Origin of the sequence: Pseudomonas sp. Z18(2022) (assembly GCF_036346535.1) — a bacterium.
Taxonomy (GTDB): domain Bacteria; phylum Pseudomonadota; class Gammaproteobacteria; order Pseudomonadales; family Pseudomonadaceae; genus Aquipseudomonas; species Aquipseudomonas yamanorum_A.
Genome location: NZ_JAOTOA010000001.1, coordinates 1,094,879 through 1,149,942 on the forward strand (window position 1 = coordinate 1,094,879; position 55,064 = coordinate 1,149,942).

Consider the following 55,064-nt stretch of genomic DNA (forward strand, 5'->3'; position numbering starts at 1 on the left):
AATCCCAATTTGCCCAAACCCCACGCCTGGCCCTGGCCGACACCGTCATCGACATCAAGGCGCGCAAGAACCTGTCGTGGCAGGACCTCACCGACGGCACCGGCCTGAGCCTGGCGTTCGTCACTGCTGCCCTGCTCGGCCAGCATCCGTTGCCGAAAGACGCTGCCGACGTGGTCTGCGACAAGCTTGGCCTCGACCAGGACGCCAGCCGCCTGCTGCAAACCGTGCCCCTGCGTGGCAGCTTCCCCGGTGGTGTGCCGACGGATCCGACCATGTACCGCTTCTATGAAATGCTGCAGGTCTACGGTTCCACCCTCAAGGCCCTGGTGCACGAGCAGTTTGGCGACGGCATCATCAGCGCCATCAACTTCAAGCTGGACATCAAGAAGGTCGAAGACCCGGACGGCGGTTCCCGTGCGGTGATCACCCTGGACGGTAAATACCTGCCGACCAAACCGTTCTGATTTGCCGGCAAACCGTCTACGCTCTTGGCACACCAACAAGAACGAGGGACGGGTAATGAAAGGACTGCTCCGAGCCACCTGGCTATTGCTGTTGTGCCTTGGCCAGGTGCACGCCGCGACCACTCAGGATGAGGACGCCCAAGCCGCCAAGGCCCTGCTGGAAAGGGCCTTGGCGTATTACCAGAGCAATGGCGACAAGGCCTTTGCGGCATTCAGCCGCCAGGGTGATTTCGTCGACCAGGACCGCTACGTATTCGTGGTCGACACCAAGGGCGTGCTGCTGGCAAGTGGCGGGCCCTCTTCGGCGTTGATCGGGCGCAATGTGTCCGAGGTGCTCGGGCCGGATCTGAAGAAGTCGTTCAAGGACGCGCTGGCGGTGCCGGAAGGCAGTGGCATCCAGCAGGCCGAGTACCGGTGGCAGAACTGGAATGACGGCAAGGTCGAGCGCAAGCACGTGTATTACCAGCGCGTCGGGCAACGGATCCTGGCCGTGGGTTATTACTTGCCACGGGCGACCCCGGAGCATGCCAGGGCCCTGCGCAATAAAGCGGTCAAGGCGCTGGAGAAGGACCCGGTCGGGACACTCAAGGCGATCAACGACATGCAGGGTGGTTTTCTGCAGGACGACCTGTATGTGTTTGTGGTTGACCTCGACACCCACCGCTATGTGGCCCATGGCACGACTCCGCGATTGGTGAATACGGATTTCAGCAAGATCAAGGATCCCGACGGGAAGCCGGTGGGTGAGCCGATCCTGGCGGTGATGGCGGAGCAGGATCAGGGGGAATACAAGTACCGCTGGAAAAACCCGGTGACCGGAAAGGTCGAGAACAAGCATGCGTATTTGCGTAAAGCTGGGCATTTCATGGTGGCGGTGGGGTATTACAGTCCTTGAGGCCACAACCTGTTCAAAAGCTGGAATGCAAAATGTGGGAGCTGGCTTGCCTGCGATAGGATCAACTCGGTTTTGCTGATAGACCGAGGTGCCCGCATCGCAGGCAAGCCAGCTCCCACATTGACCGTGTTCACATTAAAAGATCGGGTTATTTCGCCTTGTCTTCCCGCCCGCGCAGCACGCGGTTAGGCATCGCAATCGCGGCCGCCAAGCCCAGCAACGATACCCCGGCACTGACCATCAGCAAATGCCGGAACGTGATCAGCAACTCCCCCCGCAACGCGTCCTGCGCCGGGCCAGGCGCTGCATTCAAACCATCCAGCAGCACATTCCCCGAACTCCCCTCCGCCACCAGCGCCCCGCTGGCCAGGTGCGCAAAGCTGGAGTCCTGCAACAACGCCAACAACAGCGCCGACATGCACGCCACCCCGACCGCACCACCCAGGGAACGAAACAGGTTGGTGGTGCTGGTCGCCACGCCGATGTCCCGCTGCTCCACCGAGTTCTGCGTACCCACCAGGGAAGTCGGAAACTGCATCCCTGCGGCAATCCCGCAGAGCAACATGAACAGACTGGTAACCGCCACAGCCTGGGGCGCACTGAGGGCCATGCCCAGAATCGCGATCGGGCTCAGCAAGGCGCCAATCAGGATCATCGGTTTATAGCGGCCCGTCACCGAGGTCATGCGCCCAGCAAAATACGCACCCATCGGCAAGCCAATCGCCAGCGGCAACAAGTGCAAGGCAGCGCTGTCGGCACCCGAGCCGGTAACGGTCTGGTAACGCAGCGGCATCAATACCGTGAGGGAAATCGCCTGGAAACTGGTAAAGAAAATCGTGCACCAGCACAACACCGCGCTGCGGTTGGCGAACAGGTGCATCGGCAACAACGGCTCCCGCGCCCGGCGTTCGTGCCACACAAACAGCGTCAATGCCACCAGCGCACAGGCCAGCAGCCCCAGCACTTCATCGTCACGCCAACGATGGCCCTGGCCGATCTCGGTGATGCCCAGCAACAACGCGGTCAAGCCGACGATCATCAGCACGGTGCCGAGGTAGTCGATCACCGGCTTGCGCTGCGGCACCGGCAGCCCCACCAGCGTGCGATGGGCCACCCACCAGGCGCCCGCGCCCAATGGCAGGTTGATCAGGAACACCCAGCGCCACGACAGGTACTCGGTCATGTAGCCACCCAACACCGGGCCGGCCACGCTGGCCACTGCGTACATGCTGCTGAAATAACCCTGGTAACGCCCACGCTCACGGGGCGGGATGATGTCGCCGATAATCGCCTGGCTGACCGAAATCATCCCGCCGGCACCGATGCCCTGGAGGATCCGCGCCAGCACCAGTTGCTCCATGCTCTGGGCCATGCCGCAAAACAGCGAAGCAACGGTGAACAGGCCCATGCCGATCAGCATCATCGGCCGGCGCCCGTACAGGTCGCCGAGCTTGCCGTAGATCGGCACCGCCACGGTCATCGCCACCATATAGCCGGAGATTACCCAGGCCAGCAGGTTGACGTCGTGGAACTGGGCAGAAATGGCCGGCATGGACACGGCGACGATGGTCTGGTCCAGCGCCCCGAGAAAGATCGCCATCATCAAGGCGACAAGGACACTGCGAACGGCGGGTGTGGCGGGCTGATTGAGGTTGGTCACGGCAGAACCTGCGAGCAAGGGCCCACGGGAAAAGGAGGCCCGCGGGAATGCTCGTCAGTGTACTAGATAGCTGGCTATTCGATAGCCTCGTAAGGAAGTCCGACGTAATTTTCTGCAATGGTTTTACGCCCGGCTTCGGAGTCGACGAAGTACTCCAGTTCGCTCTGGGCGATGCGCTGGCTGAAGCCATCCGCCTCCGGAAATTGGTGCAACATCGAAGTCATCCACCAGGAAAACCGTTCGGCCTTCCAGATCCGCCGCAGGCAAATCTGTGAGTATTTTTCCAGCAACTCCACCCGGCCTTCGCGGTACACCTTGAGCAGGATGTTGAACAAGGTGCTGACATCGCTGGCCGCCAGGTTCAAGCCCTTGGCGCCGGTGGGCGGCACGATATGGGCGGCATCGCCGAGCAGAAACAGGCGGCCGTACTGCATCGGCTCCACCACGAAACTGCGCAGGGGCGCGATACTTTTTTCAATGGACGGGCCGGTTATCAGTTGCTCGGTGAGTGCCGTGGGCAAGCGGGTTTTCAGTTCGTCCCAGAAGCGCTCATCCGACCAGTCCTGCACCGATTCATCGGCCGGCACTTGCAGGTAATAACGGCTGCGGGTCGGTGAGCGCATGCTGCACAGGGCAAAACCGCGCTCGTGCTTGGCGTACACCAGCTCATCATGGATCGGCGGGGTGTCGGCAAGGATGCCCAACCAGCCAAACGGATAGACCCGCTCAAAGATTTTCAGCGCCTCAACGGGAATCGACTGACGCGCCACACCGTGAAAACCGTCACAACCGGCGATGTAGTCGCAGTCCAGGCGATACTGCTCGCCTTCATGCTCAAAACTCAGCCACGGCTCCGCGCTTTTCAAATCATGAGGCTGTACGTTACAGGCTTCGTAGAAAGTGACAGCACCGCTGGCCTGGCGCGCGGCCATCAGGTCGCGGGTGACTTCGGTCTGGCCGTAGATCATCACCGTCTTGCCGCCGGTCAACGCCTTGAGGTCGATGTGGGTCAGTTGCCCGTTCAACGCCAGCTCAAAACCCTCATGCACCAAACCTTCGGCATCCATTCGCGCACTGACGCCGGCCTGGCGCAACAGGTCGACCATGCCTTGCTCCAGCACCCCGGCCCGGATGCGCCCTTGCACGTAATCCGGGGTCTGGCGCTCAAGAATCAGGGTTTCAATCCCGGCGTTGTGCAGCAGTTGGCCGAGCAATAGTCCCGAGGGACCGGCGCCAATGATGGCGACTTGGGTTTTCAGCGTTTTCATTATTTTTATGGCCCGCAAGCTTCACCGAACGTATTCGGTGAAAGAGTTGTCATTGATGGTGTTGCTGGCATTTTTCACTTGAGTGCCCGGCATAAGAAGGTGAAAACTGAGCCCAAAGCTGCGCTTTTCGCCAATTGGGGCGATTACCGCACAACTCTCCCGAAGTATCGGATGAAGCCATGACCAAAACTGCCAGTGCCGCGATTCCAGTGTTCAAACTCTACGGAGAGAGCCAGCAATGGCCGACCCCGGATTTGTTGCACTGTGAAACCATCTCCCGGCGCAGCCGTGAGTACCAGTGGGAAATCCAGCCCCACCGGCATGCGGACTTGTGCCAGTTGCTGTACGTGCACAAGGGCCAGGCGCAACTGGAGATCGAAGGCCAGCGCAGTACCCTCAGCGAATCGACGCTGCAGGTGCTGCCGCCGTTATGCGTACATGGCTTTCGGTTTTCCGAAGACGTCGAAGGATTTGTGGTCACCCTGGCCGCGCCGCTGATGGCGCATTTGCAGGAACAACTGGGCGCGGCGCTGGATGGCCTGAACGCCCTGGGCAGCTACCCCGCCGGCAAGGACAGTGACTACCTCAACAGTTTGTTCGCCCGGTTGCAGGAGGAGTACGCCAGCGACCAACCGGCACGGGACATGATGATGCACGCGCTGGTCAGCGTGCTGCTGGTGTGGATCAGCCGCCAGGCGACCCAGCGTCGTCATCCGCGCGCGCCGCGAGGCCGCGAATACTTCCGCCGGTTCACCCAGTTGGTGGAGCAGCATTACCGCGAACACCCGAAAATCGAAGACCTGGCCCACAAGCTCGGTATCTCGGTCTCACACCTGAACGGGACATGTCGGGAATTGGGCGGGCAGCCCGCCTTGCAGATCATGCACGACCGCCAATTGCTGGAAGCCAAGCGCCTGCTGACTTACACCAGCATGACCATCAACGAGATGTCGGAAGTGTTGGGGTTTTCCGACCCGACCAACTTCTCGCGGCTGTTTCGCCGGCGCGTCGGGTTTTCCCCGAAAGCGTTTCGGGAGCAGTTGAAAGCCGATCAGGACGTTAGCGCAACGAGCTGAAGGCGGCCATGTGGCCAACGCATTGGCCGTGATTGCAGCTGGCGGCGTAGCTCGGCTGCATGCGGGCCTGTTCAACGCGGTAGGCGGCAGTGCCATAGAGCGCTGTAGCGGCGGCGCACAGGGTGAAAATCATCAGGTACTTTCTTGTTTTGATCGACATGATGCTGACCTCTGATCGGATCAAGAAGGTGCTTGTATAAGCATAGGTCAGCGTGGGCATGTCGCCATTATCGGGCGCCATTCAATCTGTTTATGTCGGCTCAGAGACCGACGTCCCATTCGGGCTCTTCCGGAAACCTCAGCACCAGGAAATCCAGCAGGCTGCGCAGCGCCGCCGGCATGTGCTTGCGCGAGGCGTACACCGCATAGATGTTCATCTGCTGCGGCTCGGCCTCGGGCAGCAGGCGGATCAGCTCGCCACTGCGGATGTAGTCGCCGGCCTGATAACTCGGCAGCCGCGACACCCCCGCCCCCGCCAGCGTCACCCGCAACAAGGTACTCGCCTCGTTGGCGCTGATATTGCCCTGCACCGGCACCGACACCGGCTCGCCGTTTTCCACGAAATGCCACAGGCTTTTGCCGAAGTAGGAATGGGTCAGGCAGTTGTGCCGGGCCAGGTCCTGCACGCGCCGGGGTTGCGGGTGCTCGTGCAGATAGGCGGGCGATGCACAGATCACCGAACGGCACAGCGTGAGCCGGCGGGCGATCAGGTTCGGGTCCAGTTCATAGCTGGTGCGGATCGCCAGGTCGATGCGTTCATCCACCAGGTTCACCGTGCGGTCGAGCATCTGCATGTCGATACTGACCAACGGGTAGCGCTTGACGTATTCGGCGATGGCATCGGCCAACTGGGCCTGGCCAAACGAGGTGCTGACACTCAGGCGCAGCAGGCCGCGGGGCGCTTCGTCGGGCTCGCTGACGGCGGCCTGCATGTCGCTGCACAATTCCAGCATCTGCCGGCAACGGGGCAAGGTTTCGCTGCCGGCGGCGGTCAGGCTGAGCTTGCGGGTGGTGCGGTGCATCAGCCGCGCGCCGACCCAGTCCTCCAGCTCTGCCAGATAGCGCGACACCACCGGCCGCGACAGGTCCAGGTGGTCGGCCGCCGCTGACTGGCTGCCCAGGTCCACCACAGCCACGAACACGCGCATTGCTTGAAGACGATCCATGATTTGCCCGCTTTCAGAAACAAACTATGTCCCAGCATCGCATTTTTTGTAGCGTTTGGTGCAACTAAGCTCTGTCCACACCTTAGCGATGACTGGAGCTGCACATGTTTGGATTCTCCCCGCTCAAGCGCGTGGCCCTGGCCGCCGCTACCCTGGCCTTTACCGCCCACGCCGCGGCTGCCGACTTGACCCTGGACGCCTACAACCCGGGCGAAACCGCGATGATGCCGGTCACTTCGGTACTGGTCAGCGGCGACAAGGACGCGATCCTGGTGGACGCCCAGTTCGGCAACACCCAGGCCGAACAACTGGTGCAGAAAATCCGCGCCAGCGGCAAGCGCCTGACCACCATCTACATCAGCCACGGCGACCCGGACTACTACTTCGGCCTCGACACCCTGACCGCCGCCTTCCCCCAGGCCAAGGTCGTGGCACCGCAGCCGGTGGTGGACCATATCAAGGCCACCGTTGAGCACAAACTGGCGTTCTGGGGCCCGAAACTGGGGGCCGACAAACCTGCCAAAGCCGTCATCCCCCAAGTGCTTGAGGGCCACAGCCTGACCCTCGAAGGCAAGCAGTTGGAAGTGATCGGTCTCGACGGCGCGCAACCGGACCGCACCTTTGTGTGGATCCCGTCGATCAAGGCGGTGGTGGGTGGTGTGGTCGTCTCCGAGAACATTCATGTGTGGATGGCCGATACCCAGACCGCCAAATCCCACACCGATTGGCTGGCAACGCTACAACGTATTCAGGATCTGAAACCGCGCACCGTGATTCCGGGCCACTACCTGGGCACGCCGTCGCTCACATCCGTGGCGTTCACCGCCGACTACATCAAGGCGTTTGACGAAGAAACCGCCAAGGCCAAGGACTCTGCCGCGCTGATCAGCGCAATGAAAAAACGTTACCCGACCCTGGGCGACGCAAGCACCCTGGAACTGGGCGCCAAAGTCGCCAAGGGCGAAATGCAGTGGTGAGTTGATTCAACCCTTAACCGTACTGGAGAACGTCATGAGCAAGATCGCAATCATTGGTGCCACCGGTCGTGCCGGTAGCCAACTGCTGGAAGAAGCCTTGCGCCGCGGGCATACCGTGACCGCCATCGCCCGCAATACCGACAAGATCGGCGTACGCCCCGGCGTCACCGCCAAGCAAGTGGACGCGCTGGATGCCGAGGCGCTGGAACAGGCCATTCGCGGCAACGACGTGGTGATCAGTGCGGCGCACTTCGCCACGCTGCCGGCAGACGCGGTGATCAATCCGGTGAAAAAGGCCGGTGTGAAACGCCTGCTGGTCGTGGGTGGTGCCGGTTCGCTGCTGTTGTCGGGCGGTAGCCGGGTGATCGACAGCCCCGGCTTCCCCGAGGAATACAAAACCGAAGCCAGCGCCGGCAGCGTGTTCCTCGACACCCTGCGCCAGGAAAAAGACCTGGACTGGACCTTCCTTTCGCCCTCGGCGGAATTCACCGAAACCGCCCGCACCGGCAAATTCCGCCTGGGCCAGGATGAGTTGCTGGTGAGCGAGGAAGGCCGCAGCTGGATCAGCTTTGCCGACTTTGCAATTGCGCTGATTGATGAAGTGGAAACACCGAAGCATTCGCGCCAGCGGTTTACGGTCGGATACTAAAACACACTGCAGAACCCGTGTGGGAGCTGGCTTGCCTGCGATAGCGGAGGTTCAGCAATACAGATGCTGGCTGATGCACCGCCATCGCAGGCAAGCCAGCTCCCACATTTTGATCTTCATTGTGGCGGCTGTTGCGCTTGGCTGACCAACCAATTCATCAGCGCTTCCAACCCCGCCGAGGGCTCCGTCCCCGGCGGGTACACCAGGTAATAACCCATCCCCGTCGGCACCCGCAGTTCAAACGGCGTCGCCAGCCGCCCCGCCTTGAGATCTTCGCCAATCAGCGCGCTGTCGCCAATCGCCACGCCGGACCCCTGGGACGCCACCGTCATCGCCAGGTCCAGCGTTTCAAAATGATGCCCCTGAGCCAGATTGCTCAAACGCGTATCCGCCGCCTTCAACCACAACGCCCAATCCCGTTCATCCCGCGTGGGGTGCAACAGCACCTGTTGCTGCAAATCCGCTGGCGTGTGCAAACCACCGAGCAACGCCAGTGCGCACACCGGCGTCAGGCGCTCATCAAACAGGTGCCGTGCCTCGCACGACTGCTCGGCAATCGGTGCATAGATCACCGCTGCATCGAACTGCTCACGGCGAAAATCAACGGTGTAGGCCACGGTAGTCGTGAGTTCCACCGGCACGTCCGGGCGTTCCTGCTGCCACTGCATCAGCCGTGGCAACAGCCAGCGCATCACGCAGGTGGAGGCCTTGAGCTGCAAGGTTTCGCGGCGGGTGCCGATCTGCTCCACCGCCTCACCGATCAAACCAAATACCTGCTGCACCCGCAGCGACCATTCGCGGCCCTCCTCCGTCAGGCTCAAACCCCGGGCCTGGCGCTGGAACAGCGCATAACCCAGGTGACTTTCCAGCCCGGCAATCTGCCGGCTCACCGCGCCCTGGGTGATGTGCAATTGCTCGGCGGCACGGGTGAAGTTGCAGCACTGGGCCGTGACCCAAAAGGTGTGCAAGGCGGGCAACGGCGGTAGGCGTTTCATAAGGGCGCAGCCATGACGTGAGGACATGGCTAGTATGACTTTTTATCGATTGTTGCCGCTACGGGCCAGCCGTTCCAATACCGGCCTTTATCAACAATAAGAGCGACGACAATGGCGACCTGCGGCGAAGTATTGGTCAACCTGCTGGAAGGCTACGGCGTGGACCAAGTGTTCGGTATCCCCGGCGTGCACACCGTGGAACTCTATCGGGGCCTGGCGCGCTCCAGCATCCGCCATGTCACCCCGCGCCACGAACAGGGCGCCGGCTTCATGGCCGACGGCTATGCGCGCACCAGCGGCAAACCCGGTGTGTGTTTCATCATCACCGGCCCCGGCATGACCAATATCACCACCGCCATGGGCCAGGCCTACGCCGACTCGATCCCGATGCTGGTGATTTCCAGCGTGCAGTCCCGCAGCCAGCTGGGCGGCGGGCGCGGCAAGCTCCACGAGTTGCCGAACCAGGGCGCGATGATCGCGGGCGTGGCGGCGTTCTCCCACACCTTGATGTCGGCGGCCGAGTTGCCCGGTGTGCTGGCCCGGGCGTTTGCACTGTTCCAGGCCGGGCGACCGCGCCCGGTACACATCGAGATCCCGCTGGATGTGCTGGTGGAAAACGCCGATGCGTTGCTCGGCAGCGAGCCGGTCAGCGTGTCCCGCGCCGGTGCTGCGCCGTCGGCGGTCAAGCAGATGAGCCGGTTGCTGGCGGCCGCCAAACGCCCGCTGATTCTCGCCGGTGGCGGTGCCATCGACGCCGCGCCCGAGCTGACGCAATTGGCCGAAACCCTCGGTGCCCCGGTCGCCCTGACCATCAACGCCAAGGGCATGCTGGCCTCCCACCATCCGCTGCTGATCGGCTCGACCCAAACCCTGGTCGCCACCCGCTCCCTGGTGGCCGAGGCCGACGTAGTGCTGGCGATCGGCACCGAGTTGGCAGAGACCGACTACGACGTGACCTTCGCCGGCGGCTTCGAAATTCCCGGTGCCCTGCTGCGCATCGACATCGATTCCGACCAGACCGTACGCAATTACCCACCGCAAGTCGCGCTGGTGGCTGACGCGCAAATCGCTGCCCAGGCATTGCTCGCCGAACTGGGCAACACGCCCTTGGCCGCCCGCGACAGCGGCTGGGGCACCCACCGCGTCGCCCGCCTGTGGAGCGAACTGGAACCGACCTGGGACGCCGCCACCCGTGCGCAAACCCTGTTCCTCAACACCATACTGGAAGAGCTGCCCGACGCCGTACTGGTGGGCGACTCCACCCAACCGGTGTACACCGGCAACCTGACCCTGAACCTCGACCAGCCGCGCCGCTGGTTCAACTCCTCCACCGGCTACGGCACCCTCGGCTACGCCTTGCCGGCGGCCATCGGCGCATGGCTGGGGCGTGGCAACGGTGCGCCGGTGGTGTGCCTGATCGGCGACGGCGGCCTGCAATTCACCCTGCCGGAACTGGCCAGCGCCGTGGAAGCACGCACCCCGGTGATCGTGCTGCTGTGGAATAACCAGGGCTATGAAGAGATCAAGAAATACATGGTCAACCGCGCCATCGAGCCGGTGGGCGTCGACATCTACACCCCGGACTTTATCGGCGTGGCCAAGGCCCTTGGCGCGGCCGCACAGCGCATCCAGGGTGTCGAAGAATTGCGCAGCGCATTGCGTGCTGCCACTGATCGCCAGGGGCCGACGCTGATTGAAATCGACCAGGGGCTTTGGATGAAGGAGGTGGCGGTATGAGCACGGTAGTGAACGGGCTGTACATCAATGGCGTGTGGCGTGCGGGCCATGACGTGCTGGACGTGATCAACCCGGCGACCGAGGCCACGTTGGCCCAGGTGAATGTGGGTGATGCCGGAGCAGTGACCGAGGCCGTAGGTGCCGCCAGCGCGGCCTTCCCGGGCTGGTCCAAAAGCACCGGCCATGATCGCGCCGCACTGCTGCGCAAAATCGCCGAGGGCGTCAGCACCCATCGCGAACACCTGATGCACCTGCAATCGAGCAACAACGGCAAGCCGCTGTTCGAGGCCGGGATTGATGTGGATGACGTGATCGCCACCTTCACCTATTACGCCGGTTTGGCCGACGACATGGACGCCACCCAGGATCGTTCGGTGGCACTGCCCACTGAGGATTTCAGCGCCCGTGTACGCCGTGAACCGTGCGGCGTGGTGGGCCTGATCGTGCCGTGGAATTTCCCGATGGTGACCACCGCCTGGAAGCTCGCCCCGGCGCTGGCTGCCGGCTGCTGCGTGGTGCTCAAGCCTTCGGAAGTCACGCCGCTGGCGGAACTGGAACTGGCCAGGATCATCGCCTCGGAGGGGTTGCCTGCCGGCGTGTTCAACGTGGTCTGCGGCACGGGCCTGGCGGTGGGCGCGCCACTGGCGGCGGACCCGCGAGTAGCAAAAATCTCCTTCACCGGCAGCAATGCCGTGGGTGTGCAGGTGATGCAGCGCGCCGCCGAAACGGTCAAGGGCGTGAGCCTGGAGTTGGGCGGCAAATCTTCCTTGTTGGTGCTGGCGGACGCCGACCTCGACCTGGCCGTGGAGCTGGCCTGTGGCGGTGGTTTCTTCAACGCCGGGCAGATGTGTTCCGCCACCAGCCGGGTGTTGGTGGCGGACGAGTTGGCGGACGAGTTCCTGACCCGTTTGCAGGCCAGGGCCGAGAGTATTCACGTGGCGGACCCGTTTGCCGACGACGTCGAAATGGGCGCGCTGGTCAACCGTGCGCAGTACCAGCGGGTGCTGGGGCATATCGAACGTGGCGTGCAAGCCGGTGCGAAATTGCTGTGTGGCGGCGCACGCCCGGCGGACTTGCCTCACGGTTACTTCATTCGCCCGACGGTGTTTACCGAAGTGCCGCTGGACAGCGCGTTGTGGAACGAAGAAATCTTCGGCCCGGTGCTGTGTGTGCGCAGTTTTGCCAATGAAGCCGAGGCGGTGGCGCTGGCCAATGACAGCGAGTTCGGCCTGGTGGCCAGTGTGCTGAGCAGCGACCTGGAAGCGGCTGAACGGGTGGCCAATGCGTTGCAGGTGGGCCTGGTGTGGATCAACGCGCCGCAGGTGATCTTCCCACAGACGGCGTGGGGGGGTTACAAGCAGAGCAGCATTGGCCGGGAACTGGGGCCGTGGGGGTTGCAGGCGTTTCAGGAGATCAAGCATGTGATTCGGGCGGTCTGAAACCATCAGACAATACAGTCCCTGTGGCGAGGGAGCTTTTGTGGCGAGGGAGCTTGCTCCCGCTGGAGTGCGAAGCGCTCCCAAAATTCTTGGGGCCGCTACGCAGCCCAGCGGGAGCAAGCTCCCTCGCCACAGCAAGCTCCCTCTCCACAGCAAGCTCCCTCGCCACAACAACCCCGCCCGCATTTTTTCAATAGCCCCAACGACTTTCTCATTTGCCCCCCTCCCCCACGCCCGGCCTAATACTGCCCTTGTCAGCTTAAGGCCCGCCCATGGAAAACGTCCGCGCAAAACCCGCCACCGCCGTTTGGCTGATGATCAGCGTGGTGCTGGTCGCCCTCAACCTGCGCCCGTCGATGGCCGCCGTCGGTCCGTTGTTGTCGTCAATTCGCGCTGATGTGCCGTTGAGTTTCAGCACCGCCTCCCTGCTGACCATGTTGCCGGTCATGGCCATGGGCCTGGCGATGTTTTTTGGCATGGGTGCGGCCAAGCGCTTCGGCGAGCATCGCAGCATTGTGCTGTCGCTGGTGGTGATCGGCCTGGCCACCGTGTCACGCTTGTTTCTCGACTCGGCGGCTGAGCTGATCCTCAGCGCCATCGCCGCCGGCATCGGGATCGCGATGATCCAGGCGTTGATGCCCGCGTTGATCAAGTCGCGCTTCAGCGACAACGTTTCCCTGTTCATGGGCCTGTACGTCACCGCGATCATGGGCGGCGCGGCCCTCGCCGCTTCGTTCTCGCCGTTTGTCCAGGTGCACACCGGCAGTTGGCGCATCGGCCTGGCAGTCTGGGCGGGGCTGGCCGTATTGGCGCAGGTGTTCTGGTACGCCCAACGCTCGGTGTTGCCGCCTCTGCCCCAAGCCGGTACCGGCCCGCAGGAGTCGTTCTTCGGCAATCGCCGGGCGTGGTTGCTGGCGCTGTTTTTCGGCCTCGGCACGGCGTCCTACACCTGTGTGCTGGCCTGGCTCGCGCCGTACTACGTGGAACTGGGCTGGAGCGAACAGAATGCCGGCCTGTTGCTGGGCTTTTTGACCGCCATGGAAGTGGTCTCCGGCCTGGTCACCCCGGCCATCGCCAACCGTCGCCAGGACAAGCGCGGCGTGGTCGCGGTGCTGCTGGTGCTGATCATCGCCGGCTTCTGCGGCCTGATCCTGAGCCCGCAACACCTGAGCCTGCTGTGGCCATGCCTGCTGGGCCTGGGGATTGGCGGGTTGTTTCCGATGAGCCTGATCCTGTCCCTCGACCACCTGGACAACCCCCGCCGCGCCGGCGGCCTGACGGCCTTTGTGCAGGGCATCGGCTACCTGATCGCCGGTTTGTCGCCGCTGATCGCCGGGATGATCCGCGACCAACTGGGCAGCTTCGAATGGGCCTGGTGGTCACTGACGGCGGTCGTGGTGGTGATGCTGCTGATCGTACTGCGCTTCGACCCACGGCATTACGCGCGGCATATTCGCTGAGGTCGTGTTGTAAACATTATTTGTCCCACCTCAAACAGAGAAAGGTCCGACAGAGCTTTCTATTGGCACGAACGTTCCGTTAACATTTTGTATTGTCTTGTACCGAGCTCGGTACAAACGATTTGCGGACGGAATGGATGCTAAACAGCAACTTGCTTAGAAAGCTCGATATGCAGGACCTGATGGTGTTTGTCGCTGTTTACGATCAAAGCAGCGTCACCGAGGTCTCTGAAACCCTGTTCGTCAGCCAGTCCACCGTGAGCTACAGCCTGAAGAAGCTGCGCACCAGCTTCGAAGATGAGCTGTTTATCAACACCCGGGCGGGCATGCGTCCTACGTACAAAGCCACGAGCATGTACGGCCATGTGCAGAAAATCCTCGAGAGCATCAACCTGTGCCACGCCGGCAGCCAGGCTTTCGACCCCACCCAGAAGGCCGTGGCCTTCAACGTCTGCGCCCCTGAATATTTCGAACAGTTGATCCTGCCGCGGCTGCTGAAAACCTTCGACCACGCCGACCTGCCGGTGATCGTCAATGTGCACAAGCTGGAAACCGACATTCCGGCCGACGCCTTGCGCGACGGTCGCCTGGACCTGGTGATCTGCTTCGGCCCGCATTTTCATCGGGCCCACAAGGACTTCAAGACCCAGATGCTGCTGGAAGATGACCTGGTGTGCGTCTTCGACAAACACTCGGCCCCCCGGGAGCCGGCGTTCAGCCTGCAATCCTTCGTCGAGCGGCGCCACGTGTTCCCCACGCCCTGGAGTTCGGACACCAACATGATCGACGGCTGGCTGGCGCGCCAGTCCCGCAAGCGCCAGGTGATCGCCCGGGCCAACAGCTACAGTGCGGCGCTGAAGATGATCACCGGCACCGACTTTATCGTCACCCTGCCCCGTCGGGTGCAGAAGCTGCTGGCGGACCAAACGCTGTTCGGCCATTGCGATGCGCCGAACGGGTTGCCGGGGTTTACCCTGGATATGCAATGGAATGAACACAGCGAGCAGGACAGCGCCAACACGTGGTTCAGGGAGCAGGTGGTGAAGGTGTGTGCGGATCAGGGGTTGCTATAACCCCCTGTGGTGAGGGAGCAAGCTCCCTCACCACAGAGTATTGCCCGTCAGCCGATGGTGACTTTGCTGTAGGACTCGCGATCCATGTCCACCAGCAACACACTGAGCTGCACCTGCAAGTCCGCAGGCCAGTCGCCCAAATCCTGCAGCGCCGCCAACAGGCTCTCCGACAACTGCTTCTTGACCTGCGGCGATCGCCCGCTGAGCAATGACAGTTTCACCGCGATAAACGCCCGCGGGCTCAAGGAAGTGCCGACCTGGAACGTCTCGACCTTCTGCGCCCGACTTTTGATATCGAACTCGGAACCGAACTGCCCGGACGCCATCAGCACGTTGTTGAGCCGCAACAGGGTTTTCTCAACGGCCAGCTCTGTGAGGTTGGCGGTGTATTCCAGATGCAGGTGCGGCATGAAAGGCTCCGAGTTGTTGTAGGAAAAGAGTCATACATATAGCACGGTGCCGCGCAGAATCAGACCGCTTTCAATGTGAAACTTCGGTCACGCTGCGCAACGCACGATTTTCCCAAATGGCCACCACCACCAACACGGCCGACGTCAGTGCGCCCAGCACCAGCGCCGAAAACATCTGCTGCAAGCCCAGCGGCAACAACACCAGTAACAGCAACAACCCGCCCAGGTGCGAGAGCGGTGGCAATGGCCGGTCGCTCATCACCCACTTGAACAACGCACTGCCCAGCAGGAACAACCACGGGCCGGCGATGATCGCCACCACGCCCGCCTGGCTGGCGTGCCCCGGGTGCACCAGCACCAGTTCATCGGCCACCGCACTGACAATGATCCCGGCCACGATCAACACATGCAGGTAGGTGTAGGCGATCCGCGCCTGGCGTCCCGGGTCGGCGGAGCTGGCGATGCGGTGGTGGGCGCGCTCGGCGCCGCTGTCGAAATAGATCCACCACAGGGCAATGCTGCCCACCACCGCCACCAGGAACGCCGCCAGGCCTTCCCCGCTCCAGGGCAATTCGGCGAAGGTGGCGCCGGTCACCAGCAACGACTCACCGAGAGCAATGATCACAAACAGGCCGCAGCGCTCAGCCATGTGGTTGCCTTCCACATTCCAGTCCGAAAGCGTCGAGCCCCCAAGCCCCGGCACCCAGAAATACACCGACGGCGAAATCAGCTCGATCAACAGCGCCAGGGCCCAGAAGGCCAAACGCTGCTCGCCCTCAAGCAGCGCGCCGGTGATCCAGAACACCCCGGAAAACAGCATCCACGCCAGGATCCGCTGGAAATTGCGGGTCATGTTCAGCGACTCGCCACGCACCGCCCACAACGCAAACAGAGTGCGCCCGGCCTGCATGAATACGTAGGCGCCGGCGAACAACAGGCCACGGTCGGTAAACGCCTTGGGAATCGACGAAGACAACAGCAGGCCCGCCACCATCAAGCCGAACAGGCCGATGCGGATCGGGATTTTTTCCGGGTCGAGCCAGTTGGTGACCCACGAGGTGAAGATCCACACCCACCACACCGCCACCATCATCAGCGCCACCTGCACCGCGCCGCCGATGGACAAGTGCGCAAGCAGCGAATGGGACAACTGGGTCACGGCGAACACGAACACCAGGTCGAAAAACAGCTCGACCATGCCAACCTTGCCGCTGTCATGACTGCCGCGACCACGCAGCAAGGAACGGGATGGGGTCATGCCTGGATCTCCCTGAAGGTTTATCTCAAGATTTTGGTGCAACCACCGCCAACATGTCCCGCTCACTCATGAACGCCTCCAGCCGCGAGCGCATCCAGCGTTCCGCCGGGTCGGTGTCGACGTGGCTGAGCCAGACCATCGACAAGTCCAGGGTCGGGGTTTCGAACGGGAACGGCTCACAGAACAGATTCCCGCCGGCGGCCATGGCCTGGGCAGTGTAGTCCGGCAGGCTGGCGATCATGTCGGTGCCGGCGAGCAACGCCGGCAGCGCGCTGTATTGCGGCACCGACAGCACCACATGGCGCTTGCGACCGATCTCCGCCAGCCACTCATCGGCAAACCCGGACACATTGGCAGTGTGGGACACCAGCACATGGGGCCGTGCGCAATATTCGTCGAGGGTCAGGGGGTTGTCCGAGGCGTCCGCCCGCAGCAGGCACGGGCGGATATGCCGCAATAACTTGCGCTTGGCATTGGCCGGCAGGCCGCGGGTCTGGGTGATACCGACGGTGATATCACCGGAGGCCAGCAGGTCCGGGATTCGCCAGTAATCCACATGCTGCACCACGAACACCACCTGCGGCGCTTCCTGGCGCAAAGCGCGCAGCAGCGGCGGCAGCAGGCCGAACTCGACGTCGTCGGACAGGCCGATGCGAAAGGTCATGGTGCTGATGGACGGGTCGAAATCGTGGGTCAGGCTCAGGGCCGACGACAAGGAATCGAGGGCCGGCGACAGGTGCTTGATGATCTCCTCGGCCCGCGCCGTGGGTTCCATGCGATGGCCGACGCGAATGAACAGCGGGTCATTGAACAGCGTGCGCAGGCGGTTGAGGGCGGAACTGATGGTGGGCTGGCCGAGAAACAGCTTCTCGGCCACCCGAGTCACATTGCGTTCGAGCATCAAGGTTTCAAAGACGACCATCAGGTTGATGTCGGCCTTGCGTAATTCATTGCGATTCATCGGCGCTCGCCCCACTGCCCTGGATAGGAGGCAGTTTAGGAACACCCGGGGCCCTGCGTCTATGCGCACACTGTTCAACGCGGGCCTTTGAGACTATAAAACAGCTTCCGAGGCTTGCGAGAACACCATCGTGCTGGTCATTTCTGCCTTGAGCGTCCTGGTTGCCGGGATTTTGCTCTGGGCCATCAAATTCATCGCTCACCCCACCGCCAGGACTTTGTTGCGGGTTTTCGTCGGTTTATGCCTGGCGGCAGTCGTCGCTTACCTGGTGCTGGCTTCGGGGTTTCCCACCTCATTGCTGGTGTGATCGGCCTCCTGGCCCTGGCGCAAACGCAGTGCGGCCAAGGCGGCCACCACCAGCACCACGGCAATCACTTTCAAGCCGTTCATGGCATTGCCGGTGCTCATCTCGATTGCGCCCATCACCGACGGCCCGACAAACCCGCCGAGCAATCCGCAGGCATTGACGAAGCCCAGCCCGCCCGCCAGCGCCACGCCTTTGAGGCGCGAAGCCGGGTACAGAAAGATGATCGACTGCACCACAAAGAACATCACCGCCGACACACAGAAACCCAACAGGCTGAACACCGGCCCGGACACCGAGGCAATGCCCAGCCCCGCCGCCATGGTCAGCAGGCCGGTAATCAACAGCCGCCGGGCACGGGTGGGTGTGGTCGCAAACCGCGGCAGCAACACCGCCCCCGCCGCCGCGGCAATCCACGGCAATGAGGTCAGCAGGCCGACGCTCATGGTGCTCAGTTCACCGTATTTGCTGATGATGCTCGGCAGGAAAAAGATCACGGTGTAGATGGTGATCTGATGGCAAAAATACACAAAGATCGCCAGCAGGATCTGCGGGGTCAGCCAGTTTTTCAGCGAATGCCCGCCCTCGCCCGCGCCCTCTTCGGTCTCCATCGCGATGCGCTGTTCAATCCCGCGCGCCTCTTCGGCCGAGAGCCACGGCGCCTTGCTCGGACGGTCCGGCAGCTTGCGCCACACCACCCAGGCAAACGCCACGGCTGGCAAGCCTTCGAGCAGGAACATCCACTGCCAGCCGTGCCAGCCGAGCATCCCGTCCATGCGCATCAACGCCGCGCCCACCGGGCCGCCGATGATGTTGGCAAAACACACGCCCAGCAGGAAATACCCGGTGGCCCGCGCCCGCTGCTCGCGGTTGAACCAGTAGGTGAGGTACAGCATCACCCCGGGAAACAGGCCGGCTTCGGCAATGCCCAGCAGCAGGCGCAGGACATAGAACGAGGTCTCGCCCTGAACGAACGCCATGGCCGCCGAAATCAGGCCCCAGGTCACCATGATCCGGGCGATCCAGAAGCGCGCGCCGACCTTGTGCATGATCAGGTTGCTGGGGATTTCCGACAGTGCATAGGTCAGGAAAAACAGCCCCGCGCCCAGGCCATAGGCCGCAGCGGAAATCCCCAGGTCAACGTCCAGGTGATGCTTGGCCAGGGCAATGTTGGTGCGGTCCAGGAAGCTCAGCACGTAGGCGATGATCAGCAAGGGCATCAGCTTGACGAACATCAGTTTGTTCAACGCCTGTGGCTCACGGGCGGTAGTGGCAGTCTTCATCGGGCAAGTCCTCTTGGCGCCCCGCCAGCACCCTGGCTGGGGGACGCATCGGTGTTGTTCTAGGGTTCGAGTTGCGCAACCAGCGCCGGCGGGCGATGGGAAAACAGTTGCAGCAGCGCCCCGCCCAGGGCACAGCCGGCCATCACGAAGAAGCACACCGTGTAGCCGTGCAAGGTGGTCCAGCCGCCGCCCATGGCAATCAGGCTGCCCATCAGCACCGGCGCCAGGCCGCCGCCGATGAACATCGCGGTGGTGATGATGCCGTTGGCAGTGGAGGTCGCCGATGGCTCGGCCGAGTCGCAGGCCACCGCGTAGTAGATCGGCCACACCGCGTTGGCCACCAGGCCGAACAGCAGCTGCACGACGATGATCAGGGTCAGGGTGTTGGCGAAGTAAAACGCGCCGACACTGGCGGCCATCCACACCCCGCAGATGATCAGGGTGACACGCCGGCCAATGATGTCCGACAGCGATGGCCACACCAGTTGCCCGAGAATTCCGGTGAGGGTGAACACCACGCTCATCCCCGCCGACTCCGCCAGGGACAGCCCGGCAATGTTGTACAGGTAGGCCGGCAGCACGATGTTGACGCCCATGTACACCACCTGGGTCAGCATCGTATTGCCTGCCGTCAGGGCGATATTGCGGTTGCGCAAGGTGGCGATAAACGTGCGCCAGGCGTGGCCCTTCACTTGGCTGGCCGGCGCGTTGTCCGGCGGGGTCATGCCCTTGGCGGCGATGTCGACGTACAGCGCGGTGATGCGTTCGGCGGTGGAGTATCGCGCCCAGAAAATCATCAACGGTAACGCCACCACAAACGCGAAGAAAAACACGTAGCGCCAGTTGTCCTCACCAAAGGTGCTGATGACAAAACTGGCGACGATGCCACTGAGCATGGCGCCAATCGGGTAACCCGTGTGGTGCGCGCCCAGGGCAAAACCGCGGCGCTCCACCGGCCACCACTCGGCGGTGTTGCTCACGCCCACCGGCTCGCCCCAGCCTGCACCAAGGTTGACGCCCACCCGCAGCGCAATAAAGGTTGCGAGGTTGCCGCTCAGGGCCTTGAACCCGGAGAGAAACGAAATCGCGGTGTAGCCCAGCACCAGCGGCACCTGGAACCGCGCGCGCTTCCAGCCACCGCCGTAACGGTCGCTCCACATCGATCCGGGAATATCCAGCAGGGCCAGGGCGAGCATGATCACCGTGGCCATGGTGCCCCACTGATCGGCCGACAAATCGAAGTGCTTGGAAATGGTCGGCCCCAGGCGCAGCACGATCTCACGGTCGTAGGCGTTGAGGATCCAGATCATCCAGCACACCAGCAGCGACACCCAGGAGTGCCGGTGAATGCTGCGCAGCGAGGCTTTTTTCAAGATTGCCATGGGTTTCTCCAGGCGCGCGAGGGCGCGCACTGACACAAGGTTGCGGAAGGAAAGTGCCTTGTTGAAAAAAACGCGCTAGCTGGCGAACCGTCGCTCGGCTATTCCTTGCACGCCTAGCCCGGTGATCGCAAAAAGCGCCCCGCGCTGCTGACCGTCGGCCGGGAAACGCGGCAACGGCGGCTTGGCCATGGAAGTCACGAACAGGGTGCCCAGGTTCGGCCCGCCAAAGGTCAGGCTGGTGACCTTTTTCACCGGCATCTGGATGATCCGGTCGACCTGGCCATCGGGTGTGTAGCGCACCAGTTGCCCGGCGTAGACCAGCGCCTGCCACAGGCAGCCTTCGGCATCCACGGTGCAGCCGTCGGCGGCGCCACCGCCACGGGTGTCGACCTTGGCGAAGGTGCGTCGATTGCTCACCGCGCCCGTCGCCAGGTCGTAGTCATAGGCCCAGATCTCGCCCGACCAGGTGTCGCAGAAGTAGAAGGTGTCGCCCGCCGGACTCCAGCACGGGCCGTTGGACACGATGATGCCTTCGTCCAGGGTGTGCAGGCTCAGGTCCGCGTCCAGCCGGTAGAGCTTGGCGCTGGCGCTGTCTTCGAGAGTGTCCATGGAGCCGAAGACAAAGCGGCCCTGGCGGTCGACCTTGCCGTCGTTGAGGCGGTTGTTGGGCAGCGCGGGTTCCGGGTCGATCACCAGGGCCAGTTCGCCGCTGCTGAGGTCGAGGGTGTGCACGCCGTTTTGCAGGGCGACGATGGCATGCTCGCCACTGTGACGCAGGGCCATGGAGCCGATTTTCTGGCCCACGTCCCAGGCGCGCAGCTCGCGACCGTCATCGGTGCAGCGCAGGATCCGGCCGTCGGCGCTGTCGATCCAGTACAACCGTTGTTGCAGGGTGTCCCACACCGGGCCTTCGCCCAGGGTGGTCTTGACGTCGACAAGCACTTCGATACGCATGGTGTTATCCCCTTTTTTGTTGTTGTGCGGGATGGGCATGGCCGCGCCGTGACGCGGCCGGTTTATCACTTAGAAGTTGACCTGGTCGCGCCCCTTGAGCCCGAGGATTTCCCGCGCTTCATCCGGCGTGGCAACCCGGTGGCCGAGGGCTTCGATCACCGTGCGAATTCGCCGTACCTGGTCGGCGTTGGACGCGGCCAGTTTGCCCGGGCCATCCCACAGCGAATCCTCCAGGCCGACCCGGGCGTTGCTGCCCATGGACAGGCCCATGGTGGCCAGCGGAATCTGCCCACGGCCGGCGCCGAGGATCGACCACACGTAGTCGTCGCCAAACAGCCGGTCGGCGGTGCGACGCATGTGCGCCAAATCTTCCGGGTGGCCGCCGATGCCGCCGCGCAAACCGAATACCGACTGGATAAACAGCGGCGGCTTGAGCAGGCCGCGTTCCAGGAAATGGGCGGCGGTGTACAGGTGGCCGATGTCGTAGCACTCGATTTCGAAACGCGTGCGGTTCTCGGCGCAGGAATTGAGGATGTGGGTAATGTCGCGGAAGGTGTTGCGAAAGATCCGGTCGTCGCTTTCTTCCAGGTACGGGCGCTCCCAGTCGTGCTTGAACTCGGTAAAGCGGTTGAGCATTTCGTACAGGCCGAAGTTCATCGAGCCCATGTTCAGCGAGGCCAGTTCCGGCTTGAACTGCATTACCGGTTGCAGGCGTTCTTCGACGCCCATGGTCGGTGCGCCACCGGTGGTGATGTTGATCACCACGTCGCTGGCGGCCTTGATGTGCGGCAGGAATTCGGCGAACAGCGCGGGGTCCTGGCTGGGACGGCCATCGATGGGATCACGGGCATGCAGGTGAACAATCGCGGCGCCGGCTTCGGCGGCACCGATGGCGGCGTCGGCAATTTCCTGCGCGGTGATCGGCAAATGCGGCGACATCGACGGCGTATGGATGGCACCGGTGACGGCGCAGGTGATGATGACAGGACGTTTTTTGGACATGACGATTCTCCGACTTTTATTCTTATGAAAAAAAATCCCGGGTGCTGCGTGTGTGTTCTTCCTTGGCGGACTGCTGGCGCGGCCTACAGGTACTCGACGTTACCGTCGACACTGATCGCTTGGCCGGTGACATTGCGGGCGGCGGGCGAACAGAGAAACAAGGCCATGGCCGCGACGTCTTCGGCGGTGACCATGCGCTTGAGAGAGATCTTGTTGAGGTATTCCTGGCGCATCTCGGCTTCCGGTACGCCGACCTGTTCGGCACGGGCGCGAATCACGCCGTCCATGCGCGGGCCTTCGACGATGCCGGGCAGCAAGGCGTTGACGCGGATGTCGCTTTCGCCCAGCTCCGAGGCCAGGGATTTCATCAGGCCGACGATGGCCCACTTGGTCGCGGCATACGGCGTGCGCCAGGCGTAGCCGAGACGCCCGGCAACCGAGGCGATATGCAGCAGATGGCCGTGGGACGATTCCTTGAGCATCGGCACTGCGTGGTGGGCAAAGCGGTATTGCGCCGTGAGGTTGATATTGATCGTGGCTTGCCACTCGGCGTCGCTGATGGCATCGATGCCACCGGTGGGCCCGGCAATCCCGGCGTTGTTGACCAATACATCCAGCCCGCCGAACTGCTCGCGCTGCACCTGGAACACCGCCTCGATCTGCGCGGCATCACTCACGTCGGCACGGGTGGCGACAGTGCCCGGGTACTTGTCGCGAAACGCCGCCAGGGCCGGTTCGCTGACATCACACACATGCACCTTGGCACCCGCCTCCAGATAGGCCGCGGCCAACACTTCACCGATACCGGCAGCCCCGCCGGAAATCAACACACGTAACCCAGGATAGGGCTGCAGCCGTTGTAGAACACTCATGCACGTTTACCTCCTGAAACAGACGACCGCGAACGGTCGTTCTTGACGAGCAGGCGCGCCAGGGAATCGGCGGCCTGCATGATGTCATCGGTCACCGCAGCGCGGGCGCCGGCGCCATCGCGGGCGGCCAGGGCTTCGACGATGCGCGTATGCGCCTCCATCGAACGCTGCAAGTGAGCTTTATCGGGAGCGACCAGGGCAAAACACGGGCCCATGTGCAGCCAGAAGTTTTCCACGGCGGCCATGGTCAACTCGGCCTGGGCGACGGCATAGATCCGACGGTGAAAGGCGAAGTTGGTCCACAGGTAGCGGGAAACGTCGACTTCGTCGGCGGCCTGTTGCATCTGCTGGCAGAGGTCGGAGATTTCGTCGAGGTCGGCCTTTTCCAGGAGCAGCACGGCCTTTTCCGCGAGCAAACCTTCCAGGGCGACCCGCGCATCGCGAATCTCCCGCAGGCGTTCGACCGTCATCATGCGGACCCGCAGACGAGAGGTTTCGGTGACTTCAAAGGCGTTTTCGGCGCTCAGGCGCTGGAGGGCTTCGCGCACCGGCATGGGGCTGGAGCCGAGGGCTTCGGCGAGGCCGCGGATGGTGAGTTTCTGGCCGGGCTGGAAACGACCACTCATCAAGGCTTCGCGGATCTGGCGATAGACCTGGTCTTGCAAGGTATCGCGGGACACCTGGCGCAAGGTGGGAAGGAGAAGCGGGCCATCTGTCATGAGTCAAAACCTGTGTTGTCGTTCTTATGGCTCCAATATGTGATCACAAATCAAATATGTCAAATAGTTTCCCGTTGACCGTGAGTGCGACGCTGACTTAAATGGCCTCTCTCTCAAGCAAGGACCGCTGAACCATGAAATTTGCCTACACCATCGTCTACGTCCCGGACGTCGCCGCATCGCTGCAATTTTTCGAAAAAGCCTTCGGCTTCAGTCGCCGTTTCCTGCATGAATCGGGGACGTATGGCGAGTTGGATACGGGCGGTACTACCCTCTCCTTCGCGGCGCATGAGTTGGTCGAGATGAATTTCGAGGGCGGGCACGTGGAGGCGCATGCTTCACAGCAACCGCTGGGGATGGAGCTGGGGTTTGTGACTGAGGATGTGCCAAAGGCCCACGCCAGAGCGCTGGCGGAGGGTGCGACAGAACTCTCGACGCCGAGCACCAAGCCTTGGGGGCAGGTTGTTTCTTACGTGCGATGCCCGGATGGCACGCTGGTGGAGTTGTGTACGCCGATTCAGTGAATCGTAATGTGGCGAGGGAGCTTGCTGTGGCGAGGGAGCTTGCTCCCGCTGGAGTGCGTAGCGCTCCCGCTTTTTTTGGGGCCGCTGCGCAGCCCAGCGGGAGCAAGCTCCCTCGCCACAGCAAGCTCCATCCCCACAGCGAGCTCCCTCGCCACAGTGAAATGTAGGGCTCAAGGCCTGAGCGGGCGCTCCTGATCGCGCTCGGACAGCTCCGTGCCATCGTCCGGATGCTTCCAGGTCTGCGGCTTTTCTTCCTCATGAAGCTTTCTGGCCCGCTCCCGCTCCAACTCCTCGCGCTGCTTCTGCTCGTTACTCATACCCACCTCCCATCCGTAAGATTTGGACACACTGGGCAAGCATAGATGAGGGAGCGGTTTTGTGTAGCTCAGCCAATTGATAACCAAGACGCATCAATGCATGTAAACAACTCACTTATCATTTCGAAATGTGTCAGCCACTATCCGCGGTCTTAAGCGAAACAAGCACTTTAAAAAGAACGCTGGAGACACAAAAAAATGCAAACCCCTTCACGGCCTGACTCTGCCCGCTCCAAAGTCGGCGCGGTCTTTCGCGTCACCTCCGGCAACTTTCTCGAACAGTTCGACTTCTTTCTGTTCGGCTTCTATGCCACCTATATCGCTGCCGCCTTCTTCCCTGCTGCCAATGAATTTGCGTCATTAATGATGACCTTCGCCGTGTTCGGCGCAGGCTTTTTGATGCGTCCGCTGGGGGCCATCATCCTCGGCGCGTACATCGATGATGTGGGCCGTCGCAAAGGCTTGATCGTGACCCTGGCGATCATGGCCAGCGGCACGCTGCTGATCGTGCTGGTGCCGGGCTATCACACCATCGGTTTGTGGGCACCGCTGCTGGTGCTGATGGGCCGTCTGTTGCAAGGCTTCTCGGCCGGCGCGGAACTGGGCGGCGTGTCGGTGTACCTGGCCGAAATGGCCACCCCGGGCCGCAAGGGTTTCTACACCAGCTGGCAATCGGGCAGCCAGCAGATCTCCATCGTGGTCGCTGCCGCCCTGGGTTATGGCCTGAACCAGTGGATGGAACCGGCCGTAGTTGCCGATTGGGGCTGGCGCATTCCGTTCGCCATCGGCTGCGTGATCATCCCGTTCATCTTCGTGCTGCGTCGTAACCTGCAGGAAACCGAAGAGTTCGCCAACCGCAAGCACCGCCCAACCATGCGCGAAGTGTTGGCCACCCTGGTGACGAACTGGACCGTGGTGATCGGCGGCATGATGATGGTGGCGATGACCACCACCGCCTTCTACCTGATCACCGTCTACGCGCCGACCTTCGGCAAAACCGTACTCAACCTGACCACCTCCGACGCCCTGCTGGTGACCTTGCTGGTGGCCGTGTCGAACTTCATCTGGCTGCCCATCGGCGGCACCCTGAGTGACCGTTTTGGCCGCAAGCCGGTACTGGTCGCGATGACCGTTCTGACCGTGCTGACCGCCTACCCGGCCCTTTCCTACGTGGTCAATGCACCCAGCTTCGCGCACATGCTGGAAACCCTGCTGTGGTTCTCCTTCCTCTACGGCATGTATAACGGCGCGATGATCCCGGCCCTGACCGAAATCATGCCGGTGGAAGTGCGCGTGGCCGGTTTCTCCCTGGCCTACAGCCTGGCGACCGCGATCTTCGGCGGTTTTACCCCGGCGATTTCCACCTGGTTTATCCATGTGACTGAAGACAAGGCATCCCCGGCCTACTGGCTGATGTTTGCCGCGCTGTGCGCCTTGTGCTCGACCCTGGCGCTGTATCGCAGCGCCAAAGCCCGCACGCAACTCGCCTGAGGATCATGCCGATGAAAGTCCTGATGAAAACCCTGGCGGCGCTGGCGCTCGGTTCACTGGCAATGGCCGCACACGCGGAACAGCTGAAGGTGATGACCTCCGGCGGTTTCACCGCGGCGTATAAATTGCTGGGCCCGCAATACACCACCCAGAGCGGCGACACCCTCGACACCATTCTCGGCCCGTCGATGGGCAAGGCGCCGGAAGCGATTCCCAACCGTCTGGCCCGTGGCGAACACGCCGACGTGGTGATCATGGTCGGCTACGCCCTGGATGAGCTGATCAAGCAAGGCAAGGTCGACAAGGCGTCCCGCGTTGAGCTGGCGGATTCACGCATCGGCCTGGTGGTCAAGGAAGGCGCGGCCAAGCCCTCGATTGCCACCGATGCCGAACTGAAGGCGGTACTGACCAAGGCCAAATCCGTGGCGTATTCCGACAGTGCCAGCGGCGTCTACGTCGAGAAGGAACTGTTCAAGAAGCTCGGCATGCCGTCCAAGGGCACCATGATCGAACGCATCCCGGTGGCCTCTCAGGTGGCCAAGGGTGATTACGAAGTGGGCTTGCAGCAGGTCTCCGAACTGCTGCCGATCCCGGGCGTGACCTACGTCGGAAAGATCCCTGAAGACGTGCAGTCCGTCACCCGTTTTGCCGCAGGCATTCCGGTGAACGCCGAACACCCCGAGCAGGCGAAAAAGCTCCTGCAATTCCTCGCCTCGCCCCAGGCGCAACCGGTGGTGCAATCCACCGGCCTGGACTCGGTTTCACACTGACCGAAACGGCATCTCCCGCGTCAACCGCTCCAGTTCCAGTGCCGCCGGCGTCAACGTACGCCCGCGGCGCTTGATCAACCCAACGTTGCGCACCACCTCCGGCTCCACCAACGGCACACTCATCAGAATCGGGTGCTCGCCGGCCGGCATCGCAATCGACGGCACCATCGCCACCCCGAGTCCCGCCTCCACCAGCCCGATCATCGTGGTCACGTGATGGGTTTCGCAGATACTTTGCTTCTTCACCCGCACCCCGCGCAGGGCCTGGTCCAGCAAAAAGCGATTGCCCGAGGTCTTGTCCACGGTGATGTAGTCGTGCTCGTAGGCCTCGGCCCACGTCACACTGGCCCGGTCCGCCAATGGATGCTCCCGGCGACAGGCCAGCACATAGCGCTCTTGCAGCAACAGCTCGAACTCCACCCCGTCTGCCAGGCTGCCGCTGAAACTCACGCCGAAATCCGCCTCACCACTTTCCACCGCCGCACACACCTCGCCGGCACTCGCGTCCAACACCCGCAGGCGAATCTTCGGATAGAGCTTGTGGAATTCGGAGATCACGTGGGGCATGAAGTAGTACGCGGTGGACGGCACACAGGCGATGGTGACATTGCCCATACGGGTTGAGGCCACGTTGCTGATGCCCATCAGGGCGATGTCCAGGTCGTCGAGCATGCGCTCGACTTGCGGCAGGAACGCACGGCCGACCATGGTCAGGCTGACCCGGCGGGTGGTGCGTTCGAAGAGTTTGACGTCCAGGGCGGACTCGAGCTTTTCAATGCGCCGGCTGAGGGCCGGCTGGGAGATACGGATGGCTTCGGCCGCCGCACGGAAACTGCCCTTGTCTACCACGGCGCGGAAGGCTTGGAGGTCGTTGAGGTCGAAGTTGATGATCATCGAGTGGGCCGTTGTCTGGTCGCGGGTGACATCATTATGGGGGACAGTGGCTTGTCATCGGCGATACCCGATTGAAAAAAGCAGGGTGATGTTGACTCCTGTGCTTGGTACGGTGGCGGACACATGCAAATCCTCTTCACAAATACCTATCGGCAGTCATCAATGGATAAAACAATAAAAAGGACTTCAAGCCCAGCGTCTCTCTATCGCGTGCTTCGACCGGGGTTTTGGCTACTGGGTTTGCTCTGCTTTGCAGCTTTGGGCTTCTTCGCCTGGCAAAGCTTCTACCCGGTCAGCGCTGCCGATGACTGGAGTGTTCAAGTCATCCACCGCGATGTGGAAAAGGCCGCATCGCTGATGCCGATGCCCGACGGTTCACTGATGGTCAGCCAGGAATTAAGCGACGGGCTTGGCAGTATCGTGCGCATCTTGCCCGACGGAAAACGCGAACTGGTTGTAGGAAATCTGTCCAAGCCGGATGGGATGGTCGCCACGCAGGGCGGTTGGGTGTTCAGCCAGGAAGTGGACGGTGCGCCGGTCAGCTTCCTCAAGGATGGCGTCGTCACCGAGCTGTTCAAGGGAGACAGCGTGCAAGGGCTGTGGGACGACGGCGAGTACCTCTACGCCATCGAAGACCGCAAGGTCGGGGCCCGGATCCTGCGCTATCACTGGAGCGACAAGACGTTGAGCGTCGTGCGTGACCAGCTCAGCGAAGGTGAGTCGATCGTTCGCTGCACGGATGGGCGCATGCTCTACACGGAAAAGAAGAAGGGCGTGGTCCGCGAGTTGACTGAAGACGGCAGCGATCCGGTGGTACTGAGCCAACTGAACAAGCCCACCTTCCTGATGTGCGATGAACGCGGGTTATGGATCAATGAGGATTCAACACACCGCGCGCGCTTGTTGTTGATCGACAAGCAAGGGCGCCAGCAGACGATTCTGTCTTTCCTGAAGGCCCCGCAGTCGATTGTGCGTACGACGAAGGGAACGTACCTGGTGGCCGAAGGTGGCCGTAACCGTGTGTTGGAATTGGTGCCGTCCCTGGCACAGGTAGACCCCGTTACAGCTGAAACCGCGCCACCGCCTCATTGAGCGACACGGCCAAACGCGCCAGCTCATGGCTCGATCCGTTGATCTGCCCCGCTCCGGAGGATGATTGCGCAGACAGGTCACGAATGTTGACGATGTTGCGGTCCACTTCCTTGGCCACCTGGGCCTGCTCCTCGGCGGCGCTGGCGATGACCAGGTTGCGCTGGTGAATCTGGTCGATGGAGTCGGTGATCTGGCTCAATGCGCCGCCGGCCCCTTCGGCCAGGATCAAGGTTTCGCTGGCGCGCTGGGTGCTCGATTGCATTGAGGTCAATGCCTCGCTGGAACCCGTGCGCATTGCAGTGACCATCTGGTCGATCTCCAGGGTCGATTGCTGAGTGCGATGGGCCAGCGCACGCACTTCATCCGCCACCACGGCAAAACCCCGCCCGGACTCACCGGCCCGCGCCGCCTCGATCGCGGCGTTCAGGGCCAGCAGGTTGGTCTGCTCGGCGATGGAGCGAATCACGTCGAGCACCTTGCCGATATCCCGCGACTGATCGGCGAGGTTCTGCACCAGGCTCGAGGTTTCACCAATGTTGGTACTCAGTGCCTGAATCGCGCTGACTGTTTCACCGACACGCTGCTGGCCGTCGCGGGCCGTTTCATTGGAGAGCCGCGTGGACTCGGAGGTGGAGACAGCATTGCGTGCCACCTCATCGGCGGCCGAAGTCATCTCGTTGACTGCGGTGGCGGCTTGCTCGATTTCAGCGGTCTGCTTCTGCAGGCTGCGGCTGCTCTGGTCGGTGATGCCGTTGAGGTCGGTGGCCGATGCCGCCATCTGGCCGGCCGACTGGCGAATCAGTTGCAGGGTACTGCGCAGGCTGCCTTGCATGGTCTGCAGTGCCACGAGCAGGCGGGTCACTTCGTCATCGCCGGTGACTTCAACATTTTGGGTCAGGTCGCCTTGAGCGACGTTTTCTGCGGCACGCACCGCGTGGCTCAGCGGACCGACGATGCTGCGCGTCAGCAACCAGGCCAGGGCCACGGTGCTCAACGCCGCCAGCAGCACGAAGCCAAACACCATCGTGCGCGAGCGGCTGTACTGTGATTCGGCCGTCTGGCCTTGCAGGTTTATCTGGGCGTTGTAGTAGTCAGCCAGGGCATTGAGCTGATTGCCAGAACCGTCGACCACGGTTTTCATGTCCACCAGCAGCAACTTGTTCAGCTCGGCGGCCTGCTGCTTGTCGGCAAGGACGAATGACTGGGCAAGACCTTGCTGATACTGACGCAGGGAAACCTGGAACTGATCGTAGAGATTGCGCACCTCGGGCGTGTCGATAACGGCATTCAGGTCGGCGAGTTTTTTCGTCAGGTCCTGGCTGCGGGTGTCCATCTGGCTGCGGTACTGCGAGATGCCGGCCGGATTGGGATCAAGGGCCATGCGCAAGGAAATGGTGCGGATGCGCAGCATGATTTCGCGAATATCCGACACCAGGCGCATTTTCGGCACCAGGCCGCTTTCAACCTGCACGGCACTTTCGCGGATGCTCGCCATGTTCGAGAGCGCAAAGAACCCCAGCAGCGCCACGAGCAAGGCAATCAAGGCAAAACCGAGACCCGCGCGGCGGGCGATGGACAGATTGCGGAGCGACATGGCGATTCTTCTCATTATTGGTATACGACATCGTATGACAGCGTTTCGGCCAGGCGGGGCAGGACTTGAGGGAGATTCGTGGGAAGTTAGCGGATATAAATCAATGACGAAAAAGCCCGCTGGCTTTTAGCTACAGCGGGCTTTGCGGGGCGTCGGAGGCGGTCACAGATTGGCGGGGTTATCAGCCGCAAATTGACGGTCAAGTACCGAGTCCACCAACGCCTGAGCATTCTCGATCAACTGGGCCAGGCCCATGGTCAGGCGGTAGTGAATGCTGTCTTGGCCATCGGCGCAGCGGTAGGCCGTTTCCAAGGCTGAGGACAGGATTTCGGTGGCGTTGGCCAGTGCTTCTTCGGTGCCTACATCCGCACCTACGCTGAAAATCCTGCGAGGTGGGCGTTCGTCGGTTTGCGCGGGTTCAGGCGCAGGTTCGCGCAAGTAATGGTCGAGTGCCCGTTGTGCCGCGTCGGACATTTTGCCGTCGGTGAGTTTGTTGCGCGCACGGGCGCCAAAGGAATCAGGGGGATTGGGGGTGATCTTTTTCATGGTGTAGCTCCACGTTGTCAGAAGGAGCTGCCATTCCCCTGCTGTCAAACAGGATTGGGTGGCAGCTGTACGCGGGTTGACAGACCGGAAACGTGGAAACCCGGCGCACCCGAAGATGCCCCACGTACAACCGCCATAACAGATAGGCACAGACAAGCGTCTGGAGCCATATACGGGGAAGTACAAAGATCGCACGTTATTCGGTCTGTCAAAACCGGCCGCCATGAGGGCGACGGCGCGAAGGTTACCGCCGCCTTCCAGGCAGCGCAACCCTGCATAGTTCGCTCAATAAGCAAGCCACAGACATACCTTGAATGCACCTCCCGGACGACCCGGTTTCTTTATTCCATCAGCGCTGTTGCCCACGCCCGCGCACTTCCAAAAAACGCCTGCGCATTACTGTCCAGCGTCTCCAGGTGATACCCGCCTTCCTGCACGATCACACACGGCAGCCCCAACCCACGAATACACTCACCCAACCGCGCAAACCCTTCCCGCGTCACCGCCACTTTGCTCTGTGGGTCCAGTTCGTAGATATCGAACCCCAGCGACAACACCAGCACATCCGCCGAGAAGTCCTTCACCGCTTTTAACGCCAGCTCCAGCTTTTCAAAGAACACCGCCTCACTGGCGCCATGGGCCATCGGCAAATTGAGGTTGAAGCCCTCCCCCGCCGCCGCACCGCGCTCCTCGGCAAAGCCTGCAACGCCGGGATAGAAGTTGGTCGGGTCGCCATGAATCGACACATAAAGCACATCGTCACGGTCGTAGAAAATCTCCTGGATGCCTTGCCCGTGGTGCATGTCGGTATCGAGCACGGCAACGCGTTCGAAGCCATCGCGCAACGCCTGCGCCGCAACCGCCGCATTGTTGATATAGCAAAACCCACCGGCGGCATCAAAGCGGGCGTGGTGACCCGGTGGACGGCACAACGCATAGGCGGCGGGCGCACCGTCGAGAATGTCCTGGGCGGCGGCCACGGCGCTTTGGGCGGACCAGTACGCCGAGCGCCAGGTGAGTTCGCCAATTGGGCAACTGCCGTCGGCGAGGTAGCGCGCCGCCTGGGCAAGGACGCCGCGCAGGGCGTTGGGCTCGCGCACGAAGATGTTGGACATGACTTCGTCGCCCCAGTCTTCGGGGATTTCTTTCCAGCGCGGGTAGGCTTCCTGGAGGAAGGTCAGGTAGGCCGCGCCGTGCACGGCCAGCAATGGATCAAGGCCGTGGTCGCGGGGTTGCTGGATGTCGAAGCCCAGGGTTTGCGCGGCCAGCAGCAGGTTGCGGGCGCGCTCGGGTACTTCCTGCGGGGTGCGCATCTGGCCGCGTGAATAGTAGCTGCGGGGATGGTGCAGGAGTTGTTCGGGATGGAAAAAGGTACGCATGGGATTTCTCCTGATGGGCACACATCTGCGGTTGAACACCGGACCTGTAGGAGCTGGCTTGCCTGCGATTGCGGTGGCTCAGATACACACTTGTTGCCTGAACCACCGCTATCGCAGGCAAGCCAGCTCCTACATTTTGATCGTGTTCAACCTTGCAGAAATGTTTCGTTAATTAGCCTGGCCGGCGCGTTTCAGCACGGCATTGAGCAATACATCGGTGCCCTGGCGAACATCCTCGGGCAGCACATCTTCGGCTTCGTTATGACTCAAGCCGCCCACGCACGGGATGAACACCATCGCCGTGGGGCAGAACCGCGCCAAGTGGATGGCGTCGTGGCCGGCGCCGCTGACGATGGATTGCTGGGCATAACCCAACGCATCCACCGCCGACTGCACACACGCCACACACTCGGCATCAAACGGCGTCGCCGGGCTGACCCAGTGCGGGCTGACGGTGACGCTCAGGCCACGCTGGGCGGCGATGTCCTGCAAGCGCGCGCGCACGTGTTGCTCCATGGCTTCAATGTCGGCGTCGCGGTGGTGGCGCAGGTCGACGGTGAAATTCAGCAGGCCAGGAATGGTGTTGCGCGACGACTTGGCGATGCTCAATTCACCCACCGTGGTCAGGCCCTGCGGCGCAGAGTCGGCCGCCAGGTTTTCCAGCGCCTGGATCATCTGCGCGGCACCGTACAGGGCGTCCTTGCGCAGTGGCATCGGCGTGGTGCCAGCATGGGCGGCCATGCCTTCCACGCGCACGTCGAGCCAGCGAATCGCCTGGCCACCGGTGACCACGCCGATGCTCTTGGCGTTGTCTTCCAGGATAGGACCTTGCTCGATGTGCGCTTCAAAATATGCATCCACTGCGCCGCCCAATGGGCGCTCGCCGTTGTAGCCCGTGCTGCGCAACGCATCCGCGACGCTGATACCGTCGATATCCTGAGTGGCCAACGCCTTGTCCAATGCCAGGGTCCCGGTGAACACCGCCGAGCCGAGCATGGCCGGGGTAAAACGGGCGCCCTCCTCGTTGGTCCACACGGCAATTTCCAGTGGCTTGCGGGTTTTGATGCCGTAGTCGTCAAGGCTGCGGATTACCTCCAATCCGGCCAGCACACCATAGACGCCATCAAAGCGCCCACCTTCGGGCTGGGTGTCGAGGTGGCTGCCCATCATCACCGGCGCAGCCTCGTGGTCGGTACCCGCCCGGCGGGCGAACAGGTTGCCGATGGCATCCACACTCAAGGTCAGCCCGGCGTCTTCACACCAGCGGCTGAACAGTGCGCGGCCGGCCTGGTCTTCGGCGCTCAACGCCAGCCGGCAACTGCCGCCGCGCGCCGTGGCGCCGATCTCGGCCATGGCCATCAGGCTGGCCCACAGGCGCTCACCCTTAATCTTCAACATACAAACGCTCCAATAAAGCTCATCAAGCCATTTCAAGACGGTGGGCTGTGGCGTGGCGGCGGGACAACGCGAGTACACACACCAGCGACACCGCCGCAATCGCGCTGTAGAACACAGCCATCGGCCACCACTGGCCCTGGTATTCATGGGCCAGCCAGGTGCCGATCAACGGCGTGAGGCCACCGGCCAGCGCACCACACACTTGGTAGGCCAGGGAGATGGCGGTGTAGCGCACTCGGGTTTCGAACAAGCCACTGACGAAGCCGGCGATCACCGCATAAAACGAGGCCATGCACACCACGGCCAGGGCGATGCCGAGGATGATCAACGGTGCCTGGCCGCTGCTGACCAGGACGAACATCGGATACGGCGAAGCCATTGCCAGCAGCGTCATGGCACACAGAAAGCGCGTCGCACCGACCTTCTCCGCCACCCAGGCCGCCAGCGGCTGCACGCAGAACTGGATGATGGCCACGACAAACAGGCATTCCAGAATCAACGAGCGCGGCAGGTTAAGTTGCTGGGTGGTGTAGGCAATCATGAAGGTGTTGGTGAAATACACCCCGGCAATCCCCAGGGTGTTAGCGCCGATGCACAGCAGCAGCGGGCGCCAGGCCGTTTTCAGCACTTCAATCACCGGGGCCTGGTCCTGGGTGATGGCCCGGGCTTTTTCCGCCTTGGCCTTGTCTTCCAGGAACTCAGGGGATTCGTTGACGCCCAGGCGGATCGCCAAGCCGACGATCAACAGCAACGCACTGGCCAGGAACGGCACGCGCCAGCCCCAACTGAGCAGGTCGGCTTCCGGCAGACGGGTCACTGCGCTGAAGGCCAGCAGCGACAGAATCAAACCCGCCGGGCTGCCCAACTGGGCAAAAGAAGCAAAGAAATTGCGACGACCCTTGGGCGCATGTTCGCCGGCCATCAGCACCGCCCCGCCCCACTCGCCGCCTACGGCAATGCCTTGCACCACGCGCAGCAGTACCAGCAACACCGGCGCCGCGACACCGATCTGCGCGTAGGTCGGCAACAGCCCGATGCACACCGTCACCACGCCCATCATCACCAGGGTGATCACCAGGGATTTCTTGCGACCGATACGATCGCCGATATGCCCAAACACGATGCCGCCCAACGGCCGGGCGAAGAAGCCCACGGCAAAGGTGCCGAACGCGGCCATGGTGCTGAACAGTTTGTCGTCGGAAGGGAAAAACAGCTGACCGAACACCAGCGCGGCGGCGGTGGCGTAGATGTAAAAGTCGTACCACTCGATCATGGTGCCGATAAAGGCGGCGGCCGCGGCACGGCGAGGCTGCGGCGAAGCGGAAGGCTTCATGGGGTTGGCTCCTTTGGTTATTTTTTTGGCAGGAGAAAGGTCTGGCGCATGCGCTCTGATGGCGCTGAGTGAGGGTGATTTTTCGTCTCGACGCTATGATTAGTCAATTTTCTATTTATTATTCCAATTATAAATCCTGCTTATTATCGAGCTGTCGCCATGTCTGAAAACCGCCGCGATTTTCACCCGCTGCTCAATGACCGCCTGGACTGGAACCTGCTGCGCACCTTCCGGGTGATCGGCCAGGAATTGAGCATCAGCCGCGCCGCCGCGCGCCTGCACCTGACCCAACCGGCCATCAGCCAGGCACTCAAGCGCCTGGAAGAACAGCTCGACTGCCAGCTGATTGCCCGGCGCGGCCCGCGCTTTGTGCTGACCGAAGCCGGCGAGCAAATCTTCGCGATTGCCGGCGAGATGTACGGCCAGGTCTCGCAGATGAGCAACGCCCTGCAAAAGCCTGACGACGAGGTGATCGGCAAGGTGCGCTTGCTGATGATCAGCCGGATCAATTCCGACACCTTTGATGACTTCCTGGCCGACTTCCATCGCCAGCATCCCAGGGTCGATCTGGACGTTGAGGTGATGCGCAGCTCCGACATCGTCGCCGCCTTGCTGGAAAAAACCGCGACCTTGGGCCTGAGCCTCAATCGCCGGCCGCAACCGCGCCTGGAGCAGCACCTGTTTCTGCGCCAGCGTTATGCGTTTTTTTGCGGGCGGCATCACCCGTTGTTTGGTCGCACCGGTTTGGCGGAGGGGGATTTGCAGTCGGAAAATTTCGTGAGTTTCACCAGCGACCAGATCGGCGGGATGCTCTCGCCGTTGACGATATTTCGCGACCAGCAGGGCTTCAGCGGGCGCATCGTGGCGTCGTCCTCCAGCCTGGAAGAGGTACGCCGGTTGGTGATTGCCGGGTTTGGCCTGGGCTGCCTGCCGATTCATGTGGTGGCCGAGGATGTGAAGAATGGATTGCTGTGGCGCCTGCCGCCGGACGAAGGCATTACCGACGTGGATATCCACCTGCTGTGGAACCGCGAGCAGAAGATGAGCCGGGCGGAAACGGTGTTTATCGAAAGCCTGTCGGCCCGACTGGCCGCGGAATAAATGGCGTAAGTTGCAAGTCACTTGGCGCCCTCTTGCTAGTGTATGAAAAGGGCCCGTCCACCATCATTCGTTCACAGGTTGCTCCCGCTGTCTCAAAACGAAGAGGTGTTCGAATGTCCAGAATATGGTTTATCACCGGCAGTTCCCGCGGCCTCGGTCGCTCGATTACCGTAGCCGCCCTGCGCGCCGGTGATCGCGTAGTCGCCACCGCCCGCAACCCCAAGCAGTTGGATGACCTGGTGGCCGAATACGGTGAGGCGGTTTATCCCGTCGCGCTGGATGTCACCAACAACCAGCAGGTGCTGGAAGCGGTGGATGCCGCGGTGAAACGTTTTGGCCGCCTGGATGTAGTGGTCAATAACGCTGGCTACGGTGATCTGGCTTCGGTGGAAGACGTGACGCTGGAGGATTTTTCGGCGCAGATCGACACCAACTTCTATGGTGTGGTGCACGTCAGCAAGGCGGTGGTGCCGGTGTTGCGGGCCCAGGGCAATGGTCATATCTTCCAGGTGTCGTCGCTGGGTGGCCGCATCGGCATGGCCGGCCTGGCCGCGTATCAGAGTGCGAAATGGGCAGTCGGTGGATTTTCCACAGTGCTGGCACAGGAAGTCACGCCACTGGGCATCCAGGTGACCGTTCTGGAGCCGGGCGGCATGCGCACGGACTGGTCGGGCAGTTCCATGACGATTCCGGCCATCAGTGAGCCCTACCAGCAAACGGTCGGCGCCCTGGTTGAATTGCTCAACTCACCCGGCATCCTGCCGACGGGTCCGGAGCGGGTTGCCGAAATCGTGCTGGAACTGGCACTGAACAAAGACGCCCCGCTACGCTTGCTGATCGGCAGCGATGCAGTGCAATACGCCGCCCGGGCAGCGGCAGACTTGGCCGAGTCGGATAAAAAGTGGCACGACCTCAGTGTGTCAGCCTCGGATTAATCTCACGGTTTGGAAAAAGGTGCTGCATGTCTGACGCGACCCAACCCCGTTTCAACATACCGGATGTGTTCTGGCAGGCGCTGAAGAACGTCGGCCTGGAGCCATCGGAGGTGTTGCGTCAGGCACGCTTGCCCATGACCTTGCACCTGCGCGAGCGGCGAGACCGGCGGCAGGTGACAACGCTGGAATACTTTCGCTTGTGGGAGGCGGTTCGTACGCTTAATCCCGATCCGGCTGTGGGCATCTTGCTGGTGACGCAGTTGGAGATCGCCGCGCTTGCGCCCTCCAGCTTTGCCGCCTTTGTCGCCCGGGATTATCGCGATGGCCTGCACCGCCTCGCCCGCTTCAAGCAACTGTGCACGCCCGAGCGCCTGCTGGTTGCCGAGGATGGCCGCACCTGCACGGTGACCATCGACTGGTTGCACACGCCCGAGTTGCCGCCTGCACGCTTGATAGACGCGGCGTTTGCCACATTTGTCGAGTTGGGCCGGCGGGGCTCCCGCGCACAGGTTATTCCTCTGAAAGTCGAACTGGCTCGCCCGGACGAAGGTAGCCGTGCACTGGCCGAGTTTTTTGGCTGCTCCGTGAAGTTTGGTGCCGGGCGCAATGCGTTGGTGCTGGATGCCGCGGATCTGGATCGATCCTTTCCGGGATACAACCCACAGATGCTGGACATGCTGAACCCCAGCCTGGTAGCGGCGCTGGCCGAGGCATCGGCCCCCGTCAGCATCAGCCATCAGGTGAAGATCACCCTCAAGCGGATCCTGGCCAGTGGTCGGCCCGAGATGGTGGAGGTCGCGCGGGAACTGGGCATGAGCGAACGCACGTTGCAACGGCGCATTACCGAGGCCGGCACCAGTTTCAGGCAACTGATGCTGGAGACGCGCCAGGAAGTGGTGCGCCACTTGCTGACCGAACCGACGATCGAAATAGACGAGATCGCCTGCCTGGTCGGTTATGAAGACACCAATTCGTTTTATCGGGCGTTTCGCTCATGGGAAGGCACGACGCCGGCGCGTTGGCGGGCGTTGTTGGAGAAAACTTGAAGTATGCGAAAAGGTAGCGAAGCCATTACCGCCAGCTAAATGAAGATTTGCCCGACGGCGTTATCAGCCTCGTCCTTCCGCCAAGCTCTTGAGCGGCTATCAAGCCAATCGATATAGTCCCTTTCCTCGGCCCATCAAGCCTGCGGTTTGCTCGGCTATCACTATTCACATAAGCTGAACGCTATGAACACACTTCCTTCGGAGGCTCCGATGGCCACCACCAAAAAGACCGAGAAGCCGCGCAAAAAGGCCGTCAGCGGAGAGCTGAGCTTCCTTGATGTACGGCAAGCCGCGCGTGATGGACAAAAAGCTTTCGACACCTTTGTGATCAGCGGCAAGCTTCCAATCTCCAAGTAGGATTGAATGCCCGCTGTCAAAATCTCTCCTCTATTTCAAAAAATCAGTCACTGGGAAAATTCGGACCTGATGCCCACAGTCGTACCGAGTGGGGCTCATTTCTGCGCCCGGTTCATAGCGATATGGTTGCGCCTTGGATACTCGGGAGAGTCATCTATCCCGATATTGATGATTGAGTGTCGTATTTTTAAGTGGACAAAGCCTTCTCGGCACTGCGCGCCATGATCTGCAAATCCTCAAACGGGTTTCTGCCAAGCAACATGAAGGCATGGGTTGGGCTGGACCAAAACACCACGTTCAGGCCACGGCGCTGCTCGGTGGCCATGGCCACAGCGCCTTTTTTTGCGGCCGTGATGCACAGCGCCAGCGGGCCGTGGCGCGGATCGAGGTAGGTCAACTGGCCGATCAGTACGCCGTCATAATCGAGGATTTGTGCGCGCCTGAACTCAGCGCCGGGCAGGCTTATCGCCGCCGGGCTCAGCGGCAGGCCGAGTTGGCGCCCTACCAAGCCCAGTTGGGCGATATGCGACTCAGGGTCAGTGCTGAGGTTTTCCAGGGTCTGGGGCGTATACAGCGCCATATATTCTGCGACCGAAGCACGCCAGCCCGAACCGGGCTCAGGCCGGGGCCACGTCATGAACAGCCGATCAGCGACCACGCCGGCCACCGCGAAGCTGGCCGCCACCGCGAGAAACCTGCGTCGGCTCAGGGCCGGTGCCGGGGCCGGTGGCAAGGCATCAAGCATCGCCTGCAAACGCGCGGTGGGGGCTTGATCGAGCACCGAATCGAACGCGGCTTTGAACGGCAGGTGACCGCGCTTGAGCTGCTCGACGCGGGCCGTCACGGCGGGGTCAATTCCCAACAGATTATCGATAAGCTGGCGCTGGCTGGGGTCCAGCTCGCCATCGAGATAAGCCACCAGCAGTTCATCCGACGGTGGGGTATTTTGAGTCATCGTCGTTCTCCGCTCGATTTATCCAGCAAGCCACTTGAATGCGCCGTTTCAGCCAGCTTCAAGCGCGCAGCAGCCAGTCGGCTCATCACCGTTCCCACCGGGATGTGCAGGACCTCGGCAATTTCCTTGTATGAAAGCCCTTCGACATAGGCCAGGAAAACCGTCTCCCGCTGGGCTTCGGGCAGCGCATTGACGCGCTTGATCACCTGCGCGGCCAACACGTGGTCCTGGGCCAGGGTTTCGCCGTCGAATGACAATGCCTGCTCGGCATCGACAAACCCCTGCCCTTGCCGCACGCGCTGCGAGCGCAGTTCGTTAAGCCATATCGAATGCATGATCGTCAGCAACCAGCGGTCCAGCCGCGTGCCGGCCACGAACTGGCCTGCACGCTCCAGCGCCCGCACGCAGGTGGCCTGCACCAGGTCATCCGCCACATGCTTTTGTCGCGACAGCACCCAGCCGTATCGCCATAAACGCGGCAACAGTTGGCTTAACTCACGGCGTAACTCGGCGTCTGTGGTGATGGCGGTCTCCCGTTTAAGCCTGAGGCGCAGCGGCTATGGCTTCGGCCAGGTCTTCGTACTCTTCACAGGTGGTGCCGCACAGGGTTTTGATTTTCACCAACTGCTCTTGGGCCAGGTCTACACGGCCCTTGATGACGTAAGCCTCACCCAGGTACTCACGGACTTGTGCATAGCCAGGGTCCAGTGCCACGGATTTGAGGTAGTAGCTGATGCCTTCATCGGTGCGACCCAGCTTGCGGGTGGCGTAGCCGCGGTAGTTCAGGGCCTTGGCGGTGTTCGGATCTTGCAGCGTGTCGAGCAGTGACAGGGCTTCGTCGTAGCGCCCGTCCTTGGCCAGGCGATAGGCGTAATCGGTGCGGTCGGCGTCCGACGTGGCTTTGCTGGTTTGCAGCACGCACTTGCCGGTCTTGGTATCCCAGACCTGGCCTTTGGGGCAGTTGGGCTTGGGCGGCGCCGACTCATCACCGGAAGCATGGGCCTGGCCGGCCAGTAGCGCGGCGGCCATACAGGCACCGAAGAATAGAGCGGTGCGGTAACCAACGGCGTGTTCGTGACGACTCTTCATGGCGTTAATGCTCCGTAACGATAGGGAAAGTACAGCAGCAAACTCAGTGTTGACGATCGCCCCGAGGGCCGGGCAGCATGCGGCGCAGCGTGCTGTCACGCTGGATGTAGTGATGCCACAGCGCAGCGCAGGCATGTAGCCCGGCGAGTACGATGATCGCCCAGGCGACATTGTTGTGCAGGCCGCCCAAGGTGCCACGCAACTCGTGATCGATCACAAACGGCGCAGGCACCGGGAACAGTCCAAAAAAGTTGAAGGGCTCGCCCTGAGCCCAGCGGAACAGGAAGCCCAGGATTACCTGCGTCAGTAGTAACAGGTATAGGCAGCCGTGGGCGATTTTGGCGGCCACGTTCAGCGCCGGGTGCGTGTCGGCCTTTGGATGATTGCCACCGAACAGGCGCCAGAGGATACGTGCCGCGATCAGCACCGCCATGGCGATGCCCAGGGAGATATGAACAGATTGCAGGCCTTTGCGCAGTGGCGTGCCTTTTTCCAGGTTTTCCCAGATGTGTGCGCTGGCGAACATGAAGATCACCAGGGCGGCGGTCAGCCAGTGGAAGGTGCGGGTCAGGCGGTCGTAGCGGTCGGTTGGGGTGTTCATGGGCGTTTCCTGGGTGGTCTGTGTGGTGAACACCGCAACAAGGAAACTTATTCAGAGGGAGGGGAGAATTTTACAGATCAGACCTGTTTACTTTCCAAACCTGCATCCTTGATCAAAATATGCGAACTGAATGCCAGAAAATCACCAAGGTGTTTCGTGATGATCGCAACGGTAATCGGCAATTGAAGCGTCTGGTACTCGTGAACAGCAATGTTACGGAACCCGACCATGTTTTTCAGGTTGGTCAGCAACGCAGGATTGACCCAACCGCCCTGACATAACAACTCAAACACATCACGGGCTCCTTGTGGAACGCCCAAGCGCTCACGACGAATCAGGTGCTGGCCCATGTCCAGCGCGGCTTCACACGCTCGCTGAATATTCAGGATCGCCGCATCCTGGCGCGTGAAATCGGTAGCGAAGCTGGTGGGATCTTTATCGTATTCCTGACGGGCGCGAGCAACGCAACGTTCAATGCTGGCTGCTTTATTGATGAGAACATCATCGACCATACACATTCCCTTCCTTCTGGATATCCGCCAACAACTCGGCTCTTGCCGTGTCCAACGCGGTTTTTTCGCTCAGGACGTAGCTCTCGAAGAGACCTGCCTGGATACTCCCGGACCATAGCCGACGTCCGGTGGTCAATACCTGGTATTGCATCACTGTTGAGGCTGCGCGCAAATCAAGCAAGTCGACTGGAACGCCAACTATATCGGCTAATTCCCCGGAAAGCCGCCATAGCGATAAAGGCTCGACCACTCCCGCAGAAAGAACGGCAACATCCAGGTCGCTCTCACTGCCAGCCTCACCAGTCACTTGGCTACCGAACACATACACAGCCAGTAGACCTGGGACTTCAACCTGTAGGTGCGCCAGTACTTTTTCAAAATTCATGACTGATGTCCGAATCGCCAATTAACGAAGACCGTAGCAGAATTCATTATGTAATTTCTGACTGAAAGCAAAAAACCCCTGACAACATTGAAGTTATCAGGGGTTTTTCGTTTTTCAATAATGGCGGAGAGATAGGGATTCGAACCCTAGGTACCGGTGAAGGTACAACGGATTTCGAATCCGTCCCATTCGGCCACTCTGGCATCTCTCCAACGGCGCGCATCATAACAGCCTGTTTCGTGGAAGCAAAGCGCCTGAGCGATTTTTTTCCGTGCTATCAGATGCTTGCGTCGATTACAGCGGTACGCCGAGACGGTTGGCGACTTCTTCGTAGGCTTCGATAACGTCACCGAGGCCCTGGCGGAAGCGGTCTTTGTCCATCTTCTTGCGGGTGTCTTTGTCCCACAGGCGGCAGCCGTCCGGGCTGAACTCGTCGCCCAGGACGATGGAGCCGTCGTGGAACACACCGAATTCAAGTTTGAAGTCCACCAGCAGCAGGCCGGCGTCATCGAACAGTTTGCTCAGGACGTCGTTGACCTTCAGCGACAGTTCTTTCATGCGAGCCAGTTGCTCAGCGGTGCCCCAACCGAATGCCACTACGTGGGATTCGTTGATGAACGGGTCGCCCTTGGCGTCGTCCTTCAGGAACAGTTCGAAGGTGTAAGGATTGAGCTTGAGGCCCTCTTCCACGCCCAAACGCTTCACCAGGCTGCCGGCGGCATAGTTACGCACGACGCACTCGACCGGGATCATGTCGAGTTTTTTCACCAGGCATTCGTTGTCGCCCAGCAGTTTGTCGAATTGGGTCGGAATGCCGGCCGCTTCGAGTTTCTGCATGATGAAGGCGTTGAACTTGTTGTTCACCATGCCTTTGCGGTCGAGCTGTTCGATGCGCTTGCCGTCGAACGCCGAGGTGTCGTTGCGAAACAGCAGGATCAGGCGGTTGGCGTCGTCGGTCTTGTAAACCGATTTGGCTTTGCCGCGGTAGAGTTCTTCACGTTTTTCCATGATGGGCTCCGCATTACGTTAGGTGGGCTAGGCGATGTGTCGCCAGTCGAGCCCTGAATCTTGATCGGCCAGTTGCAGCCAGTCCGGGTCGCACCCAAGGGTGTCGACAAAACATTGCCGGGCAAGCGTCGGCAGGTTGTTCTTGCTGCTCAGGTGGGCCAGCACCAGGTGTTGCAGGTCTTGCCAGCCCAACTCATACACCAGGTACGCCGCCTGGTGGTTGTTCAAATGTCCAAACTGCCCGCCGACCCGCTGCTTGAGAAAAGCCGGGTAGTGACCACGGGCAAGCAGGTCACGGCAGTGGTTGGACTCGATCATCAATGCATCGAGGTCGCGATAACCGTCCAGCACCTTGGCGCAGTAGGAACCCAGGTCGGTGAGCAGGCCGAAACGTCGCTCACCGTCACTGAATACGTATTGCGTCGGTTCCTGGGCATCGTGGGCCACTTCAATCACATCAATGCTCAAGGCACCGATCTGCAATTGCTCGCCACCGGCCAGCAAACCTGCGGGTTCAATCGGTTTGCGCATCCCGCGCAAGGTACCGCGACTCAGGTACACCGGAAGATTGTAGCGCCGAGACAGCAAACCCACGCCATGCACGTGGTCGGCATGTTCGTGGGTCACCAGAATCGCGCTCAACTGCGTGGGGTGAACCCCCAGGCGCAGCAGGCGCCGCTCGGTTTCCCGCAGGGAGAAACCACAATCCACCAGGACGTACGTGTCGTCATGGGCTACAAGCGTGCCGTTCCCTTGGCTACCGCTGCCGAGAACGGCAAAACGCATCGGATCAGCCCAGGTTGTCCTGAATCACGCCCAACACTTTGCGCGCCACATCGGCCGGCGCCACGGTGTTGATGTTTTTCTCGACGGTGACTTGCACGCTGTCGCCTACCTTGCTCAAACGAACCTGGTAACGCTCGGCACGAGTTTCGATCTCTTCCTTGGTCGGCTTGCTGCCGAACAATTTGCTGAAGAAACCAGGCTCATCGTCTTTCTTCTCGGCTTTTTCGGCCAGGTTGATGTAGTACAGGCCCAGGCTGCGGTTGATGTCTTCAACGCGCCATTCGCCGTGTTCCAGCGCGCGGCCGACACTCGACCAGGCGCGATCCAGGTCTTCACCCAGGTTGAGCACGACGTTGCCGCTGCCGTCTTCGCTGAGGCTGACGCGGCTAGGCGTGTCAAAGCTGCCGGCGGCGAGCAGGGAGACGGAACCGCCCTTCTCGGAGATACGGCTCATGCTGGCGAGCATTTCGTCGACCAGGGCCGCGTCCACGCCGGTGTTGACCGAGCGCGGGGTGAAGTCGACGTTGGCGGTGCTGCCGGCAGGACGCTCGGCGCTGACCACATAGACTTCACTGGTATTACGCTGCACGCCTGGCTCGATACGCACGCGGATGCGGGCTTCGCTGTCATTGGCTACGCCGCCGGCTTGCAGGCGCTTGGCCATGGAGGCCGACAGTTCGCTGGTGTGCTGCCACGCGGTGGTGAATTCACCGGTCTGCGGGCGTTGCTCGTCAATGCGGAAACCGTTGTCCTGGAAGAACTGCACGGCCACCGGCCAGACTTCGGCAGGTGGGCGCTGGGCCATGACCCAGCGGGTGTCGCCGCTCTTCTGCAGGCTGTAGTCGCTGGCATCGGCCACGGCCGACAACGGCTGCGGACGTGGCACTTCGTACTCACCCTTGAAGGTGTCGTCGGCCACGTTGCGCGGGATCGGCAGCAGCGGGTCAAGGCGCTTGGCGACATTGACGTCCGACGGCAATTTCATCGGGGCGGTTTGTTGGGCTTCCAGGTAATCGCTACCGCGGTCGCGGAAGTAGCCTTCCGGGCCCCAGATCCAACCGCAGCCACTGGTGCTGGAGATAATCAAGGCAAGTGCGGAAAGTCCGGCCAATCGCTTCATGCGTAGTGCTTCCTCAATTAAACCAGGACGCCGGACTGGCGCAGGGCCTGTCGCAGCGGTTCGTGACAGGCTTCGCTGAGCCAGGTGAGCGGCAGACGGATACCGTCCGGCATCAGGCCCATCTCATGCAGCGCCCATTTCACGGGGATAGGGTTGGATTCGATAAACAGGGTTTTGTTGAGCGGTGCCAATTGCTCGTGGATCGCCCGGGCCTTGACCGCGTCACCGGCAATGGCAGCGGCGCACAGCTCGCTCATGGCGCGCGGTGCGACGTTGGCAGTCACCGAGATGTTGCCTTTACCGCCCAGCAGGATCAGCTCCACCGCCGTGGCGTCGTCACCGGAATACACCAGGAAGTCGCTGCTGACGCCGGCCAGGATGTCCTTGGCGCGTTGCAGGTCACCGGTGGCTTCCTTGATACCGATGATGTTCGGTACGGTGGACAGTCGGATCACGGTCTCGGCCTTCATGTCGCAGGCGGTGCGACCGGGCACGTTGTAGAGGATCTGCGGGATATCGACCGCTTCGGCGACGGCGCGAAAGTGCAGGTACAGGCCTTCCTGGGTCGGCTTGTTGTAGTACGGCGTCACCAGCAGGCAGGCATCGGCGCCGGCTTTCTTGGCGTTCCTGGTCAATTCGATCGCTTCGCGGGTCGAATTGGCGCCCGTGCCGGCGATGACAGCAATACGCCCTGCAACGCGCTTGACCACGAACTCGATCACTTCGATGTGTTCTTCCACATCAAGTGTGGCCGATTCACCTGTGGTGCCGACCGCCACGATGGCGTTGGTGCCCTCTTGCAGGTGGAAGTCCACCAGTTTGCCCAGGCTGTCCCAGTCGAGATTACCTTGTGCATCCATGGGTGTGACCAGTGCCACCATACTGCCCGCAATCATGCAACCGCTCCTGCCGGAAAAAGAGAGCGGTAATGGTACTGGCGCCAAGATGCTTGTACAAGCGAAGTACCGCCTGAGGATGCGTTCTGGATCAACTTAGTTCGCAGCAACGCCATCATTGGGCCAAAGCAGGGTTTGATGAAGCTGATTACGTAATGAAAACGCCACCTCCTAGCCCTTGGCGATGGTTTTCGCTACCCTTCATCCTTTGATTGATACCGCTTTCATCGTATCGACCGCTCATCGCTTTAGGAAGGCTGCATGTCCACCCCCACAGTCCGCGAACAATTCCTTGTCATCAGTGCCCTTGGCGCCAACCCCATGGAGCTGACTAACGTCCTGTGCCGCGCCAGCCATGAAAACCGCTGCGCCGTCGTGACCTCCCGCCTGACCCGCCATGGCGAGTGCAGCGCGCTGGTCCTGCAGATTTCCGGAACCTGGGATGCCCTGGCCCGCCTCGAAACCGGCTTGCCGGGTTTGGCCAAGAAGCATGACTTCACGGTCAACGTGGTGCGCAGCGCCGCCCTGGAGAACCGTCCCCAGGCCCTGCCCTACGTGGCCTATGTCAGCTCGGCCTACCGCTCGGACATCGTCAATGAGCTGTGCCAGTTCTTTATTGACCACAACGTCGAACTGGAAAACCTGACCTGCGACACCTATCAGGCCCCGCAGACCGGCGGCACCATGCTCAACGCTACCTTTACCGTGACCTTGCCGGCCGGAGTGCAGATCAGTTGGCTGCGCGATCAGTTCCTGGATTTCGCCGATGCCTTGAACCTCGATGCGCTGATCGAGCCTTGGCGCCCACAGAACCCAATGTAAGGAAGTTTTCATGGCAGTAGTCATCGACAAACCGGTAGACGATTTCGAAGCCCAGGCCACCAGTGGGCAGACCTTCAGCCTTGCCGGGCTCAAGGGCAAGCAAGTGGTGATCTACTTCTACCCTAAAGACAGCACGCCGGGCTGCACCACCGAAGGCCAGGGCTTTCGTGACGAGCACGCCGCGTTCAAGGCCGCCAACACCGAAGTATTTGGCGTGTCCCGGGACAGCGTGAAGTCCCACGAGAACTTCAAGGCCAAGCAGGAATTCCCCTTTGAGCTGATCAGCGACAAGGACGAAGCGGTTTGCCAGCTGTTTGATGTGATCAAACTGAAGAAGCTGTATGGCAAGGAATACCTGGGTGTTGACCGCAGCACCTTCCTGATCGACAAGGATGGCGTGCTGCGTCAGGAATGGCGTGGTGTGAAGGTGCCAGGCCATGTGGATGCTGTATTAGCAGCGGCGCAGGCGCTGAACAAGGCTTGATTCACTTGCTGGCTTTGGAATAGCTATCGCAGGCAAGCCAGCTCCCACATGTGCTCGTTGTTCGACATGACAACTCAGCCAATGTGGGAGCCGGGCTTGCCCGCGATGAGGCCTGCACCGGCAGCACAAATATCAGAGTAATGGCGCTACAACCGGTTCCTGCCGGGGCCAGGCGTCCAGCACCGCCTTGAACAGCGTCGCCAGGGGAATCGCGAAGAACACCCCCCAGAAACCCCACAACCCGCCAAACAACAATACCGCACAGATGATCGCGACCGGATGCAGGTTCACCGCCTCGGAGAACAGCAGCGGCACCAGCACGTTGCCGTCCAGCACCTGGATGATGCCGTACACCGCCATCAGGTAGATGAACTGATCACTCCAGCCCCACTGGAACAGCGCGATCAACATCACCGGCACCGTCACCACCACCGCGCCGACGTAAGGCACCACCACTGAAACCCCCACCAGCAGCGCCAGCAGGGCTGCATAGTTCAGGCCCAGCGCGACAAAACCGATGTAAGTGACCCCACCGCAGATAAAGATCTCGATGACCTTGCCACGGATGTAGTTGGCAATCTGCCGGTTCATTTCCTCGGCCACCCGGGTAATCAGCGCCCGTTCACGCGGCAAGTAGCCACGCACCCAACGACCGATCATCTCGCGGTCCTTGAGGAAGAAAAACACCAGGATCGGCACCAGTACCAGGTAGATCATGATGTTGACCAGCAGCGGCAAGCTCGAAAGGGAAAAGGTCAGCGCCCATTGCCCGAACTTTCCGATTTCACCGCGGGCCACTTCAATGGCCTGCAGCACCTGCTCGTCCGACACCAGGTGCGGATAGCGCTCGGGCAGCAGCAAGAGCAGCGACTGCCATTTGGCAAGCATGCCCGGCAGTTCGTTGAACAAGGTGATCAACTGATGCCACAACAAAGGCACCACAATCACGATAAACACCAGCAAAAGCCCCATGAACAAGGCAAATACCAGGCCCACCGCAGCCCCGCCCGGCAAGCGCAGGCGCTCCAGGATGGAGACCAGGCCTTGCATCAGGTACGCCAACACCATGCCTGCCAACACCGGCGCCAACATGCCGCCCAAGGTGAGCACCGCCGTGAAGGCGAGAAACAGCAGGACGGCCAACACCACGGCTTCCTCATCAGAGAAGTAGCGCTGAATCCAGTCACGTAACACTTTGAACATCAATTAACCTCAGGCGATAAGGACAGCATATTCAAGCGATTCAGGCCTTGCGCAACCAGTAACGATAGACGCCCGCTTCGTCTTCTTCATGCAGCAGGGTGTGACCGGCCAGCTTGGCAAACGTACGGAAATCCCGCTGGGAACCCGCGTCGGTGGCGATCACCTTGAGCACCGCGCCGCTGGCCAGCCGGTTGAGTTCCAACTTGGCCTTGAGCAAGGGCAGCGGGCAGTTAAGGCCACTGGCGTCCAGTTCGGCATCGAAGGCTACAGCGTCAGTCATGGTTTTGCTCCGGGTGGGCGTCGGGGGCGCTTAGAATATCTGGTCCGAAGCTCAGTGTCCGGCTACAGTAAGCTCTTTGTCGAAAGGCTTTGTGCATGACTTTTTTGCGCCCTACCCTGCTGACGCTGGCTTGCCTGCTGGCCTCTCCAGGCTTCGCCGACGACCTGCCGTCACTTGGCGACGCCAGTTCTGCCATTGTCTCGCCAAAACAGGAATACGATTTGGGCCGGGCATGGCTGGCCTACCTGCGTGGCCAGGTCTCGCAACTCAACGACCCGCAGCTCAAGGACTACGTCGAAAGCAGCGTTTACAAACTGGTGGAAACCAGCCAGGTCAATGACCGGCGCCTGGAATTCATTCTGATCAACAGCCCGCAACTGAACGCCTTTGCCGCACCGGGTGGCATCGTCGGGGTCAACGGCGGCCTGTTCCTCAATGCCCAGACCGAAGGCGAATATGCCTCGGTACTGGCCCACGAATTGGCTCACTTGTCCCAACGCCACTTCGCCCGAGGTGTGGAAGCCCAGCAGCGCATGCAGATCCCGATGATGGCCGCGCTGCTCGGCGGCATCATCGCCGCCGCTGCTGGCGCAGGCGATGCGGGCATTGCCGCGATTGCCGGCAGCCAGGCCGCCGCGATCCAGGAGCAACGCCGCTTTTCCCGGCAAAACGAGCAAGAGGCTGACCGTATCGGCATTCTCAACCTGGAGAAAGCCGGCTACGACCCGCGCTCCATGCCAACCATGTTCGAACGCCTGATGCGCCAGTACCGTTTTGACGCCAAGCCACCAGAATTCCTGCTGACTCACCCGGTCACCGAATCGCGGATCGCCGACACCCGTAACCGCGCAGAGCAAGCCAAGCCGGGCGGCATTGAAGACAGCCTGCGCTACCAACTGATCCGCGCGCGCGTGCAGCTGTACTACGAAGACACTCCGGGTTTGGCGGCCAAGCGCTTCCAGGCTCAGCTGGATGAAAACCCGAAAAATGATGTGGCGCGTTATGGCTTGGCCATCGCCCAGATCAAAGGCGCCCAGTTCAACCTGGCCCGGGAAAACCTGAAGCCGCTGCTGGCCAAGGCGCCCAACGACATTACCTACAACCTGGCGCAGATCGAGTTGGACATGAGCAACAATCGCCTGCCGGATGCCCAGCAGCGTACGGACCGGATGTTGACGCAATATCCAGGCAACTACCCGCTGAATCAGGTTCGGGTGGATCTGCTGCTCAAGCAAAGCCGCACCGCTGACGCGGAAAAAGCCCTCGAAGGCCTGCTTAAATCACGCACGGACGATCCGGATGTCTGGTACCAGGTCGCGGAAACCCGTGGTTTGTCGGGCAACATCATCGGCCTGCATCAGGCTCGCGCCGAGTACTTTGCGCTGGTAGGGGACTTCAAACAGGCCATTCAACAACTGGACTTCGCCAAGCGTCGCGCCGGAAGCAACTTCCCGCTTTCGTCACGTATCGATGCACGCCAACGTGAACTGATCGACCAGGAACGCATGATCAAAGACATGATGGGCTAAACCTCGCAGCCACAAAAAAGCCCCGCTCTCGTGTATCGAGAGCGGGGCTTTTTATTGGACTAGCGGATTACTCGGCCAGCTTGAAGGTAATGAAGCTGGCGCGGCCCTGACGCAGGACACGCATCGACACCGAGCGGTTCTTCGGCAGCGCCTTGGCGATGTCGGTGAACTCTTTGGTGGAGTTGATGGCCTGGTTGTTCAGGTGAGTAATGACATCACCCGGCTGCAGGCCGATCAGGGAGGCAGGACCGTCCTGGACTTCCTTGATCACTACGCCACTTTTAAGGTCGAAGCTTTTCTTCTGCTCGTCGGTCAACTCGACCACGGCAATGCCCAGGCGGTTGCTGCTGCGTTCGGCACCCGGCTTGCTGTTGCCCAGCGCATCCAACGTCGCGCCTTCTTCCGGGATTGCGCCGACAGTCAGCTCAACGTTCTGACGCTTGCCGTCGCGAATAACTTCCAACTTGGCCTTGCTGCCCGCCTTGAGCGCACCCACCAGATGCGGCAAGTCTGCAGACATGACGATCGGCTGGCCGTTCATGCTCAGGATCACGTCGCCGACTTGCAAACCACCTTTGGCTGCCGGGCCATCGTCCTGGATTTGCGCAACCAGGGCACCGGCCGGCTTGTCGAGACCGAAGGACTCAGCCAGGTCCTTGTTCACTTCCTGGATCACCACGCCCAACCAGCCGCGACTGACTTTGCCACCGGTTTTCAGCTGGTTGGAAACGTCCATGGCCACGTCGATCGGAATCGCGAACGACACGCCCATGAAACCACCGGAGCGGGTGTAGATCTGCGAGTTGATCCCGACCACTTCGCCCGCCAGGTTGAACAACGGACCACCGGAGTTACCCGGGTTGATCGGCACGTCGGTCTGGATGAACGGCACGTAGTTTTCGTTCGGCAGGCTGCGGCCGATGGCGCTGACAATGCCTTGGGTCACGGTGTGGTCAAAACCAAACGGCGAACCGATGGCGACTACCCATTGCCCGGCTTTCAGGTCCTGGGATTTACCCAGCTTGAGCACCGGCAGGTCCTTGCCTTCGATCTTCAGCAGGGCTACGTCGGAACGTGGGTCCGTGCCTACCAGCTTGGCTTTCAACTCGCTGCGATCAGCCAGGCGTACGAGAATTTCGTCGGCATCGGCAATCACATGGTTGTTGGTCAGGATGTAGCCATCAGGCGAGATGATGAAACCCGAACCCAGAGACTGGGCCTCACGTTGGCCACCACCGCCACGCGGCGTGCGCGGCTGGGGCATGCCGCGCTCGAAGAATTCGCGCAGCATCGGCGGCAGGCCTTCCAGGTCCGGCATCTGCTGGTTGGAGACTTTGCGATCCGGCAGCTTCTGGGTAGTACTGATGTTCACCACGGCAGGCGACGCCTGCTCCACCAGTTGGGTGAAATCAGGCAGCTCGGCCGCTTGCGCGGTAACGGCCTGACCCAGCACCAGCACCGTGGCGACTATGGATAGGTAAGACTTCAAACGTGGTATCGACATACAGCTCCCGTTACGACGAGCAGGGTTGAGCGACAGGGTTCAATAAACGCCGAAAAAACTGCGATCGACATTTTTGTTCCGCGAACAAAACAAGGCCAGGGCCGTTAAGCCCTGACCTATAAAAAACATAGGGGATTTTAGCAAGTGAAAATAACGATCCAGACATTTCATGCTCTCGACAGAGGCAGGCATGGACTTTCTCCTGCGCAACATTGAAATATCAGGATGAACATAGGATTAACAACTCACGGCTTGGCGGGGGTCGTGGCGCTGCGTACAGAGAGCGCAATTCGCTCGGCGGTACCAATCGGGATTTCGCCGACGACGGTCACCATCACCTCGCCCTCCAGCGTATTCACACGCCGCGATACAGCGACTGTCGGGCCCAACTGCGTGCGTGTCTCGGTCACCGCCGCGCCGTTGAGGGGCTCCAGAAACACCGAGAAACGCGCCAGGCCATCGTCATACATCAGGCTGCTGACGGTTATCTTGGTGTGGGAATCTTTGTGGGCGCTGCTGTTGACCATCTGGAAGCCTGGCGGCAACCAATCGAGACGCCAATCCTGAGGAACTTCGACCTCCGGGGCCTTGGCGCTGGTAACGGCGACCGGCGTACATTCACCGCTGGGCTGCAGATCCCGATCGTCAGGCACCGACGTTTTGAGCTGGGTGAACTGGAATCGCTCCAGCAACTGACCCTGATCGTTAAGCAACAACGACTTCAGTGGCAGCGCGGTTTCGCGATCCAGGTGCAGCTCAAAGCCATAACGGTATTGATCACGGGGCGTGACAGAAACGATGACCGCATTTCGACCGGCCACGCGCGATTTGCCAATAACGGCCAGATCGTAGAAGGCTTTGAGTTTTTGCGGATCAAGGGCGCGTGAAGGAGAGTCGGGGGAATCCCCAAGCCCGGCAACCAATGTGCCGCTCACGCATTGAGTACGACCATCTACACGCACGACTTCCTGGGCAGAACCATCGAGCTGCAAAAGCCGCTCACGGACTTGACCATTCTGGACGCGATGCCAGATGTCATGGGTAGAAAAACTACCGTTACGCTCGTAGATGAAAGTGCCCTGAAAGCTTTGTTGCTGCTCCGCCCGCCCAAGACGCGTCAGCCAGTCTTGGGCTTCGTCGGCATGGGCGGGGACTGCAAACCAGCCACTGAGCAACAGCGTAAGGAGCGGTATGGCGCGCATAAAGCTCCTTGGCGGTCTAGCGGTTTTCCAGGCTTGCAGCGCGAGCGTATGGCAGAGCGCTTTCAGTGCCTTTCAAGGCCGATTCCTGTGCGTGTTGGCGCAGGTAGCCTGGAAGACGCTGATCCTGCCAGCCGGATTGCCCTTGAAGTACACCGTTGGCCATAGGCCCGGTGGTATCTGCGCTTTCCTTGTAGCCGGCCAGTACAGCTGGACCCTTGACCTGCGGACCGGCCATGACCGGTTGCTGGGTCTGCTGGGCCAGTTCGGCGCCGGCAATTTCGTCTTGGTTGTACAGGCGAACACCTGCCAACACGGCCACAGTCACCGAAGCAGCGACTGCCAGACGACCCAGGCTACGCCAAGGACCGCGAGCAGCTTTTGCCGGAACGGCTTCATCAGCCAGCGCAGCAGAAACGGCCGCAGCAATATCCAGACGAGGGATTAGAAGATCCTTGTGCATCACCGCCCGAGCGACTTGGTAACGAGACCAGGTATCACGGGTTTCGGCATCATCAAATGCATTGAGCACTCGACGAAGTTCCAGTTCATCCGCTTCGTTATCCATCACTGCGGACAGCGATTCCTGCAGGGCATCACGACTCATGGCGGTTCCTCTCTTGGCTGTCGCCGCTGTCTCAGTTTTCCTGCAACAACGGCTGCAGGGCTTTATCGATGGCTTCCCGAGCCCGGAAAATCCGGGAACGTACGGTACCCACCGGACATTGCATGACGGCCGCAATGTCCTCGTAACTCAGACCATCGAATTCACGTAAAGTTAACGCCGTACGCAAATCTTCTGGCAGTTGCTGAATTGTTCGATGGACGGTTCCTTCGATCTCGTCGCGCAGCAATGCACGCTCCGGCGACTCGAGATCCTTGAGGCCGTGATCACCATCATAAAATTCAGCATCTTCCGAACTAACATCACTATCCGGTGGACGGCGACCGCGAGAAACCAGATAGTTCTTCGCCGTGTTAATGGCGATGCGGTAAAGCCACGTGTAAAACGCACTATCACCGCGGAAATTACCGAGTGCACGGTACGCCTTGATAAAGGCTTCCTGTGCAACGTCCTGCGCTTCATGGGTGTCGTGCACAAACCGCACGATCAACCCGAGAATTTTGTGCTGGTATTTCAGCACTAGCAGATCAAATGCCCGCTTGTCGCCGCGTTGAACGCGCTCGACCAGCTGCTGATCCTCTTCCTGGGTTAGCATGAACACTCCTCGTTGTACTTGAAGGAGGCTTGCATAACTAATCGATCAGGCTTGCAAACATAGACTCGGACTTTTCGCAAAAGTTCTCCCCCTCCAAGCAAGTTTCCGGCGCGCACTGATTTGGCACACACGAAAAACGCAGCTCGGGCAATGCCGGCTGCGCGAATAATCTGTCGCCAGTTTCCTGACGCGCCTGACAGAGACGCGGCTCAGTAAATCCAGCGTGTTCCCAGCTTTCGGGCATCCTGCTATTGAGTCGGGGCTTATGCAAAAAGTTCCCATCCCAATCGCTGTCCGTTTCATGAAAGCCGTGCAGTTCGTTGACCGTAGTCTCACAATGCCACGAATGCCCGGCTATTGTGCCGCTCCCCCCCTCTATATACTAGTGGGCCGTGTGACCCTTTGATTCGCCGATCCAGGCGTCCTGTTTGCGCCCCCTTCGGATCGCTTTTTGCGGAATCCTTCAAATGAGCCAACAGTTTCAACACGATGTCCTGGTGATTGGCAGCGGCGCCGCGGGCTTGAGCCTCGCATTGACGCTACCGAGCTACCTGCGCATAGCCGTACTGAGCAAAGGCGACCTGGCCAATGGCTCGACATTCTGGGCCCAGGGCGGTGTCGCCGCCGTGCTGGACGACACCGACACCGTGCAATCCCACGTCGAAGACACCCTGAATGCCGGCGGCGGCC

59 protein-coding genes, 1 tRNA gene and 1 pseudogene (2 of these 61 running past the window's edge) are annotated in these 55,064 nt (G+C 61.1%); 22 read left to right on the plus strand and 39 right to left on the minus strand.

The window, feature by feature from the left end; translation table 11 throughout:
- Positions 1 to 464: the 3' portion of a cyanase gene (gene cynS, locus V3W39_RS04995; RefSeq protein ID WP_088422841.1), read on the plus strand. It extends 7 nt beyond the left edge of the window; 464 of the gene's 471 nt are visible here — the last part of the coding sequence; its start codon lies beyond the left edge, outside the window; the stop codon is at positions 462 to 464.
- Between the two features lie 55 nt (positions 465 to 519).
- Positions 520 to 1,359, plus strand: a complete 840-nt coding sequence (locus V3W39_RS05000) for a cache domain-containing protein (protein ID WP_177133812.1) — start codon at positions 520 to 522, stop codon at positions 1,357 to 1,359.
- Between the two features lie 148 nt (positions 1,360 to 1,507).
- Here the strand turns inward: V3W39_RS05000 and V3W39_RS05005 are convergent, their stop codons facing one another.
- Positions 1,508 to 3,019: an MDR family MFS transporter gene (locus V3W39_RS05005; protein WP_330212286.1), complete on the minus strand. Its 1,512-nt coding sequence runs from the start codon at positions 3,017 to 3,019 to the stop codon at positions 1,508 to 1,510.
- A gap of 74 nt (positions 3,020 to 3,093) precedes the next feature.
- Positions 3,094 to 4,278 carry a 4-hydroxybenzoate 3-monooxygenase gene (gene pobA, locus V3W39_RS05010; RefSeq protein WP_177121714.1) on the minus strand — a complete coding sequence of 395 codons (1,185 nt, stop codon included), beginning with the start codon at positions 4,276 to 4,278 and terminating at the stop codon, positions 3,094 to 3,096.
- 188 nt (positions 4,279 to 4,466) lie between these two features.
- On the opposite strand from pobA, the gene V3W39_RS05015 reads away from it, so the two are divergent.
- On the plus strand, positions 4,467 to 5,363 hold the full coding sequence (locus V3W39_RS05015; RefSeq protein ID WP_177133806.1) for a helix-turn-helix domain-containing protein: 897 nt from the start codon (positions 4,467 to 4,469) through the stop codon (positions 5,361 to 5,363).
- Here V3W39_RS05015 and V3W39_RS05020 read toward each other — a convergent pair.
- Complete coding sequence (locus tag V3W39_RS05020; protein ID WP_177044971.1) at positions 5,347 to 5,523, minus strand: hypothetical protein; 177 nt, start codon at positions 5,521 to 5,523, stop codon at positions 5,347 to 5,349. The genes V3W39_RS05015 and V3W39_RS05020 overlap by 17 nt on opposite strands.
- Before the next feature lie 100 nt (positions 5,524 to 5,623).
- Positions 5,624 to 6,529: a LysR family transcriptional regulator gene (locus V3W39_RS05025; protein ID WP_177044972.1), complete on the minus strand. Its 906-nt coding sequence runs from the start codon at positions 6,527 to 6,529 to the stop codon at positions 5,624 to 5,626.
- Between the two features lie 104 nt (positions 6,530 to 6,633).
- Here V3W39_RS05025 and V3W39_RS05030 point away from each other — a divergent pair, with 104 nt between their 5' ends.
- Entirely contained in the window at positions 6,634 to 7,506 is an 873-nt protein-coding gene (locus V3W39_RS05030; protein WP_177044974.1) for an MBL fold metallo-hydrolase, read from the plus strand.
- 34 nt (positions 7,507 to 7,540) lie between these two features.
- Positions 7,541 to 8,155, plus strand: a complete 615-nt coding sequence (locus V3W39_RS05035; RefSeq protein ID WP_177044976.1) for an NAD(P)-dependent oxidoreductase — start codon at positions 7,541 to 7,543, stop codon at positions 8,153 to 8,155.
- Between the two features lie 116 nt (positions 8,156 to 8,271).
- On the opposite strand, the gene V3W39_RS05040 is transcribed toward V3W39_RS05035, so the two are convergent.
- Positions 8,272 to 9,150, minus strand: a complete 879-nt coding sequence (locus V3W39_RS05040; RefSeq protein ID WP_330212287.1) for a LysR substrate-binding domain-containing protein — start codon at positions 9,148 to 9,150, stop codon at positions 8,272 to 8,274.
- 111 nt (positions 9,151 to 9,261) lie between these two features.
- Here V3W39_RS05040 and V3W39_RS05045 point away from each other — a divergent pair, with 111 nt between their 5' ends.
- The 4 genes from V3W39_RS05045 (at position 9,262) to V3W39_RS05060 (ending at position 14,859) form a co-directional block, all read left to right on the plus strand.
- On the plus strand, positions 9,262 to 10,887 hold the full coding sequence (locus V3W39_RS05045) for a 5-guanidino-2-oxopentanoate decarboxylase (protein WP_330212288.1): 1,626 nt from the start codon (positions 9,262 to 9,264) through the stop codon (positions 10,885 to 10,887).
- Positions 10,884 to 12,326: an aldehyde dehydrogenase family protein gene (locus V3W39_RS05050; protein WP_330212289.1), complete on the plus strand. Its 1,443-nt coding sequence runs from the start codon at positions 10,884 to 10,886 to the stop codon at positions 12,324 to 12,326. Before V3W39_RS05045 ends, V3W39_RS05050 begins: the two co-directional genes overlap by 4 nt.
- A gap of 272 nt (positions 12,327 to 12,598) precedes the next feature.
- Entirely contained in the window at positions 12,599 to 13,786 is a 1,188-nt protein-coding gene (locus tag V3W39_RS05055) for a cyanate transporter (RefSeq protein WP_330212290.1), read from the plus strand.
- A 137-nt stretch (positions 13,787 to 13,923) separates the two neighbouring features.
- On the plus strand, positions 13,924 to 14,859 hold the full coding sequence (locus V3W39_RS05060) for a LysR family transcriptional regulator (protein ID WP_177044986.1): 936 nt from the start codon (positions 13,924 to 13,926) through the stop codon (positions 14,857 to 14,859).
- A gap of 47 nt (positions 14,860 to 14,906) precedes the next feature.
- Here V3W39_RS05060 and V3W39_RS05065 read toward each other — a convergent pair whose 3' ends face one another.
- From V3W39_RS05065 to V3W39_RS05075, 3 genes are all read right to left on the minus strand, one after another.
- Positions 14,907 to 15,269, minus strand: a complete 363-nt coding sequence (locus V3W39_RS05065) for a 5-carboxymethyl-2-hydroxymuconate Delta-isomerase (RefSeq protein ID WP_177044988.1) — start codon at positions 15,267 to 15,269, stop codon at positions 14,907 to 14,909.
- Positions 15,270 to 15,339: 70 nt separating this feature from the next.
- Positions 15,340 to 16,527, minus strand: coding sequence for a low temperature requirement protein A (locus tag V3W39_RS05070; protein WP_177044990.1), 1,188 nt, complete (start codon positions 16,525 to 16,527; stop codon positions 15,340 to 15,342).
- Positions 16,528 to 16,552: 25 nt separating this feature from the next.
- A complete protein-coding gene (locus V3W39_RS05075; RefSeq protein WP_177121677.1) occupies positions 16,553 to 17,488 on the minus strand; it encodes a LysR substrate-binding domain-containing protein in 936 nt (311 codons plus the stop codon).
- 130 nt (positions 17,489 to 17,618) lie between these two features.
- Here V3W39_RS05075 and V3W39_RS05080 point away from each other — a divergent pair, with 130 nt between their 5' ends.
- A complete protein-coding gene (locus V3W39_RS05080; RefSeq protein WP_162835185.1) occupies positions 17,619 to 17,795 on the plus strand; it encodes a hypothetical protein in 177 nt (58 codons plus the stop codon).
- Here V3W39_RS05080 and V3W39_RS05085 read toward each other — a convergent pair.
- The 6 genes from V3W39_RS05085 to V3W39_RS05110 all read right to left on the minus strand — a co-directional run bounded on the left by V3W39_RS05085 (position 17,750) and on the right by V3W39_RS05110 (position 24,004).
- Positions 17,750 to 19,075, minus strand: a complete 1,326-nt coding sequence (locus V3W39_RS05085) for an MFS transporter (protein WP_177079527.1) — start codon at positions 19,073 to 19,075, stop codon at positions 17,750 to 17,752. The genes V3W39_RS05080 and V3W39_RS05085 overlap by 46 nt on opposite strands.
- 59 nt (positions 19,076 to 19,134) lie before the next feature.
- On the minus strand, positions 19,135 to 20,457 hold the full coding sequence (locus tag V3W39_RS05090) for an MFS transporter (protein WP_177044996.1): 1,323 nt from the start codon (positions 20,455 to 20,457) through the stop codon (positions 19,135 to 19,137).
- Positions 20,458 to 20,532: 75 nt separating this feature from the next.
- On the minus strand, positions 20,533 to 21,411 hold the full coding sequence (locus V3W39_RS05095; RefSeq protein WP_330212291.1) for an SMP-30/gluconolactonase/LRE family protein: 879 nt from the start codon (positions 21,409 to 21,411) through the stop codon (positions 20,533 to 20,535).
- 69 nt (positions 21,412 to 21,480) lie between these two features.
- Positions 21,481 to 22,413: a 3-keto-5-aminohexanoate cleavage protein gene (locus V3W39_RS05100; protein ID WP_088422860.1), complete on the minus strand. Its 933-nt coding sequence runs from the start codon at positions 22,411 to 22,413 to the stop codon at positions 21,481 to 21,483.
- Between the two features lie 83 nt (positions 22,414 to 22,496).
- On the minus strand, positions 22,497 to 23,285 hold the full coding sequence (locus V3W39_RS05105; protein WP_010176559.1) for an SDR family oxidoreductase: 789 nt from the start codon (positions 23,283 to 23,285) through the stop codon (positions 22,497 to 22,499).
- Complete coding sequence (locus V3W39_RS05110; protein ID WP_003211913.1) at positions 23,282 to 24,004, minus strand: GntR family transcriptional regulator; 723 nt, start codon at positions 24,002 to 24,004, stop codon at positions 23,282 to 23,284. The genes V3W39_RS05105 and V3W39_RS05110 overlap by 4 nt, the downstream gene beginning before the upstream one ends.
- 134 nt (positions 24,005 to 24,138) lie before the next feature.
- Between V3W39_RS05110 and V3W39_RS05115 the strand changes: the two genes are divergently transcribed.
- On the plus strand, positions 24,139 to 24,528 hold the full coding sequence (locus V3W39_RS05115; RefSeq protein ID WP_177045000.1) for a VOC family protein: 390 nt from the start codon (positions 24,139 to 24,141) through the stop codon (positions 24,526 to 24,528).
- Positions 24,529 to 24,698: 170 nt separating this feature from the next.
- Here V3W39_RS05115 and V3W39_RS05120 read toward each other — a convergent pair whose 3' ends face one another.
- Positions 24,699 to 24,845 (minus strand): hypothetical protein, encoded by a 147-nt coding sequence (locus V3W39_RS05120; RefSeq protein ID WP_330212292.1) that lies wholly within the window; start codon positions 24,843 to 24,845, stop codon positions 24,699 to 24,701.
- A 198-nt stretch (positions 24,846 to 25,043) separates the two neighbouring features.
- Between V3W39_RS05120 and V3W39_RS05125 the strand changes: the two genes are divergently transcribed.
- Complete coding sequence (locus V3W39_RS05125) at positions 25,044 to 26,336, plus strand: MFS transporter (RefSeq protein WP_177113903.1); 1,293 nt, start codon at positions 25,044 to 25,046, stop codon at positions 26,334 to 26,336.
- An 11-nt stretch (positions 26,337 to 26,347) separates the two neighbouring features.
- A complete protein-coding gene (locus V3W39_RS05130; protein WP_330212293.1) occupies positions 26,348 to 27,106 on the plus strand; it encodes a substrate-binding domain-containing protein in 759 nt (252 codons plus the stop codon).
- On the opposite strand, the gene V3W39_RS05135 is transcribed toward V3W39_RS05130, so the two are convergent.
- Entirely contained in the window at positions 27,098 to 28,000 is a 903-nt protein-coding gene (locus tag V3W39_RS05135; protein WP_029616148.1) for a LysR family transcriptional regulator, read from the minus strand. The genes V3W39_RS05130 and V3W39_RS05135 overlap by 9 nt on opposite strands.
- Before the next feature lie 240 nt (positions 28,001 to 28,240).
- Here V3W39_RS05135 and V3W39_RS05140 point away from each other — a divergent pair, with 240 nt between their 5' ends.
- Positions 28,241 to 29,092, plus strand: coding sequence for a hypothetical protein (locus V3W39_RS05140; RefSeq protein WP_330212294.1), 852 nt, complete (start codon positions 28,241 to 28,243; stop codon positions 29,090 to 29,092).
- Here the strand turns inward: V3W39_RS05140 and V3W39_RS33730 are convergent.
- The 6 genes and pseudogenes from V3W39_RS33730 to V3W39_RS05165 all read right to left on the minus strand — a co-directional run bounded on the left by V3W39_RS33730 (position 29,061) and on the right by V3W39_RS05165 (position 35,342).
- On the minus strand, positions 29,061 to 29,924 hold the full coding sequence (locus V3W39_RS33730; protein ID WP_442968393.1) for a methyl-accepting chemotaxis protein: 864 nt from the start codon (positions 29,922 to 29,924) through the stop codon (positions 29,061 to 29,063). The genes V3W39_RS05140 and V3W39_RS33730 overlap by 32 nt on opposite strands.
- Positions 29,919 to 30,701 (minus strand): annotated as a pseudogene (locus V3W39_RS33735) (MCP four helix bundle domain-containing protein); the annotation flags it as partial. The gene V3W39_RS33730 and the pseudogene V3W39_RS33735, both read right to left, overlap by 6 nt.
- 147 nt (positions 30,702 to 30,848) lie before the next feature.
- Complete coding sequence (locus V3W39_RS05150) at positions 30,849 to 31,232, minus strand: DUF6124 family protein (protein ID WP_330212296.1); 384 nt, start codon at positions 31,230 to 31,232, stop codon at positions 30,849 to 30,851.
- 341 nt (positions 31,233 to 31,573) lie between these two features.
- Positions 31,574 to 32,611: a histone deacetylase family protein gene (locus V3W39_RS05155; RefSeq protein WP_330212297.1), complete on the minus strand. Its 1,038-nt coding sequence runs from the start codon at positions 32,609 to 32,611 to the stop codon at positions 31,574 to 31,576.
- Between the two features lie 168 nt (positions 32,612 to 32,779).
- A complete protein-coding gene (locus V3W39_RS05160; protein ID WP_330212298.1) occupies positions 32,780 to 34,009 on the minus strand; it encodes a Zn-dependent hydrolase in 1,230 nt (409 codons plus the stop codon).
- Positions 34,010 to 34,031: 22 nt separating this feature from the next.
- Positions 34,032 to 35,342 carry an MFS transporter gene (locus V3W39_RS05165; RefSeq protein WP_177045016.1) on the minus strand — a complete coding sequence of 437 codons (1,311 nt, stop codon included), beginning with the start codon at positions 35,340 to 35,342 and terminating at the stop codon, positions 34,032 to 34,034.
- 159 nt (positions 35,343 to 35,501) lie between these two features.
- Between V3W39_RS05165 and V3W39_RS05170 the strand changes: the two genes are divergently transcribed.
- From V3W39_RS05170 to V3W39_RS05185, 4 genes are all read left to right on the plus strand, one after another.
- A complete protein-coding gene (locus tag V3W39_RS05170) occupies positions 35,502 to 36,443 on the plus strand; it encodes a LysR family transcriptional regulator (protein ID WP_330212299.1) in 942 nt (313 codons plus the stop codon).
- 113 nt (positions 36,444 to 36,556) lie between these two features.
- A complete protein-coding gene (locus V3W39_RS05175) occupies positions 36,557 to 37,378 on the plus strand; it encodes an SDR family NAD(P)-dependent oxidoreductase (protein ID WP_177121684.1) in 822 nt (273 codons plus the stop codon).
- Positions 37,379 to 37,404: 26 nt separating this feature from the next.
- Positions 37,405 to 38,424 (plus strand): AraC family transcriptional regulator, encoded by a 1,020-nt coding sequence (locus V3W39_RS05180; protein ID WP_330212300.1) that lies wholly within the window; start codon positions 37,405 to 37,407, stop codon positions 38,422 to 38,424.
- Positions 38,425 to 38,634: 210 nt separating this feature from the next.
- A complete protein-coding gene (locus V3W39_RS05185) occupies positions 38,635 to 38,781 on the plus strand; it encodes a hypothetical protein (protein WP_177045026.1) in 147 nt (48 codons plus the stop codon).
- Between the two features lie 187 nt (positions 38,782 to 38,968).
- Here the strand turns inward: V3W39_RS05185 and V3W39_RS05190 are convergent, their stop codons facing one another.
- The 11 genes from V3W39_RS05190 to dapA all read right to left on the minus strand — a co-directional run bounded on the left by V3W39_RS05190 (position 38,969) and on the right by dapA (position 46,133).
- The gene (locus V3W39_RS05190; protein ID WP_330212301.1) at positions 38,969 to 39,736 is read right to left on the minus strand and encodes an anti-sigma factor family protein; all 768 of its coding nucleotides are present in this window, start codon (positions 39,734 to 39,736) and stop codon (positions 38,969 to 38,971) included.
- Entirely contained in the window at positions 39,733 to 40,218 is a 486-nt protein-coding gene (locus tag V3W39_RS05195; protein ID WP_177045032.1) for an RNA polymerase sigma factor, read from the minus strand. The genes V3W39_RS05190 and V3W39_RS05195 overlap by 4 nt, the downstream gene beginning before the upstream one ends.
- Before the next feature lie 55 nt (positions 40,219 to 40,273).
- Entirely contained in the window at positions 40,274 to 40,825 is a 552-nt protein-coding gene (locus V3W39_RS05200; protein ID WP_256348142.1) for a tetratricopeptide repeat protein, read from the minus strand.
- A gap of 43 nt (positions 40,826 to 40,868) precedes the next feature.
- Positions 40,869 to 41,426: a cytochrome b gene (locus V3W39_RS05205; protein ID WP_330212302.1), complete on the minus strand. Its 558-nt coding sequence runs from the start codon at positions 41,424 to 41,426 to the stop codon at positions 40,869 to 40,871.
- A gap of 77 nt (positions 41,427 to 41,503) precedes the next feature.
- Positions 41,504 to 41,938 (minus strand): type VII toxin-antitoxin system HepT family RNase toxin, encoded by a 435-nt coding sequence (gene hepT, locus V3W39_RS05210; RefSeq protein WP_177045036.1) that lies wholly within the window; start codon positions 41,936 to 41,938, stop codon positions 41,504 to 41,506.
- Positions 41,928 to 42,323 (minus strand): type VII toxin-antitoxin system MntA family adenylyltransferase antitoxin, encoded by a 396-nt coding sequence (mntA, locus tag V3W39_RS05215; RefSeq protein ID WP_177045038.1) that lies wholly within the window; start codon positions 42,321 to 42,323, stop codon positions 41,928 to 41,930. The genes hepT and mntA overlap by 11 nt, the downstream gene beginning before the upstream one ends.
- Before the next feature lie 121 nt (positions 42,324 to 42,444).
- A tRNA-Ser gene (locus V3W39_RS05220) sits at positions 42,445 to 42,534 on the minus strand.
- An 83-nt stretch (positions 42,535 to 42,617) separates the two neighbouring features.
- Positions 42,618 to 43,331, minus strand: a complete 714-nt coding sequence (gene purC, locus V3W39_RS05225; protein WP_003211975.1) for a phosphoribosylaminoimidazolesuccinocarboxamide synthase — start codon at positions 43,329 to 43,331, stop codon at positions 42,618 to 42,620.
- A 27-nt stretch (positions 43,332 to 43,358) separates the two neighbouring features.
- A complete protein-coding gene (locus V3W39_RS05230) occupies positions 43,359 to 44,117 on the minus strand; it encodes an MBL fold metallo-hydrolase (protein ID WP_177045040.1) in 759 nt (252 codons plus the stop codon).
- A gap of 4 nt (positions 44,118 to 44,121) precedes the next feature.
- The gene (gene bamC / locus V3W39_RS05235; RefSeq protein WP_010176583.1) at positions 44,122 to 45,237 is read right to left on the minus strand and encodes an outer membrane protein assembly factor BamC; all 1,116 of its coding nucleotides are present in this window, start codon (positions 45,235 to 45,237) and stop codon (positions 44,122 to 44,124) included.
- A gap of 17 nt (positions 45,238 to 45,254) precedes the next feature.
- Entirely contained in the window at positions 45,255 to 46,133 is an 879-nt protein-coding gene (gene dapA / locus V3W39_RS05240; protein ID WP_177046252.1) for a 4-hydroxy-tetrahydrodipicolinate synthase, read from the minus strand.
- A 261-nt stretch (positions 46,134 to 46,394) separates the two neighbouring features.
- On the opposite strand from dapA, the gene V3W39_RS05245 reads away from it, so the two are divergent.
- Positions 46,395 to 46,955, plus strand: coding sequence for a glycine cleavage system protein R (locus V3W39_RS05245; RefSeq protein ID WP_003172487.1), 561 nt, complete (start codon positions 46,395 to 46,397; stop codon positions 46,953 to 46,955).
- A gap of 10 nt (positions 46,956 to 46,965) precedes the next feature.
- Positions 46,966 to 47,439, plus strand: coding sequence for a peroxiredoxin (locus V3W39_RS05250; protein WP_177045044.1), 474 nt, complete (start codon positions 46,966 to 46,968; stop codon positions 47,437 to 47,439).
- A gap of 132 nt (positions 47,440 to 47,571) precedes the next feature.
- On the opposite strand, the gene V3W39_RS05255 is transcribed toward V3W39_RS05250, so the two are convergent.
- Together V3W39_RS05255 and V3W39_RS05260 are read right to left on the minus strand one after the other, a co-directional pair.
- On the minus strand, positions 47,572 to 48,642 hold the full coding sequence (locus V3W39_RS05255; protein ID WP_003211986.1) for an AI-2E family transporter: 1,071 nt from the start codon (positions 48,640 to 48,642) through the stop codon (positions 47,572 to 47,574).
- A gap of 40 nt (positions 48,643 to 48,682) precedes the next feature.
- Complete coding sequence (locus V3W39_RS05260; RefSeq protein ID WP_003211989.1) at positions 48,683 to 48,922, minus strand: sulfurtransferase TusA family protein; 240 nt, start codon at positions 48,920 to 48,922, stop codon at positions 48,683 to 48,685.
- 95 nt (positions 48,923 to 49,017) lie between these two features.
- On the opposite strand from V3W39_RS05260, the gene V3W39_RS05265 reads away from it, so the two are divergent.
- On the plus strand, positions 49,018 to 50,451 hold the full coding sequence (locus V3W39_RS05265) for a M48 family metalloprotease (RefSeq protein WP_177045050.1): 1,434 nt from the start codon (positions 49,018 to 49,020) through the stop codon (positions 50,449 to 50,451).
- 67 nt (positions 50,452 to 50,518) lie between these two features.
- Here V3W39_RS05265 and V3W39_RS05270 read toward each other — a convergent pair whose 3' ends face one another.
- The 4 genes from V3W39_RS05270 to rpoE form a co-directional block, all read right to left on the minus strand.
- A complete protein-coding gene (locus tag V3W39_RS05270; protein ID WP_294733616.1) occupies positions 50,519 to 51,955 on the minus strand; it encodes a DegQ family serine endoprotease in 1,437 nt (478 codons plus the stop codon).
- Positions 51,956 to 52,200: 245 nt separating this feature from the next.
- Positions 52,201 to 53,157: a MucB/RseB C-terminal domain-containing protein gene (locus V3W39_RS05275; RefSeq protein ID WP_177113919.1), complete on the minus strand. Its 957-nt coding sequence runs from the start codon at positions 53,155 to 53,157 to the stop codon at positions 52,201 to 52,203.
- A 16-nt stretch (positions 53,158 to 53,173) separates the two neighbouring features.
- Positions 53,174 to 53,761, minus strand: a complete 588-nt coding sequence (locus tag V3W39_RS05280) for a sigma-E factor negative regulatory protein (RefSeq protein WP_071488935.1) — start codon at positions 53,759 to 53,761, stop codon at positions 53,174 to 53,176.
- Positions 53,762 to 53,792: 31 nt separating this feature from the next.
- On the minus strand, positions 53,793 to 54,374 hold the full coding sequence (rpoE, locus tag V3W39_RS05285; RefSeq protein ID WP_007944079.1) for an RNA polymerase sigma factor RpoE: 582 nt from the start codon (positions 54,372 to 54,374) through the stop codon (positions 53,793 to 53,795).
- 467 nt (positions 54,375 to 54,841) lie between these two features.
- Between rpoE and nadB the strand changes: the two genes are divergently transcribed.
- Positions 54,842 to 55,064 carry the 5' end (the start) of an L-aspartate oxidase gene (gene nadB / locus V3W39_RS05290; RefSeq protein WP_259198710.1) on the plus strand. 1,394 nt of this gene lie beyond the right edge of the window, so the window shows 223 of its 1,617 coding nt (coding positions 1–223); its start codon is at positions 54,842 to 54,844; the stop codon falls past the right edge of the window.

Bases quoted from the DNA above. Each gene is read 5' to 3' on its own strand.
- V3W39_RS05000 (WP_177133812.1), top strand. From the start codon at position 520: ATGAAAGGACTGCTCCGAGCCACCTGGCTATTGCTGTTGTGCCTTGGC.
- V3W39_RS05015 (WP_177133806.1), top strand. From the start codon at position 4,467: ATGACCAAAACTGCCAGTGCCGCGATTCCAGTGTTCAAACTCTACGGA.
- V3W39_RS05020 (WP_177044971.1), bottom strand. From the start codon at position 5,523: ATGTCGATCAAAACAAGAAAGTACCTGATGATTTTCACCCTGTGCGCC.
- V3W39_RS05025 (WP_177044972.1), bottom strand. From the start codon at position 6,529: ATGGATCGTCTTCAAGCAATGCGCGTGTTCGTGGCTGTGGTGGACCTG.
- V3W39_RS05030 (WP_177044974.1), top strand. From the start codon at position 6,634: ATGTTTGGATTCTCCCCGCTCAAGCGCGTGGCCCTGGCCGCCGCTACC.
- V3W39_RS05035 (WP_177044976.1), top strand. From the start codon at position 7,541: ATGAGCAAGATCGCAATCATTGGTGCCACCGGTCGTGCCGGTAGCCAA.
- V3W39_RS05040 (WP_330212287.1), bottom strand. From the start codon at position 9,150: ATGAAACGCCTACCGCCGTTGCCCGCCTTGCACACCTTTTGGGTCACG.
- V3W39_RS05045 (WP_330212288.1), top strand. From the start codon at position 9,262: ATGGCGACCTGCGGCGAAGTATTGGTCAACCTGCTGGAAGGCTACGGC.
- V3W39_RS05050 (WP_330212289.1), top strand. From the start codon at position 10,884: ATGAGCACGGTAGTGAACGGGCTGTACATCAATGGCGTGTGGCGTGCG.
- V3W39_RS05055 (WP_330212290.1), top strand. From the start codon at position 12,599: ATGGAAAACGTCCGCGCAAAACCCGCCACCGCCGTTTGGCTGATGATC.
- V3W39_RS05060 (WP_177044986.1), top strand. From the start codon at position 13,924: ATGCTAAACAGCAACTTGCTTAGAAAGCTCGATATGCAGGACCTGATG.
- V3W39_RS05065 (WP_177044988.1), bottom strand. From the start codon at position 15,269: ATGCCGCACCTGCATCTGGAATACACCGCCAACCTCACAGAGCTGGCC.
- V3W39_RS05070 (WP_177044990.1), bottom strand. From the start codon at position 16,527: ATGACCCCATCCCGTTCCTTGCTGCGTGGTCGCGGCAGTCATGACAGC.
- V3W39_RS05075 (WP_177121677.1), bottom strand. From the start codon at position 17,488: ATGAATCGCAATGAATTACGCAAGGCCGACATCAACCTGATGGTCGTC.
- V3W39_RS05085 (WP_177079527.1), bottom strand. From the start codon at position 19,075: ATGAAGACTGCCACTACCGCCCGTGAGCCACAGGCGTTGAACAAACTG.
- V3W39_RS05090 (WP_177044996.1), bottom strand. From the start codon at position 20,457: ATGGCAATCTTGAAAAAAGCCTCGCTGCGCAGCATTCACCGGCACTCC.
- V3W39_RS05095 (WP_330212291.1), bottom strand. From the start codon at position 21,411: ATGCGTATCGAAGTGCTTGTCGACGTCAAGACCACCCTGGGCGAAGGC.
- V3W39_RS05100 (WP_088422860.1), bottom strand. From the start codon at position 22,413: ATGTCCAAAAAACGTCCTGTCATCATCACCTGCGCCGTCACCGGTGCC.
- V3W39_RS05105 (WP_010176559.1), bottom strand. From the start codon at position 23,285: ATGAGTGTTCTACAACGGCTGCAGCCCTATCCTGGGTTACGTGTGTTG.
- V3W39_RS05110 (WP_003211913.1), bottom strand. From the start codon at position 24,004: ATGACAGATGGCCCGCTTCTCCTTCCCACCTTGCGCCAGGTGTCCCGC.
- V3W39_RS05115 (WP_177045000.1), top strand. From the start codon at position 24,139: ATGAAATTTGCCTACACCATCGTCTACGTCCCGGACGTCGCCGCATCG.
- V3W39_RS05120 (WP_330212292.1), bottom strand. From the start codon at position 24,845: ATGAGTAACGAGCAGAAGCAGCGCGAGGAGTTGGAGCGGGAGCGGGCC.
- V3W39_RS05125 (WP_177113903.1), top strand. From the start codon at position 25,044: ATGCAAACCCCTTCACGGCCTGACTCTGCCCGCTCCAAAGTCGGCGCG.
- V3W39_RS05130 (WP_330212293.1), top strand. From the start codon at position 26,348: ATGAAAGTCCTGATGAAAACCCTGGCGGCGCTGGCGCTCGGTTCACTG.
- V3W39_RS05135 (WP_029616148.1), bottom strand. From the start codon at position 28,000: ATGATCATCAACTTCGACCTCAACGACCTCCAAGCCTTCCGCGCCGTG.
- V3W39_RS33730 (WP_442968393.1), bottom strand. From the start codon at position 29,924: ATGCAAGGCAGCCTGCGCAGTACCCTGCAACTGATTCGCCAGTCGGCC.
- V3W39_RS05150 (WP_330212296.1), bottom strand. From the start codon at position 31,232: ATGAAAAAGATCACCCCCAATCCCCCTGATTCCTTTGGCGCCCGTGCG.
- V3W39_RS05155 (WP_330212297.1), bottom strand. From the start codon at position 32,611: ATGCGTACCTTTTTCCATCCCGAACAACTCCTGCACCATCCCCGCAGC.
- V3W39_RS05160 (WP_330212298.1), bottom strand. From the start codon at position 34,009: ATGTTGAAGATTAAGGGTGAGCGCCTGTGGGCCAGCCTGATGGCCATG.
- V3W39_RS05165 (WP_177045016.1), bottom strand. From the start codon at position 35,342: ATGAAGCCTTCCGCTTCGCCGCAGCCTCGCCGTGCCGCGGCCGCCGCC.
- V3W39_RS05170 (WP_330212299.1), top strand. From the start codon at position 35,502: ATGTCTGAAAACCGCCGCGATTTTCACCCGCTGCTCAATGACCGCCTG.
- V3W39_RS05175 (WP_177121684.1), top strand. From the start codon at position 36,557: ATGTCCAGAATATGGTTTATCACCGGCAGTTCCCGCGGCCTCGGTCGC.
- V3W39_RS05180 (WP_330212300.1), top strand. From the start codon at position 37,405: ATGTCTGACGCGACCCAACCCCGTTTCAACATACCGGATGTGTTCTGG.
- V3W39_RS05185 (WP_177045026.1), top strand. From the start codon at position 38,635: ATGGCCACCACCAAAAAGACCGAGAAGCCGCGCAAAAAGGCCGTCAGC.
- V3W39_RS05190 (WP_330212301.1), bottom strand. From the start codon at position 39,736: ATGACTCAAAATACCCCACCGTCGGATGAACTGCTGGTGGCTTATCTC.
- V3W39_RS05200 (WP_256348142.1), bottom strand. From the start codon at position 40,825: ATGAAGAGTCGTCACGAACACGCCGTTGGTTACCGCACCGCTCTATTC.
- V3W39_RS05205 (WP_330212302.1), bottom strand. From the start codon at position 41,426: ATGAACACCCCAACCGACCGCTACGACCGCCTGACCCGCACCTTCCAC.
- hepT (WP_177045036.1), bottom strand. From the start codon at position 41,938: ATGGTCGATGATGTTCTCATCAATAAAGCAGCCAGCATTGAACGTTGC.
- mntA (WP_177045038.1), bottom strand. From the start codon at position 42,323: ATGAATTTTGAAAAAGTACTGGCGCACCTACAGGTTGAAGTCCCAGGT.
- purC (WP_003211975.1), bottom strand. From the start codon at position 43,331: ATGGAAAAACGTGAAGAACTCTACCGCGGCAAAGCCAAATCGGTTTAC.
- V3W39_RS05230 (WP_177045040.1), bottom strand. From the start codon at position 44,117: ATGCGTTTTGCCGTTCTCGGCAGCGGTAGCCAAGGGAACGGCACGCTT.
- bamC (WP_010176583.1), bottom strand. From the start codon at position 45,237: ATGAAGCGATTGGCCGGACTTTCCGCACTTGCCTTGATTATCTCCAGC.
- dapA (WP_177046252.1), bottom strand. From the start codon at position 46,133: ATGATTGCGGGCAGTATGGTGGCACTGGTCACACCCATGGATGCACAA.
- V3W39_RS05245 (WP_003172487.1), top strand. From the start codon at position 46,395: ATGTCCACCCCCACAGTCCGCGAACAATTCCTTGTCATCAGTGCCCTT.
- V3W39_RS05250 (WP_177045044.1), top strand. From the start codon at position 46,966: ATGGCAGTAGTCATCGACAAACCGGTAGACGATTTCGAAGCCCAGGCC.
- V3W39_RS05255 (WP_003211986.1), bottom strand. From the start codon at position 48,642: ATGTTCAAAGTGTTACGTGACTGGATTCAGCGCTACTTCTCTGATGAG.
- V3W39_RS05260 (WP_003211989.1), bottom strand. From the start codon at position 48,922: ATGACTGACGCTGTAGCCTTCGATGCCGAACTGGACGCCAGTGGCCTT.
- V3W39_RS05265 (WP_177045050.1), top strand. From the start codon at position 49,018: ATGACTTTTTTGCGCCCTACCCTGCTGACGCTGGCTTGCCTGCTGGCC.
- V3W39_RS05270 (WP_294733616.1), bottom strand. From the start codon at position 51,955: ATGTCGATACCACGTTTGAAGTCTTACCTATCCATAGTCGCCACGGTG.
- V3W39_RS05275 (WP_177113919.1), bottom strand. From the start codon at position 53,157: ATGCGCGCCATACCGCTCCTTACGCTGTTGCTCAGTGGCTGGTTTGCA.
- V3W39_RS05280 (WP_071488935.1), bottom strand. From the start codon at position 53,761: ATGAGTCGTGATGCCCTGCAGGAATCGCTGTCCGCAGTGATGGATAAC.
- rpoE (WP_007944079.1), bottom strand. From the start codon at position 54,374: ATGCTAACCCAGGAAGAGGATCAGCAGCTGGTCGAGCGCGTTCAACGC.